This window comes from Pseudomonas botevensis (assembly GCF_019145475.1).
Classification (GTDB): Bacteria; Pseudomonadota; Gammaproteobacteria; order Pseudomonadales; family Pseudomonadaceae; genus Aquipseudomonas; species Aquipseudomonas botevensis.
In genome coordinates this window covers 53,185-109,739 of record NZ_JAHTKI010000004.1, presented here as the reverse complement: position 1 = coordinate 109,739, position 56,555 = coordinate 53,185, and the positions used below count along the sequence as shown (strand labels likewise).

The following is a 56,555-nucleotide window of genomic DNA, read 5'->3' as shown; positions in this document are numbered from 1 at the left end:
TGACGGCACGATCACGCCTGAAAAACACACTGTGGATGCTGAGCACCACGGGGCTTTTGTGGTGCACCGGTTCTGCTTTTGCCGCCGCCCCGCCAACCTCGGTGGCGACATTGAGCCTCGAACAGGCGCTGCAAACGGCGTTTGCCGGCAACCCCGAACTCGCGGCCGCGCAGTGGGAAATCGGCATTGCCGAGGGGGAGCGAAAACAGGCCGGTCTGATGCCCAACCCCGAGGTGTCGTGGGAGGCGGAAGACACCCGGCGCGATTCACGCACCACCACGCTGACGCTCAGCCAGCCGATCGAGCTGGGTGGCAAGCGCGGAGCGCGGATTGAGGTCGCCAGTCGCGGACAGGATGCCGCCGCGATCGAACTGGAGCGCAAGCGCAATGCCTTGCGCGCGGACGTGATCCAGGCGTTCTCCGGCGCCCAAACGGCGCAGCAACGGTTGCTGTTGTCACGCCAGTCGCAGGCCCTGGCCGAACAGGGCCTGCGGGTGGCGCAGGGGCGTATCGAGGCGGGCAAGTCGTCGCCGGTGGAAGGCACACGTGCGCAAGTGCAGCTTTCGGAGGTGCGTCTGGAGCTGAGCCGGGCCGAGCGTGATCAGGCCAATGCCTATCAGCAACTGGCACAGGTCATGGGGGCGCCGCTGTCGACCTCGGTCAATGTGCAAAGCGCCGCGCAAGGTTTGCCGGCGGTGCCGCCTTCGAGCCGTTTGCTTGAGCGGTTGAATGACACCGCCGAGCTGCGTCTGGCGAAGCTGCAGATCGACCAGCGTGAAGCTTCGCTGGGCCTAGAGAAGGCGCAGCGGATTCCCGATCTCACCGTGAGCGTCGGCAGCCAGTACAGCGAAACCGAGCGCGAGCGGGTCAATGTGGTCGGGCTGTCGATGCCGATTCCGTTGTTCAACCGCAATCAGGGCAATGTACTGGCCGCCGCCCGCCGTACCGATCAGGCGCGGGATCTGCGCAACGCCACCGAGCTGCGTTTGCGCACGGAAACCCAGACCGCCCTGGCGCAATGGCAGACCGCCAACGGCGAAGCCGAAGCGTTCAACCGGACCATCCTGCCCGCCGCGCAACGTGCGGTCGACAGCGCCACCCGTGGTTTCGAAATGGGCAAGTTCGGCTTCCTCGATGTACTCGACGCCCAGCGCACCTTGATCAGCGCGCGCACCCAATACATTCAGGCGGTTGCCGAGGCGACCGACGCGCGGGCGCGCATCGAACGTATTTTCGGCGACCTCGACGTCCGCCCTTGAACCCTGTTTTTTCAATCACTGCGCGATGGCTCGGCGCAGAGGAGTTCCCATGGATAAAAAATTGATGGTTGTCGCCGTGGCGACGTTGGCGTTGGGTATTGGCATCGGTTCGATGTGGACGGCGGACTCGTCCATCGACGCCCACGCCGATGAAGCGGCGGAGCACGCCGACCATGCCGAGCACGCCGAAGAAGGCGCCGCTCAGGAAGAACACGCCGAAGAAGGGCAGGTGACCCTGAGCGCCGAACAGATCGCGGTGGCGGGTATCCAGTTGGCCGAATCGCGGGCGCAGAGCATCAGTCTCGGTCTGCCGTTCCCCGGTGAAGTGCGTTTCGACGAGGATCGCACCGCCCATGTGGTGCCGCGGGTGCCCGGTGTGGTCGAGTCGGTGCCGGTCAATCTCGGGCAGTCGGTGAAGAAGGGCCAGTTGCTGGCGGTGATCGCCAGCCAGCAGATTTCCGATCAGCGCAGCGAGCAGGCGGCCGCACAACGACGTCTGGCTCTGGCGCGAACCACTTATGAACGCGAGAAAAAACTGTGGCAGGACAAGATTTCCGCCGAGCAGGATTTCCTTCAGGCCCGCCAGGCGCTGGAAGAAGCGGAAATTGCCCTGAGCAATGCCCGGCAGAAAATCAGCGTGCTCAGCGGCAGCGTGGTCGCCACCGGTGGCAATCGCTATGAGTTGCGCGCGCCGTTCGACGGCGTGGTGGTGGAGAAGCATCTGACGCCGGGGGAAGTGGTCGATGAAACCAGCAATGCCTTCACCCTTTCGGACCTGTCCAGGGTGTGGGTGACCTTCGGTGTTTCGCCCAAGGACCTGACCCGGGTGCAGGTGGGCAAACCGGTGACGATCAGTGCCCCGGAACTGAACGCCGAGGTTGTCGGCAGCGTGGCTTACGTTGGCAGTCTGCTCGGTGAGCAGACGCGTACCGCCACCGTGCGCGTGACCCTGGAAAATCCGCAAGGCGCCTGGCGCCCGGGGTTGTTCGTCACTGCGCTGGTTGCCACTGACAGCCGCCAGGCCAGGGTCGCCGTGCCGGAAACCGCGATCCAGACCGTCGAGGACAAACCCACGGTTTTCGTGCGCACCGAGGGCGGCTTCAAGGCGCAGGCGGTGGAGCTGGGCAGTCGCGCGGCGGGGCAGGTGGAAGTCACCCAGGGGCTGGAGGCGGGCGTGCAAGTCGCCACGGCCGGCAGCTTCGTTCTCAAATCGGAATTGGGCAAGGCCTCGGCCGAACATGCGCATTAAAAGACGCCTACCGATCCGCCTCTCGACGAGAAAATCCTCATGTTCGAACGCCTGATCCAGTTTGCCATCGAGCAACGCATCATCGTGCTGCTCGCCGTTTTGCTCATGGCCGGCCTCGGTATCGCCAGTTATCAAAAGCTGCCGATCGACGCTGTGCCCGATATCACCAACGTCCAGGTGCAGATCAACACCGGTGCCGCCGGGTTCTCGCCGCTGGAAACCGAGCAGCGCATCACTTTCCCGATCGAAACCGCCATGGCCGGCCTGCCGGCGCTGGAGCAGACCCGTTCGCTGTCGCGTTCGGGGCTGTCCCAGGTCACGGTGATCTTCAAGGACGGCACCGACCTGTTCTTCGCCCGGCAATTGGTCAACGAACGCTTGCAGATCGCCAGGGAGCAGTTGCCCGAAGGCACGGAAGCGGTGATGGGGCCGATTTCCACCGGGCTCGGGGAAATTTTCCTGTGGACCGTGGAAGCCCGGGACGGTGCGCTCAAGGATGACGGCACGGCTTACACGCCGACCGATCTGCGGGTGATTCAGGACTGGATCATCAAGCCGCAATTGCGCAACGTCCCCGGTGTGGCCGAGATCAACACCATTGGTGGTTTCGCCAAGGAATACCAGATTGCCCCCGATCCGAAGAAACTCGCGGCCTACAAACTGACCCTCACTGATCTGGTGACGGCGCTGGAGCGCAACAACGCCAACGTCGGCGCCGGTTACATCGAGCGCAGCGGCGAGCAGTTGCTGATCCGCGCGCCGGGCCAGGTGGCGAGTACCGAGGACATCGCCAATATAGTCATGGCCAATGTCGATGGCACGCCGATCCGGATCAAGAACGTCGCGAGTGTCGACGTCGGTCGTGAACTGCGCAGCGGCGCGGCCACGGAAAACGGTCGCGAAGTGGTGCTCGGCACGGTGTTCATGCTAATCGGCGAGAACAGCCGCACGGTTTCCCAGGCGGTGGCGGCCAGACTGGAACAGATCAACCGCTCGTTGCCCAAGGGCGTGGTCGCCGTGGCGGTGTACGACCGCACGCATCTGGTGGACAAGGCCATCGCCACCGTGAAGAAGAACCTGGTCGAAGGCGCGATCCTGGTGATCGCGATTCTGTTCCTGTTCCTCGGCAACATCCGCGCGGCACTGATTACCGCGATGGTGATTCCGCTGTCGATGCTGTTCACTTTCACCGGCATGTTCAGCAATAAGGTCAGCGCCAACCTGATGAGCCTTGGTGCGCTCGATTTCGGCATCATCGTCGACGGCGCGGTGGTGATCGTCGAAAACACCCTGCGCCGACTGGCCCATGCGCAGCAGCATCACGGGCGACTGCTGACCCGCTCCGAGCGTTTCCATGAAGTGTTTGCGGCGGCCAAAGAGGCGCGGCGACCCCTGATTTTCGGCCAGTTGATCATCATGGTCGTGTACTTGCCGATCTTCGCCCTGACCGGCGTTGAGGGAAAAATGTTCCATCCGATGGCCTTCACCGTGGTGATCGCATTGCTCGGCGCCATGCTGTTGTCGGTGACGTTCGTGCCGGCGGCCATCGCGCTGTTCGTGACCGGCAAGGTCAAGGAAGAGGAGGGCGCGGTCATGCGTGGCGCGCGTCGGGTGTATGCGCCGGCGCTGGCCTGGGTGATGAGCCATCGCACCCTGGCGGTGGGCATGGCGCTGGGCGTGGTGGCGCTCAGCGGGGTGCTGACCAGCCGCATGGGCAGCGAATTTGTGCCGAGCCTCAGCGAGGGCGACTTTGCCTTGCAAGCCCTGCGCGTGCCGGGCACCAGCCTGTCGCAATCGGTGGATATGCAGCAGCGTCTGGAAACCCTGATCCTCGGCAAAGTGCCGGAAGTCGAGCGGGTGTTCGCTCGTACCGGCACCGCCGAAATCGCGTCCGACCCGATGCCGCCGAACATCTCCGACAGCTACGTGATGCTCAAACCGAAGGAGCAATGGCCGGATCCTGGCAAATCACGCGAGACCCTGATGGCCGAACTGCAACAGGCCGCTGCGACGCTGCCAGGCAGCAACTATGAACTGTCGCAGCCGATCCAGTTGCGCTTCAACGAACTGATCTCCGGTGTGCGCAGTGATGTGGCGGTCAAGGTATTTGGCGACGACATGGACGTGCTCAATGCCACCGCGGCGAAGATCGCCACGGCCCTGCAAAAGGTCAACGGTGCTTCCGAAGTGAAGGTCGAGCAGACCACTGGCCTGCCGGTGCTGACCATCAACATCGACCGCGACAAGGCGGCGCGTTACGGACTCAACGTCGGTGATGTGCAGGACACCATCGCCGTCGCGGTGGGTGGTCGCCAGGCGGGGACGATGTACGAGGGCGACCGGCGTTTCGACATGGTGGTACGCCTCTCCGATGCCATGCGCAAGGACATCGAAGGCCTGTCGGCGCTGCTGATTCCGGTGCCGGCGCCGCTCAATGGCAATGCCGGGCAAATCGGTTTTATCGCCCTCAAGGAAGTTGCCAGCCTCGATCTGGTGCTGGGGCCGAATCAGGTCAGCCGGGAGAACGGCAAGCGTCTGGTGATCGTCAGCGCCAACGTGCGCGGGCGGGACATCGGCTCGTTTGTCGCCGAGGCGGGCGAGGTGATCGAGCGTGATGTGCAGGTGCCAGCGGGGTACTGGACCAGTTGGGGCGGGCAGTTCGAGCAACTGCAATCGGCGGCCAAGCGCTTGCAGATTGTGGTGCCGGTAGCGCTGCTGCTGGTGTTCGGCCTGCTGTTCATGATGTTCAACAACATGAAGGACGGCTTGCTGGTGTTCACCGGGATTCCGTTTGCGCTGACCGGCGGGGTCATGGCGTTGTGGCTGCGCGATATCCCATTGTCGATTTCGGCGGGTGTCGGCTTTATTGCGCTGTCCGGCGTGGCGGTGCTCAACGGCCTGGTGATGATCGCGTTCATCCGCAATCTGCGCGAGGAGGGGCGTTCACTGACGGAGGCGATCAATGTCGGGGCGTTGACCCGATTGCGGCCGGTGTTGATGACCGCACTGGTGGCGTCGCTGGGCTTCATTCCGATGGCCCTGGCGACCGGCACCGGCGCGGAGGTGCAGCGACCGCTGGCGACGGTGGTGATTGGCGGAATCCTGTCCTCGACCATCCTCACGTTGCTGATACTGCCGGCGCTGTATCAACTGGCGCATCGCCGGGACGAGGAATCGCCCACTGCTGGCTAGTCACTTTTTGCCTCAACAACAGGCCCGCAATTGCGGGCCTTTCTACATAACGGATATGTAATTTCGGCGCCACCGTCACGAAAGGTTCGGATTGTTACCTTGATCCCGTCAGTTACTTAAACGAGGAATCAAAGATGAAATTTGCACAGAAGGGTGCGTTTGCCGTGGCGCTGGTGATGTCTTCCCTGGCGTTGGCCGAAGGCGGTGGTGACCGCACTTTCGACAGAATGATGGCCGCCAACGACCGCTCGATGGAGGTGTTTGCCGCCAGGGAAAAGGCCAGTGATCCCGTCGTCGTGAACGACAAGAAGGACGACAAGACCCAAGACTTGTAAGTGTGTTGCCACGAATGAGCCCGTCATCGCGCATCGATGGTGGGCTTTTTTTTGAGTCGTGTTTTGAAGGAGACGAATATGAAAACTCTCAAGTGGATGGCGTTCACCGGTGTCATGGCGATGTCCTTGAATGCGTTGGCCGAAGGCGGTGGTGACAGAACGTTTGACCGGGCGCTCAGCGCCAACACCAAAGCCATGGAGCAGTACGCGGCCAGTCAGGGCAAAGCGGTGCCGGTGGTCAAGGAATACACCTACGGAATGAAACTGGATGTGGTGAAAGTGGTGAGCGTTGTCCGGCCGAAAAATGAATGCGCTGTCGTGCCGGCTGCGATGACTTATGAAGACTCGCAAGGGCAGCTCAATACCGTTACGTACAGCGTGATGGGGAACTGTCGCCAGCAGGGCGGATAAGGGGAGTCCCCGCTGCCGCGCCCGGTTCACGTTCAGTGAGTCGGGCTTTTTTTCATGCATAAAAAAGGCGCCCCGAAGGACGCCAAAGGATTCACCTCTTACCAAAGGAGCAAGGAGCTTCTAAAGGTGAATTTGCATCAACCGCCTCATCAGAGAATCGCCAGCGGATACTCGACAATCACCCGAACCTCATCCAGATCCGACTCGAACGCCGTGGCCCGGGTGGTGGCCTGGCGCAGGCGCAGGGACAGGTCTTTCAGCGATCCGCTCTGCACCACGTATTTGACTTCGATATCCCGCTCCCAGCGTTTCTGGTCGGTCAGCGGATTGCCGGCGGCATCGCGGCGCATGTACACAGCGTTGGCGTTGGAGTAGTCGGCATCGGTGCCCCGGGCATAACGGGTCATGAACGACAGGCCGGGCACGCCATAGCTGCTCATGTCGAGGTCATAACGCACCATCCACGAACGTTCCTTGGGTGAGTTGAAATCGCTGTACTGGATCGAGTTGTCGAGGAAGATCGAGTCGGACTGGCGCAGGTAATCGAAGTCGTCATTGCCGTTGTTGCGCTGGTGGGAGAGGGCGACCGAGTGTGCGCCGAACTTCACGCCAACCCGGCCGCTCCAGATGTTGTTGTCGAACTCGCCGAGCAATTGTTTGCCTTCGTCGACCGCCTTGTAGTAATTCAGGCCGCCGAACAGCGACAGGTCATCTGCCAGCGGATAGGTCCACGCGGTGCCGGCGTAGTACTGGTTCCAGGCATCCTTGAGACGACTGGAGTACAGACTGAAACTGAGATTCTTGTTCAACGCATAGTCGCCACCGCCATAAGCGATCCAAGGCGAGTTGACCGGGCCGGCGTAGAAGGTCGCGAAGTTGTCGCGCATGTCGCTGGACACCGGTTGGCTCATCGCATGCAATCGGCCGCCCTGGATCGACAGGCCTTCGATGCTGGTGTTGCTCGCCGTCACACCGCGAAAGCTTTCCGGCAGCAGTCGTGAATCGCCTGCCGCGACCACCGGGTTGGCGGGGAACACGTCGCCGACTTTCACCACCGTATCGAAAGCCCGCACTTTGGCGGCGCCACCGACTTTGGTGTATTCGTCCCGCGCCTGGCCGTCGCCGTTGACCGGCAACACATCGAACGAACTGCGACCGCCGTTGCGACCGTCACCGGTGTCGAGTTTCAAGCCGATCATCGCAAACGCATCGACCCCGACGCCGACGGTGCCCTGGGTAAATCCGGATTCGAACTTGCCGATCACCCCGTGAGCCCAGGCTTCGGAATAACCATTGCCGGTGGGACTGGACTGACCGTTGCGGTGATCACGATTGAAGTAGAAGTTGCGATTGAGCACCGTCAGGCTGCTGCCTTCGACAAAGCCCTCGGCTTTTTCCTGCGCAACCACCATGGACGGCCCGGCACCGACAACCACCGCTAAAGTGGCCATCGACATTCTTGAATTGTTAACCATCAATCACTCCTTGGGTTCGGCAGAACGGGAACGTGCTTCGGCGTGGTTTTATTGTTCGACAGGCAGAGGCCCGCCGGCATGGTCGCCGGATGACATCGTTGCAGGCGGCGGATAACGCCAAGGTGATGGGGGAATTACAATTTCGTCATATGGATGGAGTGGAACTGGTGAAGGGGAAACAATGAAACGGTTAATTCATGGGCTGCTTTTGCTGAGCCTTTCGCTACTCTCGATGGGAGCAAGGGCAGAGTTCGTCTGCGAGGATTTCCTCGCGAAGATCGGTGCCAAACCTGAGTTCGTGAAGTTTGTGCAGTGCTCTCAAGATACCGAGCGGCAGGGAAAACCTCTGGTCGCCCTCTACCATGTGCCCGGTCCCGACGCTGCCAATGCCGAGCACTACCTGAACCAGCGTTTTGGCCTGCCTCCACTCAAGCGCTACTGCTGCATCTGGGAGTCTTCATCCTTCTTTTATCGAGACCGGAAAACGGGCGTCGGATACGAGTTGGCTATGGCTTCCGAGGAAACCCTTGTACACGAACGCGAATCGTGGCCAGCCATCGGGTCTTTCTACATCAATGTGTTGGTTTATACCGAGGAGCCTTGATAGAGCGGAGGCATGGACGTTCGTCTGTTTTGGCGTCGACTCGTTGTCCGCGCGTTTTTCTCAAAGTATTGCGGACGACTATTCCCATAAAAACAAAAACGGCACCCGAAGGTGCCGTTTCTGTTTGTAGCCGAATGTCGCTGTGCGATCAGCCCGCCAGGCCCGACTGCTGGACCAGGGTCAGCAGCGGTTGTGGGTAGACGCCGAGGAAGAACGCGACTACCGCAATCGCCAGCAGCATCACGCCGCCTGCCTTCTGTTCCCAGTGCAGCTGGGCGTCGTGGCGGCGCAGGTTCGGTTCGATCAGGTACAGGGTGACCATCACGCGCAGGTAGTAGAACACGCCGATGGCGCTGCCCAGGACCAGCGAACCGACCAGCCACCATTGGTGCGATTCGACACCGGTGGCGATGATGTAGAACTTGCCGATGAAGCCGGCGGTCAGCGGGATGCCGGCCAGGGACAGCATCATTACGGTCAGTACGGCAGTCAGGTACGGACGGCGCCAGAACAGGCCGCGATACTCGTACAGGGCGTCCGCGTCACGGCCGTTGTACGGCGAGGACATCAGAGTGATCACGCCGAAGGCGCCGAGGCTGGTGATCACGTAGGTGACCAGGTACACGCCGATGGCTTCCACCGCCAGACCCTTGCTCGCCACCAGCGCGATCAGCAGGTAGCCGAAGTGCGCGATGGACGAGTAACCGAGCAGACGCTTGAGGTTGCTCTGGGTCAGGGCCAGCAGGTTACCGAACAGGATCGAGGCGATGGCGATGATGGTCAGCACGTTGCTCAGCACGCCACTGCTGGCGGCAGGGGAGATCTGGAACAGACGCACCATCACGGCAAACACGGCGACTTTCGAAGCGGTGGCGAGGAACGCGGCGACTGGCGCCGGAGCACCTTCGTACACGTCCGGCGTCCACAGGTGGAACGGCACCAGCGACAGTTTGAACGCCAGACCGATCAGCATCATGCCCAGGCCCAGTTGTGCCAGCGAGCTTGGCAGGCCGGTGGCCGCCAGGGCCTGGCCGATGCCGACGAAGCTCAGCGAACCGGCGTCTGCGTACAGCAGGGCCATACCGAACAGCAGGAACGCGGAACCGGCCGCCGACAGCACCATGTACTTGATGCCGGCTTCCAGCGAACGCTTGTTGAAGAAGGCGTAGGCCACCAGACCGTAGACCGGCACCGACAGCAGTTCCAGACCGATGAACAAACCGGCCAGGTGCTGTGCGCTGACCAGAACCAGGCCACCGGCGGCGGCCATCAGGATCAGCAGGTACAGTTCTTCACGGTTGCCCGGGTAACCCGAACCGCCATCACCCAGGTAGGCGTGGGCGAGGGTGACGCAGGCGAGGGTGGCGACCAGGATCAGCGCCATGTACAGGCAGGCGAAGGTGTCGATCTGCAGCAGCGGGGTCACGGCCAGAGGCGCGACTTTCAGTGCCGGCAGGATCGACAGCAAGGCCAGGTTCAGACCTGCCACCGAAATCAGGAAGGTCTGCGAGTGGTTGCGGCGCCAGGCGATTGCCAGCATCACCACGATAATGGTGAGGCTGGTGATCAACAGTGGCGCAAGCGCAATAAAGTGTTGGATCGTGAATTCCATAGCGCTCTTACCGGGCCGAAGCGAGTTGAGTGAAGGCGGTGCCGAGCCACTGCTGCACGCCATGCATCGTGGCGGCAGAGGTGTCGAGGAACGGTTGCGGGTAGACGCCGAGGTAAATCAGCAGGCCCGCGAGGCCCAGCACCATGATCAGTTCGCGACCGTCCATGCCGTGCAGGATCGAATCCGATTTGGACGGACCGAAGTACGCGCGGTGGATCATGATCAGCGAGTAGACCGAACCGAACACCAGGCCGGAAGTCGCGATAGCGGTGATCCATGGCGCGCTGGCGAAGGTGCCGATCAGGATCAGGAACTCGCCGACGAAGTTACCGGTGCCCGGCAGACCCAGGGACGCAGCTGCGAAGAACAGGCTGATGGCCGGCAGGTAAGCGATACGCGACCACAGACCGCCCATCTCACGCATGTCACGCGTGTGCAGACGCTCGTACAACTGACCGCTGAGGATAAACAGTGCCGCCGCCGACAGACCGTGAGCCAGCATCTGGATCACTGCACCTTGCAGCGCCAGTTGGCTGCCGGAGTAGATGCCGATCAACACGAAGCCCATGTGGGAAACGGAAGAGAAGGCGATCAGACGCTTGATGTCGGTTTGCGCGAACGCCAGGAACGCACCGTAGAAGATCCCGATCAGACCGAGGGTCATGGCGATCGGCGCGAACTCGGCCGACGCGTTCGGGAACAGCGGCAGGGCGAAACGCAGCAGACCGTAGGCCGCAGTTTTCAGCAGGATACCGGCGAGGTCGACGGAACCGGCGGTCGGCGCCTGGGCGTGAGCGTCAGGCAGCCACGAGTGGAATGGCACCACCGGCAGCTTGACCGCGAAGGCGATGAAGAAACCGAGCATCAGGATGTACTCGGTGGTCGTCGACATCTTGGTCTTCAGCAGGTCGGCGTAGTTGAAGGTGATCACGCCGGTGCTGTTGTAGTTGACCAGCACCAGACCGAGGATCGCCACCAGCATGATCAGGCCGGAAGCCTGAGTGAAGATGAAGAACTTGGTCGCTGCGTAGATCCGGGTTTTCTTGCCGTCCGAAGAACTGTGACCCCAGAGCGCGATGAGGAAGTACATCGGCACCAGCATCATTTCCCAGAAGAAGAAGAACATGAACAGGTCGAGGGCGAGGAACACGCCGACGACACCGCCCAGGATCCACATCAGGTTCAGGTGGAAGAAGCCGACGTGACGCTGGATCTCTTTCCACGAGCAGAGTACCGAGAGGATACCCAGCAGGCCGGTCAGCAGGATCATCAGCAACGACAGGCCGTCGAGGGCCAGGTGTACGTTGATGCCGAAACGCTGGATCCAGACGTGCTTGAACTCAAGCGCCCAGGTCGGATCGGCGCCAGGCGCCGGAGCAAATGAATAGTCACCGTGGGCCCACAGCCAGAGGCCGAGAGCGAGTTCCAGGGTCATGGTCAACAGCGCAATCCAGCGGGGGAGGGTGGCGCCGAAGCGCTCACCCATCCAGCACAGCAGGCCGCCGATGAAGGGGATCAGGATTAGCCAAGGCAGAATCATGACGGGCTCGTTTCCTTTCGCAAATTCGCAAGGTTCATATCAGACCGCTACCAGCACGACAGCGCCGATTACCAACACGGCACCGGCAGCCATCGAGGCGGCGTACCAACGCAGTTGACCGGTTTCGGTACGGCTCAGGGCAGTGTGACCACCCTTGGCCATGCGCGGGATCAGACCGATGGTCTGGTCGAGCGGGTCTCTGCGCAGTACATGGCTGATCGCAAGGTACGGCTTGACGAACAGTTTGTCGTAGATCCAGTCGAAGCCCCAGGCGGCGAACCACCAGGCCGAAAGGAAACGGCCGATGCCGCTGTTGGCGATCGCGGTCACGAAGCGACGCTTGCCAAGGAACAGCAGGGCCGCCAGCAGGATACCGGCCAGGGCGATGGCGCCCGAAGCGATTTCCAGACTGTGCTTGGCTTCGCCGCCAGCGTGACCAACGCTTTCCGGCAGTACGCCGTGCAGCGGTGGAACGATCATGGCGCCGACGAAGGTCGACAGCACGATCAGCACCGACAGTGGCAGCCAGTGAGCGATGCCGTGGCCGGCGTGGGCTTCGGTCTTGGCTTCACCGTGGAACGCGATGAAGATCAGGCGGAAGGTGTACAGCGAGGTCATGAACGCACCGACCAGACCGGCATACAGCAGACCGTGGTTACCGCTGGCGAATGCTTCCCAGAGGATTTCGTCCTTGGAGTAGAAACCTGCGGTCACCAGCGGCAGGGCGGCCAGGGCGGCACCACCGACGATGAAGCTGGCGTAGGCCAGCGGCAGTTTCTTCCACAGGCCGCCCATCTTGAAGATGTTCTGCTCGTGGTGGCAGGCAACGATCACCGCACCCGAAGCAAGGAACAGCAGGGCCTTGAAGAAGGCGTGGGTCATCAGGTGGAAAATCGCGCCTTCCCAGGCGCCAACGCCCAGGGCCAGGAACATGTAGCCGATCTGGCTCATGGTCGAGTAGGCGAGGATACGTTTGATGTCGGTTTGTACCAGGGCTGCGAAACCGGCCAGCACCAGGGTCACACCGCCGACGATGCCGACCAGGTGCAGGATGTCCGGCGCCAGGGCGAACAGGCCGTGGGTACGGGCGATCAGGTAGACACCGGCGGTCACCATGGTCGCGGCGTGGATCAGTGCCGAAACCGGAGTCGGGCCGGCCATCGCGTCCGCGAGCCAGGTCTGCAGCGGCAGTTGAGCCGATTTACCGACCGCGCCACCCAGCAGCATCAGGGTTGCCAGCACGATCCAGAAATCGCCGACCTTGAAGTGCTCAGGCGCCTTCACCAGCAGTTCCTGGACGTTCAGCGTGCCCAGTTGCTGGAACAGGATGAACAGGCCGATGGCCATGAACACGTCGCCGATACGGGTGACGATGAAGGCTTTGAGTGCGGCGTTACCGTTGTTGCGGTTGCTGTAGTAGAAACCGATCAACAGGTACGAGCACAGGCCCACGCCTTCCCAACCGAAGTAGATGAACAGCAGGTTGTCGCCCAGGATCAGGAACAGCATGCTGGCGATGAACAGGTTGGTGTACGAGAAGAAGCGCGAGTAACCGGCTTCACCGCGCATGTACCAGGACGCGAACAGGTGGATCAGGAAGCCCACGCCGACGACCACACCAAGCATGGTCACGGACAGACCATCCAGGTACAGGGCGAAGTTAGGCTGGAAGCCTTCCACCGACATCCATTTCCACAAAACGTGGACGTACACGCCACCTTCCGGTGGAGCAACGTTGAACTGCCAGATCACGTAGGCCGCGACGATGGCAGACAGGCCGATGGAGCCGACACCGATCAGCGCCGACAGGTTTTCCGAGAGGCGGCCGCGCGAGAACGACAGCAGCAGGAACCCGATCAGAGGGAATACGAAAGTCAGAAAGAGTAGGTTCATCCGCGCATCTCACTGGCAGCGTCGATATCGAGCGTGTGGAAGCGGCGATACAGTTGCAGCAGGATCGCCAGGCCAATACTGGCTTCGGCGGCTGCCAGGCTGATCACCAGGATGAACATGATCTGTCCATCCGGTTGCGCCCAGCGGGCGCCCGCGACGATGAAGGCCAGTGCAGAGGCGTTCATCATCACTTCCAGACTCATCAACACGAACAAAATGTTGCGGCGGACCATCAGGCCGACCAGACCAAGGCAGAACAGGATGCCGGCAACGGCCAATCCATGCTCGAGAGGGATAGCAGGCATGTCTTACTCCTTCGCCTCGTTACGGCCCAAATGGAACGCCGTGACGGCTGCGGCAAGCAGCAGCATCGAGGCGAGTTCGACCACCAGCAGATACGGGCCGAACAGGCTGACGCCCACGGCTTTTGCATCGACGGTGGTGTGACCGATGGCCTGGCCGCTCTGGTGAGCGAACAGCACATACAGCAGTTCGGCCAGCAGCAGCGCGGCAAGAATCACCGGGCCGGCCCAGATGCCGGGACGCAGCCAGGTGCGCTCCTGCTGAACCGAGGCCGGGCCAAGGTTGAGCATCATCACCACGAACACGAACAGCACCATGATGGCGCCGGCGTAGGCGATCACTTCCAGCACACCGGCGAACGGCGCGCCGAGGGCGAAGAAGGTCATGGCCACGGCGATCAGCGAAATGATCAGGTAGAGCAGGGCGTGCACAGGATTGGTGTTGGTGACCACACGCAGCGTGGACACAACAGCGATACCCGATGCGAAATAGAAAGCGAATTCCATCGTTCTTCCTTAAGGCAGCAAGCTCTTCACGTTGATCGGCTCGGCTTCGTTTTGTGCGGCGCCTTTCGGCTTACCGGCAACGGCCATACCTGCAACACGATAGAAGTTGTAATCAGGGTTTTTGCCGGGGCCGGAGATCAAAAGATCTTCTTTCTCGTACACCAGGTCCTGACGTTTGAACTCGGCCATCTCGAAATCCGGTGTCAGCTGGATCGCGGTGGTCGGGCAGGCTTCCTCGCAGAGACCGCAGAAAATGCAGCGCGAGAAGTTGATGCGGAAGAAGTCCGGATACCAGCGACCGTCTTCGGTTTCAGCTTTCTGCAACGAGATGCAACCCACCGGGCACGCCACGGCGCACAGGTTGCAGGCTACGCAGCGTTCTTCGCCATCGGGGTCGCGGGTCAGGACGATGCGGCCACGGTAACGCGGCGGCAGGTAGACCGGCTCTTCCGGGTATTGCAGGGTGTCGCGCTTGCGAAAGCCATGACCGAAGATCATGACCAGGCTGCGCAACTGGGTACCAGTACCCTTAATGATGTCGCCAATATATTTGAACATGGGTCAAATCCTCACTGAACCGCAACCGCAGGCGTGTTCCACAACACGATTGCAGCGGTCACCAGCAAATTGATCAGGGTCAGTGGCAGGCAGAACTTCCAGCTGAAGTCCATCACCTGGTCATAACGCGGACGCGGGATGGAAGCGCGCAGCAGGATGAACAGCATGATGAAGAACGCGGTCTTCAGTGCGAACCAGACGAAGGACAGTTGCGGCAGGATGCCGAACGGACCGTGCCAGCCACCGAAGAACAGGGTGACCAGCAGCGCCGAGATCAGGATGATGCCGATGTATTCACCGACGAAGAACATGCCCCATTTCATGCCGGCGTATTCGATGTGGTAGCCGTCAGCCAGTTCCTGTTCCGCTTCCGGCTGGTCGAACGGGTGACGGTGAGTCACGGCCACGCCAGCGATGAAGAAGGTACAGAAGCCGAAGAACTGCGGAATGATGAACCACAGGTTCTGCGCCTGGTACTCGACGATGTCGCGCATGTTGAACGAGCCGACCTGTACCACGATGCCCATCAGGGCCAGGCCCATGAACACTTCGTAGGACACGGTCTGCGCCGAGGCACGCAAGCTGCCCAGAAGGGCGAACTTGTTGTTGCTCGACCAGCCGGCGAACAGCACCGCGTAGACCGACAGACCGGCCATGGCGAAGAAGAACAGCAGGCCGATGTTCAGATCCGCCACGCCCCAGGTCGGGGTGATCGGGATGATCGCGAAGGCGATCAGCAGGGCGGACATGGCCACCACCGGTGCAAGGGTGAAAATCACCTTGTCGGCGAACGGCGGGGTCCAGTCTTCCTTGAAGAACATCTTCAGCATGTCGGCGGCGATCTGGAACATGCCGAACGGGCCAACGCGGTTCGGACCGTAACGGTCCTGCCACCAGCCCAGCAGGCGACGTTCGACAAAGCTGAGCAACGCACCGGCGACCACCACGGCCAGCAGGATGACGATGGCTTTGATGACCGTCAGGATCACATCGATCACTTCAGGGGTGAACCAGGTCATTGTGCTGCCTCCTGCAGACCGTCGACGGATGCGCCGGCGAATGCCGGTGGAATGCCGGCGATGCCCGCAGGCAAGGCCACCAGGCCTGCGCCCAGTTCTTCATTGATGCGCAGCGGCAGACGCAGGGTCTGGCCGGCGACGTTCAGGCTCAGCATCGCGCCGTCGTTGACACCCAGGCGATCCGCTTCGGACTTGGCCAGTGCGACGTAGGCGGCCGGGATGCGTTCCTGGACCGGAGCGGCTTTCGAAGAGTTCTCTTCGCTGCCGAACAGGTGATGGAACGGCACGGCTTGCCAGGTGCCCTGGGCCGGGTTGAACGCGCGTGGAACGGCGGTGAACCAGTTCAGCGAATCACCGCTGCTTTCGATCAGGCGGGTGCCCGGATCGCCAGCGCGCAGATGACCACCGACTTCGTCCTGGAACTTGTTCCAGGCTTGCGGCGAGTTCCAGCCCGGCGACCAGGCGAACGGCACTTGCGAGCGCGGTTCGGCGGAGCCCGAGTAACCTTCCATGGAGAAGGCGAACGCGGTGTCCTTGTCCTGCGGGGTGCGCGGTTCGTGAACGCTGATGTTGGCGCGCATCGCGGTGCGGCCGGAGTAACGCAGCGGCTCGCGAGCCAGTTTCATGCCCTTGATACGGAACGCGGCGGACGGCGCGGCGTCGACGATGCCGGCCAGTTGCGCGGTGCTCGAGGCAACGGCAGAGGTGACGTGGTCGAGCTGGGTCCAGTCGATCGGCTGGTTCAGCAGGGTTGCGCGCAGGGCGTGCAGCCAGCGCCAGCCTTCGTGAACCAGAATGCCGGCGTCCATGTACTGCGGATCGAAAACCTGGAAGAAACGCTGGGCGCGGCCCTCCTGGCTGACCAGCGTACCGTCGCCTTCAGCGAAGCTGGCGGCTGGCAGAACCAGGTGCGCGCGGTCGCTGGTGGCGGTCTTCTGATGGTCAGCGACGATCACCACTTTCGCGGCGTTCAGCGCAGCATCGACCTTGGCTTTGGCGGTGCGGGTGTACAGATCGTTTTCCAGCACGACGATGGCGTCTGCTTTACCGTCGATCACTGCTTGCAGCGCGTCATCCACCGACTCGCCACCGAGCATGGCCAGGCCGAGGCTGTTGGCTTCCGGCACGACCAGGCTGATCGAGCCGTTCTTGTCGCGCAGCTTCAGGGCCTTGGCGATGTTCGCCGCAGCCTCGATCAGCGCTTTGGAACCCAGCGAAGTACCGGCGATGATCAGCGGACGCTTGGCCGCGAGCAGGGCGTCGGCGATGCGCTTGGCCAGTTGCTGGGCTTCGGCATCCAGGCCTTCGACGGCCGGGGCGCTGACGTCCAGAGCGTGGGCAACGGCGAAACCGATGCGCGCCAGGTCGTCGGGAGCGGCGTGTACACACTCTTCGGCGACGTCGTCGAGCTTGGTTTCCGCCAGGCTGGCGATGAACAGCGGGTTCAGTTCGTGCTGGCCGATGTTTTTCACTGCAGCGTCGAGCCAAGGCTGAACGCGCATGGCTTCAGCCATGTCTTCGGCCTTGCCCTTGACCGACTGACGCAGGGCCAGCGCCATGCGCGCGGCGGTCTGGGTCAGGTCTTCACCGAGCACGAACACGGCGTCGTGGTCTTCGATGTCGCGCATGTTCGGCACTGGCAGCGGGCTGTCTTTGAGCACTTGCAGCACCAGACGGATGCGCTCCAGTTCGGAGGCTTCGATACCGGAGTAGAAGTGTTCGGCGCCGACCAGTTCACGCAACGCGTAGTTGCTTTCCAGGCTGGCACGTGGCGAACCGATACCGACGATGTTGCGACCGCGCAGCAGGTCGGCGGCTTTATCCAGCGCGTCGTCCAGGCTCAGTTTTGTGCCGTCGGCCAGCAGTGGCTGACGCGGACGGTCGGTGCGGTTGACGTAGCCGTAGCCGAAACGGCCACGGTCGCACAGGAAGTACTGGTTCACCGAACCGTTGTAACGGTTTTCGATGCGACGCAGTTCGCCATAACGCTCGCCCGGGGAGATGTTGCAACCGCTGGAGCAGCCATGGCAGATGCTCGGCGAGAACTGCATGTCCCACTTGCGGTTGTAGCGCTCGGAGTGAGTCTTGTCGGTGAACACACCGGTCGGGCAGACCTCGGTGAGGTTGCCGGAGAACTCGCTTTCCAGGGTGCCGTCTTCAACGCGACCGAAGTACACGTTGTCGTGGGCGCCGTACACGCCCAGGTCGGTGCCGCCCGCGTAGTCTTTATAGAAACGCACGCAGCGGTAGCAGGCGATGCAGCGGTTCATTTCGTGGGAAATGAACGGACCCAGTTGCTGGTTCTGGTGGGTGCGTTTGGTGAAGCGATAACGGCGCTCGTTGTGGCCGGTCATCACGGTCATGTCTTGCAGGTGGCAGTGACCGCCTTCCTCGCAGACCGGGCAGTCGTGCGGGTGGTTGGTCATCAGCCATTCGACGACACTGGCGCGGAATGCCTTGGATTCTTCATCGTCGATGGAGATCCAGGTGTTGTCGGTGGCAGGCGTCATGCAGGACATGACGATACGACCACGGGTGTCGTTCTCGTCGGTGTACTGCTTGACCGCGCACTGGCGGCAGGCCCCGACGCTACCAAGCGCGGGGTGCCAGCAGAAATAAGGGATGTCGAGGCCCAGCGACAGACATGCCTGTAACAGGTTGTCTGCCCCGTCGACTTCGAGCGCTTTGCCGTCTACGTGGATAGTGGCCATGGTTCAAAGTTCTTCGTTGGCCCGGTGTCAGCGGGCGTGGCTAATGGAATCTTGTTATCCGTCCGAATCCAAACAGCCCCGAAAGGCGTCATCGGACGAAAGGCGAAGGGCACGGACCCTTCGCCTTTTTAAGCGTTTACGCGCCGACTACGATCGGCTTTGCCAGAGGCGGGGCGACATTGCCAGGAGCAATGCCGGCTTCGAACTCCGGACGGAAGTATTTGATGGCGCTGCCCAGCGGCTCCACGGCACCCGGTGCGTGAGCACAGAAGGTCTTGCCTGGGCCGAGGAAACCGACCAGACCGAGTAGGGTTTCGATATCCCCCTCGCGGCCCTGACCGTTTTCGATGGCGCGCAGCAGCTTCACGCTCCATGGCAGACCGTCGCGGCAAGGGGTGCAGAAACCGCACGACTCACGGGCGAAGAACTCTTCCATGTTGCGCAGCAGGGACACCATGTTGATGCTGTCGTCCACCGCCATTGCCAGGCCAGTACCCATGCGGGTGCCCACCTTGGCGATGCCGCCGGCATACATTTGTGCATCGAGGTGTTCCGGCAACAGGAAACCCGTACCGGCGCCGCCTGGTTGCCAGGCCTTGAGCTTGTAACCGTCGCGCATGCCGCCGGCGTAGTCTTCGAACAGCTCGCGTGCGGTCACGCCGAAAGGCAGCTCCCACAGGCCCGGGTTCTTGACCTTGCCGGAGAAGCCCATGAGCTTGGTGCCCATGTCTTCGCTGCCGTCGCGGGCCAGGGATTTGTACCAGTCCACGCCGTCGGCAATGATCGCCGGCACGTTGCACAGGGTTTCAACGTTGTTCACGCAAGTCGGCTTGCCCCACACGCCCACGGCGGCAGGGAAGGGCGGCTTGGAGCGCGGGTTGGCGCGGCGACCTTCGAGGGAGTTGATCAGCGCGGTTTCTTCACCGCAGATGTAACGCCCGGCGCCGGTGTGGACGAACAGCTCGAAATCGAAGCCGCTGCCCAGGATGTTCTTGCCCAGCAGGCCTGCTGCCTTGGCTTCTTCCACCGCACGGTTGAGGTGCTTGGCGGCGGTGGTGTACTCGCCACGCAGGAAGATGTAGCCACGGTAGGTTTTCAGCGCGCGGGCGCTGATCAGCATGCCTTCGATCAGCAGATGGGGCAGTTGCTCCATCAGCATGCGGTCTTTCCAGGTGTTCGGCTCCATTTCATCCGCGTTGCACAGCAGGTAGCGGATGTTGATGGATTCGTCCTTGGGCATCAGGCCCCATTTCACGCCAGTCGGGAAGCCCGCACCGCCGCGACCCTTGAGGCCGGCGTCCTTCACGGTCTGGACGATGCCGTCCTGATCCATTTCGGCGAAGGCTTTACGCGCGGCGGCGTAACCGTTCTTGGCCTGGTATTCGTCGAGCCACACGGCTTCGCCGTCGTCACGCAGGCGCCAGGTCAGCGGATGAGTCTCGGCCGAACGCTTGATGCGGTTGGCAGGACCGAAAGAAGTCAGGGTCATACGTAGCCCTCGAGCAGTTTGGCGACGCCGGCAGGCTGTACGTCGCCAAAGGTGTCGTCATCGATCATCAGTGCCGGCGCCTTGTCGCAGTTGCCGAGGCAGCAGACCGGCAGCAGGGTGAAACGACCGTCGGCGGTGGTCTGACCCAGGCCGATGCCCAGATTGTTCTGGATTTCACTGACCACCGACTCGTGGCCGCCGATGTAGCAGACCATGCTGTCGCAGACGCGAATGATGTGACGGCCCACTGGCTGACGGAAAATCTGGCTGTAGAACGTGGCCACGCCTTCAACGTCGCTGGCCGGGATGCCGAGGATTTCGCCGATGGCGTACAAGGCGCCGTCCGGCACCCAGCCGCGTTCCTTCTGAACGATCTTCAGGGCTTCGATCGACGCCGCGCGCGGGTCTTCGTAGTGATGCAGCTCGTGCTCGATGGCCGAGCGCTCGGTTTCACTCAAGGTGAAACGGTCTGTCTGGATAAGCGTGCTGTTCATGCTTAGCGGTCCACGTCGGCCATAACGAAATCGATACTACCCAGGTACGCAATCATGTCCGCGACCATACTGCCTTTGATCACCGAAGGGATCTGCTGCAGGTGGGCGAAGCTCGGAGTGCGGATCCGGGTACGGTAGCTCATGGTGCCGCCGTCGCTCGTCAGGTAATAACTGTTGATACCCTTGGTCGCTTCGATCATCTGGAAGGATTCGTTGGCCGGCATGACCGGACCCCACGAAACCTGCAGGAAGTGCGTGATCAGGGTTTCGATGTGCTGCAGCGTGCGCTCTTTCGGCGGCGGCGTAGTCAGCGGGTGATCCGCCTTGTACGGGCCTTCCGGCATGTTGCGCAGGCACTGCTCGATGATCTTGACGCTCTGGCGCATCTCTTCGACGCGCACCATGCAGCGGTCATAGGCGTCGCCGTTGGCGGCCAGCGGCACTTCGAACTCGAAGTTCTCGTAGCCGGAGTACGGACGCGCCTTGCGCAGGTCGAAGTCGCAACCGGTGGAACGCAGGCCGGCACCGGTGACGCCCCATTCCAGGGCTTCTTTGGTGTTGTACTGGGCAACGCCGATGGTCCGGCCCTTGAGGATGCTGTTCTGCAGGGCGGCCTTGGTGTATTCGTCGAGGCGTTTTGGCAGCCATTCGACGAAGTCGCGAACCAGTTTGTCCCAGCCGCGCGGCAGGTCGTGGGCGACACCACCGATGCGATACCAGGCCGGGTGCAGGCGGAAACCGGTGATGGCTTCGATCACCGTGTACGCCTTCTGGCGGTCGGTGAAGGTGAAGAACACCGGGGTCATCGCGCCGACGTCCTGGATGTATGTACCCAGGAATAGCAGGTGGCTGGTGATCCGGAAGAACTCGGCCATCATGATGCGGATGACGTCGACCTTCTCCGGCACCTTGATGCCGGCCAGCTTCTCGACCGAGAGCACGTACGGCAGGTTGTTCATCACGCCGCCGAGGTAGTCGATACGGTCGGTGTACGGGATGAAACTGTGCCAGGACTGACGCTCGGCCATCTTCTCGGCACCACGGTGGTGGTAGCCGATGTCCGGCACGCAGTCGACGATCTCTTCGCCGTCCAGTTGCAGGATGATACGGAATGCACCGTGGGCCGAAGGGTGGTTCGGGCCGAGGTTGAGGAACATGTAGTCCTCGTTCGGGCCGGAACGCTTCATGCCCCAGTCTTCAGGGCGGAAGCGCGCGGCTTCTTCCTCGAGCTGTTGCTTGGCCAGGTTGAGGCTGAACGGATCGAATTCGGTGGCACGCGCCGGGAAGTCCTTGCGCAGCGGGTGACCTTCCCAGGTTGGCGGCATCATGATGCGCGACAGGTGAGGGTGGCCTTTGAAGTCGATGCCGTACATGTCCCAGACTTCGCGCTCGTACCAGTTGGCATTCGGCCAGATGCTGGTGACGCTTGGCAGGCTGAGGTCGCTCTCGGACAAGGCAACCTTGATCATCACGTCACTATTACGTTCCAGCGACATGAGGTGATAGAACACGGTGAATTCGGCGTCGCTCGGCAGCCCTTGACGCTTGGTGCGCAGACGCTCGTCCACGCCGTGCAGGTCATAGAGCATGACGTACGGCTTGGGCAGGTTGCGCAGGAAAGTCAGGACTTCAACGAGCCTGGCGCGTGCCACCCACAGCACCGGCATGCCGGTGCGGGTCGGCTGAGCGGTGAACGCTTCGGCGCCAAAACGGTTGTTCAGTTCGACGACCACATCCTGGTCGTCTGCCTTATAAGGCGGGATGTACAGAGCACTGCCTGTAGTCATGGTTATTTTTTCGCTTTCGGTCAACGTAAAGAATGAAGCCAGCTTCTCGTTTCTTTGTAAGAACAGATCTGGATCAGACTTCGTCAGGGCTGCGCAGGTTGGTTACCTGAATACGCTGTTCGCGACGCTGTTCCTTTTGCGAAGGCATGTCGGCGCGATAAACGCCTTGATCACCAACGACCCAGGAAAGAGGGCGACGCTCCTGGCCAATCGATTCCTGCAACAGCATCAAGCCTTGCAGAAATGCTTCTGGACGGGGCGGGCAGCCAGGTACGTAGACGTCAACGGGCAGGAACTTGTCCACCCCCTGAACCACGGAGTAGATGTCGTACATGCCGCCGGAGTTGGCGCACGAACCCATCGAGATCACCCACTTGGGCTCGAGCATCTGCTCGTACAGACGCTGGATGATCGGGGCCATCTTGATGAAGCAGGTGCCGGCGATAACCATGAAGTCGGCCTGGCGCGGCGATGCCCGGATAACCTCGGCGCCGAAGCGCGCGATGTCGTGGGGCGCCGTGAAGGCGGTGGTCATTTCCACGTAGCAGCACGAAAGGCCGAAGTTGTACGGCCACAGGGAGTTTTTACGCCCCCAGTTGACCGCGCCACTCAGCACGTCTTCGAGCTTGCCCATGAAAATGTTTTTGTGGACCTGATCCTCTAACGGATCGGAAACGGTTTCCCGCTGGCCGATCGGATACTGCTCGTTAGGAGCATCAGGGTCGATTCTGGTGAGATTGTATTGCATTGCCAAAGCCTCATTGTTTCAGCTTCGCCTGCCGCTTGCGACGAGCTTCCGGAGCCCAGTCAAGGGCGCCCACTCGGAACAGGTAGACAAGACCTGCCAACAGAATTGCTATGAAAACGAGAGCTTCGACGAATCCGGTCCAGCCGCTTTCGCGGACGGACACAGACCATGCAAAGAGAAAGAGGGCTTCGATATCGAAGATCACGAACAGCATCGCGACCAGATAGAATTTGGCTGAGAGCCGCAAGCGGGCGCCACCGGTAGGTAGCATGCCGGACTCGAACGGTTCGTTTTTGCTGCGGCCCCAGGCTTTTGACCCGAGGAGGCTGGAAACACCGAGCATGAAGGCGCACAGGCCGACGACACCCAGAAGGAAAATGGCAAAGCCCCAGTTGTGGGCCATGAGTCCTGTCGCTTCGGGCATGCTGGTAATCCTTAACAGAGAGCAAAGGTCTCTGAGCTTGATAAAGAAATAAGGCAGTGACGATATGTCGCAGCAATCAATCGCGCTGATTTTATGGCTAAACACCCTGCAAGTAAAATTCCTATAGCGAAATTATTTATTGGAATAAGGACATAGCGCACCTCGAAAGCCCCGCAGCCCATGCGTTGCGGGCATTAGCCGGAATTCTGTGAATGATGTTTTGTAAGAATCGTAACAAGCATAGTTGTTGCTAAATGATAATTAATATCGTTTGGGCTGGTTTTGTTACTTTTATTCGAGCCGGGTGTTGGGAAGTTGTCTTACTTGCACGTTACTGCAAGTAGCGGCGGCGCTCGTTTTAGCGGATTTTTTTGCTGCCTGCCTTGTGCTGGATCAATGTTGTGGTCCGGGCTGACAGAGAATCCAGGAGAGGGCTGCTGAGCAGCAGGCAAAAAAAACGCCCCGAACCAGTCGGGGCGTCAGTTGTGCGGCAGTGCGGTTAGCTTTCTATCCGGTCCGCAAAGGCCGTTTGCTCAGGCGAAGTCGATCAGTGGAACTGTTCTTCTTCGGTGGAACCGGTCAGTGCGGTGACCGAGGACGAGCCACCCTGGATCACGGTGGTCATGTCGTCGAAGTAGCCGGTGCCCACTTCCTGCTGGTGAGCCACGAAGGTGTAGCCCTTGGCGGCGTCAGCGAATTCCTGCTCTTGCAGCTTCACGTAGGCGGTCATGTCGTTGCGGGCGTAGTCGTGCGCCAGGTTGAACATGCTGTGCCACATGTTGTGAATGCCGGCCAGGGTGATGAACTGGTGCTTGTAACCCATGGCGGACAGTTCGCGCTGGAACTTGGCGATGGTCGCGTCGTCCAGGTTTTTCTTCCAGTTGAAGGAAGGCGAGCAGTTGTACGACAGGATCTGGTCCGGGTATTCCTTCTTGATCGCTTCGGCGAAGCGACGGGCTTCGTCGAGGTCCGGCTTGGCGGTTTCGCACCAGATCAGGTCGGCGTACGGCGCGTAGGCCAGGCCACGGGCGATGGCTTGATCCAGGCCGGCGCGAACCTTGTAGAAACCTTCCTGGGTGCGGGTGCCGGTCACGAACGGCTGGTCGTACGGGTCGCAATCGGAGGTCAGCAGGTCGGCGGCGTTGGCGTCGGTACGGGCCAGGATGATGGTCGGTACGCCGGCAACGTCGGCCGCCAGACGGGCAGCGGTGAGCTTCTGCACGGCTTCCTGGGTTGGAACCAGTACCTTGCCGCCCATGTGGCCGCATTTCTTCACGGACGCCAGTTGGTCTTCGAAGTGAACGCCGGCGGCGCCTGCTTCGATCATGCTCTTCATCAGCTCGTAAGCGTTCAGGACGCCGCCGAAACCGGCTTCGGCGTCAGCCACGATCGGAGCGAAGTAGTCGATGTAGCCGTCGTCGCCCGGGTTCTTGCCGGCTTTCCACTGGATCTGGTCGGCACGACGGAACGAGTTGTTGATGCGCTTGACCACGGTTGGAACCGAGTCCACCGGGTACAGCGACTGGTCCGGGTACATCGATTCGGCGGAGTTGTTGTCCGCTGCAACCTGCCAGCCGGACAGGTAGATCGCCTGGATACCGGCCTTGACTTGTTGCACGGCCTGGCCGCCGGTCAGGGCGCCCATGCAGTTGACGAAATCTTTCTCTGGGCGGAAGGACGGCTTGGCACCCTGGGTCACCAGATTCCACAGCTTCTCGGCGCCCATTTTCGCCAGGGTGTGCTCTGGTTGAACCGAGCCACGCAGACGAACGACGTCAGCAGCGGAGTAGGTGCGAGTCACGCCTTTCCAGCGCGGGTTTTCAGCCCAGTCTTTTTCAAGGGCTGCAATTTGCTGTTCGCGTGTCAGTGCCATGGAGATAAACCTCGTCGCGTCTTTATGAAAAGTTGTTCTGCGGTGGAAAATTCCTGCGCTCGCTGACCAGAAGGTTGGGTGGTCAAGTCGGATTCGAACGGGGTAGGCGACGGGATGAACGATGGGCTCGAGGGGAAGTGAGCAGGTAAGGGCGAAACTGACGGGCGCATGCGGGTGTCGTGGACCGTTGTGCGAACAGCAGTGTGATGCCGGGTTACCTAATTACGCTTCCGTCCCTCGGGACAACTTCGTTCCAGTCGGCAACCTCGTCAAACACACCTTGTGGGCGGTACAGACACGAAGCGGTTCGCGGGGTAGGTGCGAACATCGCTTCGAAGGCCCTTGCCAGGGCCTCTGATTAGCGGGAGCGAGGCCATCATGCCTTCGCTTTTTTTTCGCGTCAAACGTTTTGTAGTGCTTTTTTTAAAGCACTACATCTTTCGTCTAATACGACTAATCAGTCAGTTTTTGGTGCTTTAGTCCAGGGTGTCGACTTTCACCCGCAAGGTCATGTCATCCCGGCCTTGAGTCGAGTAGCTGCGGGCCAGGCCCTGTTTGTCGGCTTGAGTCTGGCGATTGACGCCGGCAAGGGTGATCCATTCGCCCAGGCGTCCGCTGACGGTTGTGTCGGTACTTTGTACGTTCACTACATCGGGACGTTCCTGGCTCATGCGGTCACGGTTGGTACTGATCGACAGATGAACGGTCTCTCCGGTGACGCTGGCGGTGACATAGAACCCCTGGGTCACGTTGCGATATTGAGTCTGGCTGGCGTAGTTGCCGTAGGAGTCGCTCTGGCTGCTGGTGATCGGCACGCTCTGGCCGACCTGAATCAGTGCCGGTGCGCCTTCGCTGGCCTGCACTTGCTGGATGCCGCCGTCGCGACTGGCGGTGCTGCGGCTGATGATGCGGGTCTGGGCGCCATTGACCGAGTAGCCGTCGTCGCCGCGACCGTTGTTTTCGTTGGTGTCGACCGTGATCAGCAAGCGTTTGGGCGCGGTGTCGAGTTGTGACAGCAGCGCCTTGAGTTCCTCGATCTTGTCCGGTTCTGCCTTGACGATCAGTTGATTGCCGTAGGCGCTGACCTGGCCGTCCTTGCCGATGAAGTCCTGTGCCACCGGCAGCATGTCGGCGCTGGTGCGGTACTTGAGGGGCACGATTTCTGTGGCTGCCATCACCGAAAGACTGCAGCCGAGCAGCAGGGTGGTGAGCAGGGTGCGTAGGGACATGTCCGTTATCTCCGCTTTCGAAAGGCTTGATATTGCCAGTTTGTCGGCCCGGGGTGGGGCAAGTTGAATCGTAGACAGCAAAACGCCCCGGCATCCGAGAATGGCGGGGCGTTTTGTGGTGCTCTTGAGGCTCTCTTCGCGAGCTGGGCCGCGCCTCGGTATCAGGCCGAATGACGAACCATGTCGACATGCGGAATCCCGGCTTCCAGGAATTCCTCACTGACCAGGTTGAAGCCCAGGCGTTCGTAAAACGCTGTGGCCTGTACCTGGGCGCTGAGCATCTGCTGCTTCAGGCCGCGCGCTTCGGCTTCGGCGATCACTGCTTGCATCAGTGCGTCGCCGACTTTCAGTCCGCGCCAGTCCTTGAGTACCGAAACCCGGCCGACATGCCCGTCGGGCAGCAGGCGGGCGGTGCCGATCGGAAAGTCGCCTTCCAGTGCCAGAAAATGTACGGCGGTCGCGTCATCGGCGTCCCATTCCAGCTCGGGTGGCACCGATTGTTCGGCGATGAACACCGTTTCACGAATGCGCCGGATCTCGGCGTTGTCCTTTTGCCAGTCTGCGACACGTACGCGAATTTTATTCATCGGCGAACCCCAGGCTGCCCTGCTTGACCAGCTCGCACAGCAGGCCGCGACCATCCTCGTCGCTCAGCCATTCGCCGAGGTTGTCGATGTGCAGCGCGTCGGCGGCGCAGATCATCTTCAGCAGTTCGCGCAGCTTGCCCGGCAGATAACGGCTCTGGCCGCTGGCGAACAGCAGCAGATCGTCATCGACTTCCGACCAGGCCAGGCGCGCGCTCGGATTGCGGATCAGGATGGCGCCGTCTTCCAGAGCGGCGATGAAGTCTTCTTCGCCGACTTCTTCCGGGCCGACCACCAGTTCCGGGTAGCGCGGTTCGGTCATGTACTGGCCGAACCAGGTCAGCAGCAGGCGTTCATCGCTCATGTGCTCGGCCAGCAGGCTTTTCAGGCGATCCAGCGCATCGTGTTGAATCTGGTGCGGATCGGCTGCCGGGACGGCATCGGCGTCGGTGTAGCGCTCTTCGTCAGTCAGGAACTGGCTGAGGAAGTCGGTGAAGTGGGTCAGCACCTCGGAGGCGCTTGGCGCGCGGAAGCCGACCGAGTAGGTCATGCAGTCGTCCACGGCCACACCGCAGTGGGCCAGGCGCGGCGGCAGGTAGAGCATGTCGCCGGGCTCCAGTACCCACTCGGCGGTCTCTTCGAATTCAGCGAGGATGCGCAGGTCGGCGTGTTGCAGCAGCGGGCTCTCGGAGTCGCACATCTGGCCGATTTTCCAGTTGCGCTTGCCGTGGCCTTGCAGCAGGAACACGTCGTAGTTGTCGAAGTGCGGGCCGACGCTGCCGCCCGGAGCGGCAAAGCTGATCATCACGTCGTCGACGCGCCAGCTCGGCAGGAAGCGGAAGTTTTCCAGCAGTTCGCTGACTTCCGGCACGAACTGGTCGACAGCCTGTACCAGCAGGGTCCACTCGCGTTCCGGCAGTTTGCTGAATTCGTCTTCGGCGAACGGGCCGCGACGCAGTTCCCAGGGACGCTCGCCGTGTTCGATCACCAGGCGCGATTCGACTTCTTCTTCCAGGGCCAGGCCGGCCAGTTCGTCGGGGTCGATCGGGCTTTCGAAGTCAGGAATCGCCTGACGGATCAGCAGTGGTTTTTTCTGCCAGTAGTCGCGCAGGAACTCGCGCGCCGTGAGACCGCCCAGAAGTTGAAGAGGAGTATCGGAATTCATATGTAACCTATTGAAAAAAAGCACTTTTCACGCGGGAATAAAAACGCCCGGCGCGGCCGGGCGTCTTAAACGGGTCAAGCGGTCGATCAGATGCGTTTGGCTTGTGCCACAGCGTTGCCGATGTAGTTGGCCGGCGTCAGTTGCTTGAGCTCGGCTTTCGCTTCGGCTGGCATGTCCAGGCCGTCGATGAAAGTCTGCAGCGCTTCAGGGCTGATGCCCTTGCCGCGAGTCAGCTCTTTCAGCTTCTCGTACGGGTTTTCGATGTTGTAGCGACGCATCACGGTCTGGATCGGCTCGGCCAGGACTTCCCAGCAGGCGTCCAGATCGGCAGCAATCTTGTCGGCGTTGAGTTCGAGCTTGCTGATGCCTTTGAGGCTCGCTTCGTACGCGATCACGCTGTGGGCGAAGCCGACACCGAGGTTACGCAGTACGGTGGAGTCGGTCAGGTCACGCTGCCAGCGGGAAATCGGCAGCTTGCTCGCCAGGTGCTGGAACAGTGCGTTGGCGATGCCCAGGTTGCCTTCGGAGTTTTCGAAGTCGATCGGGTTGACCTTGTGCGGCATGGTCGACGAACCGATTTCGCCGGCGATGGTGCGCTGCTTGAAGTAACCCAGGGAGATGTAGCCCCAGATGTCACGGTCGAAGTCGATCAGGATGGTGTTGAAGCGCGCGATCGCGTCGAACAGCTCGGCGATGTAGTCGTGCGGTTCGATCTGCGTGGTGTACGGGTTGAAGCCCAGGCCCAGTTCGTCTTCGATGAAGGCGCGGGCGTTGGCTTCCCAGTCGATCTGCGGGTAGGCCGACAGGTGAGCGTTGTAGTTGCCGACAGCGCCGTTGATCTTGCCCAGCAGCGGAACGGCGGCGACCTGAGCGATCTGGCGCTCGAGACGGTAAACCACGTTCGCCAGTTCCTTGCCCAGGGTGGTCGGCGAAGCCGGCTGACCGTGGGTGCGCGACAGCATCGGCACGTCGGCGAAACGGATGGCCAGTTCGCGGATGGCGTTGGCGGTCTGGCGCATCAGCGGCAGCATCACGTCGTCACGGCCTTCGCGCAGCATCAGGGCGTGGGACAGGTTGTTGATGTCTTCGCTGGTGCAGGCAAAGTGGATGAACTCGCTGACCTTGGCCAGTTCCGGCAGCTTGGCCGCCTGCTCCTTGAGCAGGTATTCGATCGCCTTGACGTCGTGGTTGGTGGTGCGCTCGATCTCTTTGACGCGCTCGGCGTGCTCCAGCGAGAAGTTTTCAGCCAGTTCATTCAGAACGGCGTTGGCCTCGGCGGAGAAGGCTGGCACTTCCGGGATACCGGCGTGAGCGGCCAGGCGCTGGAGCCAGCGCACTTCAACCAGGACGCGGGCACGGATCAGGCCGTACTCGCTGAAAATAGGGCGCAGGGCCTGGGTTTTGCCGGCGTAGCGGCCGTCAACAGGGGAAACCGCAGTGAGCGAAGAGAGCTGCATGGGGTGTTCTCGGACAGTCGGGCAACGAAATGGGGCGCGTATCATACATGAAAAAATCCGCCGATCCGTTGCCAACTGACCGGCGTATTACGCGTTACTGACTTGAAGCGGTGTTGCAGGCGCGGTTCAGCTGCTGCGCATCAGCGGATAAAGCTCTTTGAGCAACTTGCGACGGCTGATCACCAGCTGCCAGCGATGGCCGCCAAGCTGTCGCCACAGGCGGGCCGAACGGATACCGGCGAGTAGCAGGGCGCGGATCTTCGAGGCGTTGCTCGGCTGTTGCAGGTTGCGCATGTCGCCATGCACCTGAATACGCTGGCGCAAGGTACTCAAGGTGTCCTGGTACAGCGCGCCACAAGCGGCGACCACGTTTTCGTGGGCCGGGCCGAAGTGCTCGACCTGTGACTGGATCTGCGGCAGACGCTTGCCGATCACGTCCAGCATGTCGCCGCGTTTGGCCAGTTGCCGCTCCAGGCCCAGCATCGACAGGGCGTAGCGCAGCGGTTCGCGTTGCAGGGCGCTCGGATCGCGTTCGAGGGCGCCGATCAGTGCGCGGTAGCCGTCGCGCAGATTGATGTCGTCGCCGCCGTACACATCCAGAGTGTCCTTCGGGTCGCGGACCAGCAGGCTGCCGAGCATGCAGCTCAGGCCGGCTTCGTTGGTCTGCCCGGTCTTGGCGATCCGGTCGACCAGTACGGCGGCAAGAAACACGCCGCCCAGCGCCGTCAGTTGTTCCTGAATCGGGCTCATGCCTGGCCGCTCCACGGCTCGGCGACTTCGATCACGCCGCCGCCGAGGCAGATTTCACCGTCGTAGAACACCACCGACTGGCCCGGCGTGACCGCGCGCTGCGGCTCGTCGAAGACGGCGCGGTAACCGGTCGCGGTCTGTTCCAGGGTGCAGGCCTGATCGCTCTGGCGATAGCGAACCTTGGCGGTCAGGCGCCGTGGCTGGCTCAGGTCGATCGGGTTGACCCAATAGATTTCCGAGGTGAGCAGGGCGCTGGAGAACAGCCACGGGTGGTTGTTGCCCTGGCCGACAATCAGTTCGTTGTGCTCCAGATCCTTGCGCAGTACGTACCAAGGCTCGTCGCCAGCGTCTTTCAGGCCGCCGATGCCCAGGCCCTGGCGCTGGCCGATGGTGTGGTACATCAGGCCGTGGTGACGGCCGATGATTTCACCTTCGGTGGTCTTGATCTCGCCCGGTTGCGCTGGCAGGTATTGCTTGAGGAAGTCGCTGAAACGACGCTCGCCGATGAAGCAGATGCCGGTGGAATCCTTCTTCTTGGCAGTCGCCAGCTCGTATTTCTCGGCAATGGCGCGCACTTCGGGCTTTTCCAGTTCGCCGACCGGGAACAGGGTCTTGGCGATCTGCTCACCGCCGACGGCGTGCAGGAAGTAGCTCTGATCCTTGTTCGGGTCCAGGCCCTTGAGCAGTTCGGTGCGGCCATCGATGTCGCGGCGGCGCACATAGTGGCCGGTGGCGATCAGGTCGGCACCGAGCATCATGGCGTAGTCGAGGAACGCCTTGAACTTGATCTCGCGGTTGCACAGGATGTCCGGGTTCGGCGTGCGTCCGGCCTTGTATTCGGCGAGGAAGTGCTCGAACACGTTGTCCCAGTACTCGGCGGCGAAGTTGGCGGTGTGCAGCTTGATGCCGATCTTGTCGCACACGGCCTGGGCATCCGCCAGGTCGTCCATGGCGGTGCAGTATTCCGTTCCGTCGTCTTCTTCCCAGTTCTTCATGAACAGGCCTTCCACCTCATAACCCTGCTCGATCAGCAGGAGGGCGGAAACGGAAGAGTCCACGCCGCCGGACATGCCGACAATGACGCGCTTCTTGGATGTGTCAGAAGGGGCTGGATCACGCATAGGGATTCAATGAGTGTCTTGAAAAAGGACGCGATTCTATCAGGCTCACGGCCTCAAGGCTAAAGGGAAGGGCGGATCAATTCGAGGCCGAAGCGATTACCGGCCAGATAGTCGTCGATGCAGCGGATGATCAGCTCGCTGCGCCAGTTGTCGCGCTGCTCGATTAATTCGTCGCGGGTCAACCACTTGGTGCCGACGATGCCGTCGTCCAGTTGGTAGTCCGGGTGGTGTTTCACAGGTTTGGCGCTGAAGCAGACGCGCTGGTAAGTCACGCCGTTGCTCGGGGCGGTGTACAGATAAATGCCGATGACGGCGGTGGGTTCGACGTCCCAGCCGGTTTCCTCGAGGGTTTCGCGGATGGCGGCGTCGATCAGGGTTTCGTCCGGGTCGAGATGGCCGGCGGGCTGATTGAGCACGTTGCGGCCGCCCTTGGACTCTTCGACCATCAGGAAACGACCATTGTCCTCGACGATGGTGGCGACGGTGATGTGGGGTTGCCAATCCATGAGGTGTCCTCGGTTCAAAGGTTGAATTGCAAAGTGTGGGAGCTGCAGGTCGATGTGTGAAGCCCAAAACAGAAGCCCCGGCGCTGGGCCGGGGCTTCTTTACATCTTTACCGCTTAAACCAGCGCGGCGATGGCCGCGTTGAGCGTGGCGCTCGGGCGCATGGCCTTGCTGATCAGTTCGGCATTGGCGTGGTAGTAACCGCCGATGTCCACTGGCTTGCCCTGAACGGCGTTGAGCTCGGCGACGATGGTCGCTTCGTTCTCGGTCAGGGTCTTGGCCAGAGGTGCGAACTGCGCTTGCAGGGCGGCGTCTTCGGTCTGAGCGGCCAGGGCCTGAGCCCAGTACAGCGCCAGGTAGAAGTGGCTGCCACGGTTGTCGATGTTGCCGACTTTGCGCGATGGCGACTTGTTGTTGTCCAGGAACTGGCCGGTGGCCTGGTCGAGGGTCTTGGACAGAACCAGTGCTTTCGGGTTGTTGTAGTTGACACCCAGGTGCTCGAGAGAAGCGGCCAGGGCCAGGAACTCGCCCAGCGAATCCCAGCGCAGGAAGTTCTCTTCCAGCAGCTGCTGCACGTGCTTCGGAGCCGAACCGCCGGCGCCGGTTTCGAACAGGCCACCGCCGTTCATCAGCGGCACGATCGACAGCATCTTGGCGCTGGTGCCCAGTTCCATGATCGGGAACAGGTCGGTCAGGTAGTCACGCAGTACGTTGCCGGTCACCGAAATGGTGTCCTTGCCTTCGCGGGTGCGCTGCAGGGTGTACTTCATCGCTTCGACTGGCGCCATGATCTGGATGTCCAGACCGGCGGTGTCGTGATCCTTCAGGTAAGCCTGAACTTTCTCGATGACCACACCGTCGTGAGCGCGCATCGGGTCCAGCCAGAAGATCGCCGGAGTGCTGCTGGCGCGAGCACGGTTGACGGCCAGTTTGACCCAGTCCTGGATCGGCGCGTCTTTGGTCTGGCACATGCGGAAGATGTCGCCGGCTTCGACAGCCTGCTCCATCAGCAGGGTGCCTTTGCTGTCGGTCACGCGAACCACGCCGTCAACCTTGATCTGGAAGGTCTTGTCGTGGGAGCCGTACTCTTCGGCTTTCTTGGCCATCAGGCCAACGTTTGGCACGCTGCCCATGGTGGTCGGATCGAACGCGCCATTGGCCTTGCAGTCTTCGATCACTGCCTGGTAGATGGTGGCGTAGCAGCGGTCCGGGATCACGGCCTTGGTGTCGTGCAGTTGACCGTCGGTGCCCCACATCTTGCCGGAGTCACGGATCATTGCCGGCATCGAGGCGTCGACGATGACGTCGCTCGGTACGTGCAGGTTGGTGATGCCCTTGTCGGAGTTGACCATCGCCAGCGACGGACGAGCGGCGTAGACCGCCTGGATGTCAGCTTCGATAGCGGCTTGCTGCTCGGCCGGCAGGGATTTGATGCGGGCGTACAGGTCGCCGATGCCGTTGTTCAGATTGAAGCCGATCTGCGCCAGCACGTCGGCGTGCTTGGTCAGGGCGTCTTTGTAGAACTCGGCAACGATCTGGCCGAACATGATTGGGTCGGAGACTTTCATCATGGTGGCTTTCAGGTGAACCGACAGCAGCACGCCTTGTGCCTTGGCGCTTTCGATTTCAGCGGCGATGAAGGCGCGCAGAGCGTTTTTGCTCATGACGGCGCAATCGAGGATCTCGCCAGCCTGGACGCTGGTTTTTTCTTTCAGGACGGTAGCGGTGCCGTCTTGTGCGATCAGCTCGATCTTCACGGCGTCAGCGGCGTCGATCAGGGCGGCTTTTTCGCTGCCGTAGAAATCGCCGGTGCTCATGTGTGCAACGTGAGACTTGGAGTCCTTGGCCCAGGCGCCCATTTTGTGCGGGTGCTTGCGCGCATAGTTCTTGACCGACAGCGGAGCGCGACGGTCGGAGTTGCCTTCACGCAGAACCGGGTTCACGGCGCTGCCCTTGACCTTGTCGTAACGCGCCTTGGCGTCTTTGTCGGCGTCGCTGGTCACGGTTTCCGGGTAGTCCGGCAGGTTGTAGCCCTGGGCTTGCAACTCTTTGATCGCGGCCTGCAGCTGTGGAACCGAAGCACTGATGTTCGGCAGCTTGATGATGTTGGCTTCAGGCGTAACGGCCAGGTCGCCCAGTTCGGCGAGGTGGTCGGCTACGGCTTTGTCGCCCAGTTGCTCGGGGAAGCTGGCCAGAATGCGCCCTGCAAGAGAGATATCGCGGGTTTCCACGGCGATATCGGCCGAGGCGGTGTAAGCCTCGATGATTGGCAGCAGGGAATAGGTGGCGAGGGCTGGAGCTTCGTCGGTGAAGGTATAGATGATCTTCGAGCGGGTGGGCATATTCGGATTAACTCTCTCTTCTTTGCTAAAGCGTGCGCAGAAACTCGAGGGGCGCCGGGTAAGCGCGTTCGTTCAAAGTCATCCATGAACCGAGTGTCGAGATTTCTTCGCGGTGATGTTGGGTGCATCAGTAGAGCGTCAAGCGGTCGGACTGCGGTAACAGCCGGACTTAATCAGGCGGAAAGTCTCATCGTAGAGAGGTCGGCCGTTGTGACCCTGTGGTCAGCGGGCGGCATTATACATAGGTAGCTGGCAATCTGCCGATGGTTCATATGCAACGTTTGTCGTCCATTGGTCTAAAGGTCGCAGGGCAGGGTGGGGTATAGAGTCGTCGCGAATGCTTGAGTTTGGCGCTTTTCCCTTTGCTTTCAGGCTTGTACGCCGCGAGATGTGCGGTGGGCCGGAACATAGGGTTTGCGTGTTGATTCAAGTGGGTTACGCTCGAACCAAGCCAGATGTTCAATCCAATCAGTGGAGTTCAGCATGGGTTACAAGAAGATTCAGGTTCCAGCCGTCGGCGACAAAATCACCGTCAACGCAGACCATTCTCTCAATGTCCCTGATAACCCGATCATCCCCTTCATCGAAGGTGACGGGATTGGCGTCGACGTCAGTCCGGTGATGATCAAAGTGGTTGATGCTGCCGTAGCCAAAGCCTACGGGGGCAAGCGCAAGATTTCCTGGATGGAGGTCTACGCTGGCGAAAAGGCGACCCAGGTCTACGACCAGGACACCTGGCTGCCCCAGGAAACCCTGGATGCCGTGAAAGATTACGTCGTCTCTATCAAGGGTCCGCTGACCACTCCGGTCGGCGGTGGTATCCGCTCCCTCAACGTTGCCCTGCGCCAACAGCTCGATCTGTATGTCTGCCTGCGGCCGGTGGTGTGGTTCGAAGGCGTGCCGAGCCCGGTGAAAAAGCCTGGCGATGTCGACATGGTCATCTTCCGCGAGAACTCCGAAGACATTTATGCCGGTATCGAGTGGAAGGCCGGCTCCGCTGAGGCCACCAAAGTCATCAAGTTCCTGAAAGAGGAAATGGGCGTCACCAAGATCCGTTTCGACCAGGATTGCGGTATCGGCATCAAGCCTGTTTCCAAGGAAGGCACCAAGCGTCTGGTGCGCAAGGCCCTGCAATATGTCGTGGACAACGATCGCAAGTCGCTGACCATCGTGCACAAGGGCAACATCATGAAATTCACCGAAGGCGCCTTCAAGGACTGGGGCTACGAGGTGGCGAAGGAAGAGTTCGGCGCCGAACTGCTCGATGGCGGCCCGTGGATGAAATTCAAGAACCCGAAAACCGGCCGCGAAGTCATCGTCAAGGATGCCATCGCCGACGCCATGCTCCAGCAGATCCTGCTGCGTCCGGCCGAGTATGACGTGATCGCCACGCTGAACCTGAACGGTGACTACCTTTCCGACGCCCTGGCGGCGGAAGTGGGCGGTATCGGTATCGCGCCGGGCGCCAACCTGTCCGACACTGTGGCCATGTTCGAGGCGACCCATGGCACCGCGCCGAAGTATGCCGGCAAGGACCAGGTCAACCCGGGTTCGGTGATCCTGTCGGCGGAGATGATGCTGCGTCATCTGGGCTGGACCGAGGCGGCTGACCTGATCATCAAAGGCACCAACGGCGCGATCAAGGCCAAGACCGTGACCTATGACTTCGAACGCCTGATGGAAGGCGCCAAGCTGGTATCGTCGTCCGGTTTCGGTGATGCACTGATTTCGCACATGTAAGCGAAATAACGGGCAGCGAAAATCGCCCGGCTCGAGTGATCGAGCCGGGCGATTTTTTATGGCTGAGACCCTTGGGAAGTGTCGGTCAGCTCAGAACTTTGGCCTGTGCGCCGACGGCACTGGCGGCCGCTGCCGCATCAACGGCCGATTTGTCCTTGATGGCGACGGCATGCAGCCCCTTCGGGCCTTGAATGATGTTGAAAACCACCGCCTGACCCGCCTTCAAGGTTTTATAGCCATCCATTTCGATGGCCGAGAAGTGGGCGAACAGATCTTCGGTCTTGTCATCCTCGTTTATGAATCCGTAGCCCTTGGCATTGTTGAACCATTTCACCTTGCCGACAGCCATGCTCAAATCCCTCTGCAACAGACTCCAACGCTGGAGTATCATCCAATTCATCCGCCATCCAATCCGTTAAAAAGATTGACGCCGCGGATCTTTTTTACCCACTGTGGGTTCTATTGGTTGTAACACCGTTTTCCCGATAGTCAAGGTGACCGGGCAGTCGGAGTTGAAAACGTGTCAAGCCGCCCCCACCACTGTATTTGCACAACTGACGAACCTTTCTTTCCATGCATGCAATCAGCCAGATTCGACTAACATTCAATCAGGATCGCCCTGATTTACACGACGACGATTCAGCGGGTATTGCTGTTCAGGAAGCAAAGCCTGCGTTACAGGCGCCGCCGATGTACAAGGTGGTTTTGTTTAATGATGACTACACACCGATGGATTTCGTCGTCGAAGTGCTCGAGGTGTTTTTTAACCTGAATCGCGAGCTGGCGACCAAGGTCATGCTGGCCGTTCATACAGAAGGACGGGCAGTATGTGGAGTGTTTACCCGCGACATCGCCGAGACAAAGGCCATGCAGGTCAACCAGTACGCCAGGGAAAGCCAGCATCCGCTACTCTGTGAAATCGAGAAGGACGGTTAATCGCCGACCACTTGGGTATGAGGTGAAGCTATGTTAAACCGCGAGCTCGAAGTCACCCTCAATCTTGCCTTCAAGGAGGCTCGTTCGAAGCGTCATGAGTTCATGACCGTCGAACACCTGCTGCTGGCCTTATTGGACAATGAGGCTGCCGCCACCGTTTTGCGTGCCTGCGGCGCAAACCTCGACAAACTCAAGCATGATCTGCAGGAGTTCATCGACTCCACCACGCCATTGATCCCCGTCCATGACGAAGATCGTGAAACCCAGCCAACCCTGGGCTTCCAGCGTGTACTGCAACGTGCTGTCTTTCATGTACAGAGCTCGGGCAAACGCGAAGTGACTGGCGCCAACGTGCTGGTTGCGATCTTCAGTGAGCAAGAGAGTCAGGCAGTGTTCCTGCTTAAACAGCAGAGCGTTGCCCGCATTGATGTCGTCAACTATATCGCCCACGGTATTTCCAAGGTGCCGGGGCATGGCGATCACTCTGAAGGTGAGCAAGATATGCAGGACGACGAGGGCGGTGAGTCTTCTTCTTCAGGCAATCCTCTGGATGCTTATGCCAGCAACCTCAACGAACTCGCACGCCAGGGCCGGATCGATCCGCTGGTAGGGCGTGAAATGGAGGTTGAGCGTGTCGCGCAGATCCTGGCGCGCCGGCGCAAGAACAATCCGCTGCTGGTGGGCGAGGCGGGCGTGGGTAAAACCGCGATTGCCGAAGGCCTGGCCAAGCGCATTGTCGACAACCAGGTGCCGGATCTGCTGGCGAACAGTGTTGTTTACTCCCTCGATCTGGGCGCGCTGCTCGCAGGCACCAAGTATCGCGGCGATTTCGAGAAGCGCTTCAAGGCGCTGCTCAACGAACTGAAAAAACGTCCACAGGCGATCCTGTTCATCGACGAAATCCACACCATCATTGGTGCGGGTGCTGCGTCCGGTGGGGTGATGGACGCCTCGAACCTGCTCAAGCCGCTGCTGTCGTCGGGTGATATCCGTTGCATCGGTTCGACCACGTTCCAGGAATTTCGTGGCATCTTCGAGAAAGACCGTGCCCTGGCGCGGCGCTTCCAGAAGGTCGACGTCGTCGAGCCGTCGGTGGAAGACACCATCGGTATCCTGCGCGGCCTGAAAGGACGCTTCGAACAGCATCACAACATCGAGTACAGCGATGAGTCGCTGCGTGCCGCCGCTGAGCTGGCGTCGCGCTACATCAATGACCGGCATATGCCGGACAAGGCCATCGATGTGATCGACGAGGCGGGTGCCTACCAGCGTCTGCAACCGGTCGATGTGCGCGTGAAGCGCATTGAAGTGCCGCAGGTCGAAGACATTGTCGCCAAGATCGCGCGGATTCCGCCGAAGCACGTCACCAGTTCCGACAAGGAATTGCTGCGTAACCTGGAGCGCGACCTGAAACTCACCGTGTTTGGTCAGGATGCGGCGATCGATTCGTTGTCGACGGCTATCAAGTTGTCCCGTGCCGGGCTGAAATCGCCTGACAAGCCGGTCGGTTCCTTCCTGTTCGCCGGTCCTACCGGTGTCGGCAAGACCGAAGCGGCGCGCCAGTTGGCTAAAGCGCTGGGCATTGAACTGGTGCGCTTCGACATGTCCGAGTACATGGAGCGCCACACCGTATCGCGTCTGATCGGTGCGCCTCCGGGATATGTCGGGTTCGACCAGGGCGGTCTGTTGACCGAGGCAATCACCAAGCAGCCACATTGCGTGTTGCTGCTCGATGAAATCGAGAAGGCGCACCCGGAAGTCTTCAACCTGCTGTTGCAGGTGATGGACCACGGCACGCTGACCGACAACAACGGGCGCAAGGCGGATTTCCGCAACGTGATTGTCATCATGACCACCAACGCCGGTGCCGAAACGGCGGCGCGCGCTTCGATCGGTTTCACTCATCAGGATCATTCGTCCGATGCGATGGAAGTGATCAAGAAGAGCTTCACGCCGGAATTCCGCAACCGTCTGGACACCATCATTCAGTTTGGTCGCCTCAGTCATGAGGTCATCAAAAGTGTGGTGGACAAGTTCCTCACCGAACTTCAGGCGCAGCTGGAAGACAAGCGCGTGCTGCTGGAGGTCACCGACGCGGCGCGCAGCTGGCTGGCGGCCGGTGGTTACGATTCGGCAATGGGTGCCCGGCCGATGGCGCGCCTGATCCAGGACAAGATCAAGCGTCCGCTGGCGGAGGAGATCCTGTTTGGCGAACTGGCCGAGCATGGCGGTGTGGTGCACATCGACATCAAGGACGGCGAGCTGACCTTCGACTTCGAGACTACTGCTGAAATGGCCTGACGGCTGGTTGTGAGCAAAAGGCGCCTTTGGGCGCCTTTTTGCTGTCTGGTGGTTTTTGGGTTTTGGGTGAATATCCGTTGCTTCGGGTGTTGCGGCTGGCGGTTTCGCCTTGGCTCGCCGTAAGGGCGAAACCATAAGAAGCCGTTACCGCAGCAGCGGATATTCACCCAAAATCCCAAGCTCCAAGCGCTCAAAACCCAAATCCCGGACAAACAAAAACGCCCGGCATTAGCCGGGCGTCTTGTATTGACTTGATTAACGAGCGCGGTAAGTGATGCGCCCTTTGCTCAAGTCATAGGGCGTCAGCTCGACGCGCACTTTGTCACCGGTAAGAATACGAATGTAGTTCTTGCGCATCTTGCCGGAGATGTGCGCGGTTACGACGTGCCCATTTTCCAACTCCACACGAAACATGGTGTTGGGCAGGGTGTCGACGACAGTGCCTTCCATTTCGAAGCTGTCTTCTTTCGACATGCAGTAAAGCCCTCGGTATCCAATGAATGGCCCGGTGCAACTGCGCCAGGCAAAAGCGGCGTGCATTGTGCCCGAAAAATGGGGTTTACGCCAAGGGGTTTAGGGCTTGCGTTTAGTTCAGGATGACCCAGCGCTGATTAATCAGTAGTTCAATGGGGCGATACTGGGTCTTGTAGTTCATCTTTTTGCAGTTCTTGATCCAGTAACCCAGGTAGACCGCTTCGAGCCCCAAACGCTGGGCTTCGGCAATTTGCCAGAGGATCGCATAACGCCCCAGGCTACGGCGTTCTTCGTCCGGTTCGTAGAAGGTGTAGACCGCCGACAAGCCATTGGGCAGCAGGTCGGTCACTGCTACGGCCACCAACCGTCCGTCGAGCCGGAACTCGTAAAAACGCGAGAAGGGCAGGTCTCTTACCAGAAAAGTCGAGAATTGGTCGCGGCTTGGCGGGTACATATCGCCGTCGGCGTGGCGTTGCTCGATGTAGCGCTGGTAGAGGTCGAAGTACTCTTCACTGAACCCTGGCTTGACCGGGCGAACCTGCAGATCGGCGTTGCGTTTGAAAATCCGCTTCTGCTGCCGGTTGGGGTTGAACTGCGCCACCGGGATGCGCGCAGGTACACAGGCATTGCAGTTCTGGCAATGCGGGCGGTACAGGTGATCGCCGCTGCGACGAAAGCCCATTTCCGACAGATCTGCGTAGACATGCACATCCATGGGCTGGCTCGGATCGAGGAACAGGGTCGTAGCCTGCTCCTCGGGCAGATAACTGCAAGAGTGAGGCTGAGTGGCATAAAACTTCAAACGCGCCAACTCGGTCATGATCAACCCTCGGGATAAGCTGGTGAATTAAGTGTAAGCCACGCGCGGCAAAGTCGCTCAGCAAACCCAGGTGGCGCGACTGGGTTGATCCAGGTGGCGGGCCAGGTAGTCAGCGAATGCGGGGCGGGAGATGGCTCGGGCACCAAGACTGTGCAGATGGTCGGTCGGCATCTGACAGTCGATCAACACGAAACCCGATTCTTTCAGATGCCGTACCAGGGTCGCAAAGCCATATTTCGAGGCGTTGTCGGCGCGGCTGAACATCGATTCGCCAAAAAACAGTTGGCCCATCGCCAGGCCGTACAGCCCGCCGACCAGTTCGCCCTGGTCCCAGACTTCCACTGAATGGGCAAAGCCGCGTCGGTGCAGTTCAACGTAGGCGTCCTGCATGGCTTGAGTGATCCAGGTGCCGTCGGCGTAATCCCTTGGCGCGGCGCAGGCGCGGATGACCGCGTGAAAATCCTGATCGAAGGTCACCTGATAGCGCTGTTTACGCAACAGTTTGTCCAGGCTGCGGGACACATGCAGCTCGTCAGGAAACAGGACCGTGCGTGGGTCCGGCGACCACCAGAGAATCGGCTGGCCTTCGGAAAACCACGGAAAGCAGCCATGGCGATACGCCTGGATCAGACGATCGGCAGACAGATCACCGCCGGCGGCCAACAACCCGTTGGGGTCGCGCATGGCCTTTTCCAGGGGTGGAAAACTCAGTGTGTTGCGTTGTAACCAGGTCAGCATGGCATCCGGGCTTGCAGAAGGGGAGGGCGGTGGGCGTCTCGGCCCGCCATGAAGTGTGCCGTTAAATGACAGGAATGTCGTGTCGATCCTGCTCGGCATCGGCAAGGTTGCAACTTGGCGCCGTGGATGCGGTCGTAAGCGAGCGTTGCGACCTGTCTGCGTCCGGCCTGACAGGCATCCGGTGCTCGTCGGGGAGGCAGGTTCGGTAATGCTTCGCTACGTTCATCAAATACACCTCATAAGCCTTTGTCACAAAAGACAATGCATGCTCAAATTGAGCCGCACGTCGCGCGGGGCCGACTATGCTTGAACATGGGGTTTGAAGCATGGCATCGGACGTACAAACCCGTACAATGCCGGGCTGTTACAGAATATTCGCCGCGCGCCCGGTTTATAAAAACCGGGGCGCAGTGTTAAAAGTAGTCTCAGTTGCGCCCGTCAACTTTTTTACCTGCCCGGATTGGGCAGTTTTTATCGTCATTTCAATAGATGGACGCGCCGCTGGCGCAGGAAAAGAAGCGTTTTGAAGAAATCCACCGAAGCACCAAAAACAGTCGTTCCGCTCTGGCGTCAGCAGTTGCACTACCGACTCAAGGAAGGTGCACTGATCGCCATCGGCGCCTTGTGCCTGTTCCTGATGATGGCGTTGCTGACTTACGGCAAGGACGATCCGGGCTGGAGCCACAACAGCAAGATCGACGACGTGCAGAACTTCGGCGGCCCGGCCGGTTCCTACAGCGCCGACATCCTGTTCATGGTGCTGGGTTACTTCGCGTACATCTTCCCGTTGCTGCTGGCGATCAAGGCTTATCAGATCTTCCGTCAGCGCCACGAACCCTGGCAGTGGAGCGGCTGGCTGTTCTCCTGGCGCCTGATCGGCCTGGTGTTTCTGGTGCTGTCCGGTGCCGCTCTGGCGCACATTCATTTCCACGCTGCCACCGGTCTGCCGGCTGGCGCCGGTGGTGCGCTGGGTGAAAGCCTCGGCGATCTGGCCCGCAACGCCCTGAACATCCAGGGCAGCACGCTGCTGTTCATTGCGCTGTTCCTGTTTGGCCTGACGGTGTTTACCGACCTGTCGTGGTTCAAGGTGATGGACGTCACCGGCAAGATCACCCTCGATCTGTTCGAACTGTTTCAGGGCGCGATCAATCGCTGGTGGACGGCACGCACCGAGCGTAAGCAACTGGTCGCGCAATTGCGCGAAGTCGACGACCGTGTACACGACGTCGTCGCACCGACCGTCACCGACAAGCGCGAGCAGGCCAAGGTCAAGGAGCGCCTGATCGAGCGCGAGCAGGCTCTGAGCAAACACATGTCCGAGCGTGAGAAACAGGTGCCGCCGGTCATCGCTCCAGCGCCGGTCAAGGCCCCCGAGCCAAGCAAACGCGTGCAGAAAGAGAAGCAGGTGCCGCTGTTCGTCGACAGTGCGGTGGAAGGCACCTTGCCGCCGATTTCCATTCTCGACCCTGCAGAAAAGAAACAACTCAATTACTCGCCCGAATCCCTGGCTGCGGTCGGCCACTTGCTGGAGATCAAGCTCAAGGAGTTCGGCGTCGAGGTCGCGGTGGATTCGATCCATCCCGGCCCCGTCATCACCCGTTACGAAATCCAGCCGGCCGCCGGGGTGAAGGTCAGCCGTATCGCCAACCTGGCGAAAGACCTTGCGCGTTCCCTGGCCGTGACCAGTGTGCGGGTGGTTGAAGTGATTCCGGGCAAGACCACGGTCGGTATCGAGATTCCCAACGAAGACCGGCAGATCGTGCGTTTCTCCGAAGTGCTGTCGACCCCCGAGTACGACAACTTCAAGTCGCCGGTCACCCTGGCCCTGGGTCATGACATCGGCGGCAAACCGGTCATCACCGACCTGGCGAAGATGCCGCACCTGCTGGTGGCCGGTACGACCGGTTCCGGTAAGTCGGTGGGTGTGAACGCGATGATCCTGTCGATCCTGTTCAAGTCCGGGCCGGACGACGCCAAGCTGATCATGATCGACCCGAAAATGCTTGAACTGTCGATCTACGAAGGCATCCCGCACCTGCTGTGCCCGGTGGTCACCGACATGAAGGACGCGGCCAACGCCCTGCGCTGGAGCGTTGCCGAGATGGAGCGGCGCTACAAACTGATGGCGAAGATGGGTGTGCGCAACCTGTCCGGCTTCAATGCCAAGGTCAAGGAAGCCATCGAAGCCGGCGAGCCGTTGAGCGATCCGCTGTACAAGCGCGAAAGTATCCACGACGAAGCGCCGCTGCTGCAGAAGCTGCCGACCATCGTGGTGGTGGTCGACGAATTCGCCGACATGATGATGATCGTCGGCAAGAAGGTCGAAGAACTGATCGCCCGTATCGCGCAGAAGGCGCGTGCGGCGGGTATCCACCTGATCCTCGCGACCCAGCGGCCGTCGGTGGACGTGATCACCGGTCTGATCAAGGCCAACATCCCGACACGGATGGCGTTCCAGGTGTCGAGCAAGATCGACTCGCGGACCATCATCGACCAGGGCGGCGCCGAACAACTGCTGGGCCACGGTGACATGCTCTACATGCCGCCGGGCACCAGCCTGCCGATCCGGGTTCACGGCGCTTTCGTTTCCGACGATGAAGTTCATCGCGTGGTCGAAGCCTGGAAACTGCGAGGCGCGCCGGAGTACAACGACGACATCCTCAACGGTGTCGAAGAAGCGGGCAGTGGTTTCGAGGGCAGCAGCGGCGGTGGTGATGGCGATGATCCGGAAGCCGACGCGCTGTACGACGAAGCCGTACAGTTCGTTCTCGAAAGCCGCCGGGCGTCGATTTCCGCCGTGCAGCGCAAGCTGAAGATCGGCTACAACCGCGCCGCGCGCATGATCGAAGCCATGGAAATGGCCGGGGTCGTCACGGCCATGAACACCAACGGTTCTCGTGAAGTCCTGGCCCCCGGCCCGATGCGCGACTGATTCGAAACCCCGGATTTACCAAGCAAGGGATGGCGCAATGACGCGCCGTCCGCTCTCCCACGAGTATTCAAGAGGACTCCCATGCGTCTTATCCGCATGCTGCTGCCGGTACTGGCTCTGACCACTCTCTCGGCCCACGCCGATGACAAGGACGTGGCACGCCTGACCCAATTGCTGGAAACATCCAAGACCCTGACCGCGAACTTTTCCCAGCTGACCCTCGACGGCAGCGGCACCCAGTTGCAGGAAACGTCCGGCGAGATGACGCTGCAGCGTCCGGGCCTGTTCTACTGGCACACCAATGCGCCCGCCGAGCAGACCATGGTGTCCGATGGCAAGAAAGTCACCCTGTGGGACCCGGATCTCGAGCAGGCCACCATCAAGAAGCTGGATGAGCGCCTGACCCAGACGCCGGCCCTGTTGCTGTCCGGCGATGTGTCGAAGATCAGCCAGAGCTTCGACATCACCGCGAAAGAAGCGGGCGGCGTGATCGACTTCACCCTGAAGCCGAAAACCAAGGACACCCTGTTCGACAGCCTGCGCCTGTCGTTCCGCAACGGCCTGGTCAATGACATGCAACTGATCGACAGCGTCGGTCAGCGCACCAACATCCTGTTCACCGGGGTGAAGGCCAACGAAGCGGTGCCGGCCTCCAAGTTCAAGTTCGACATCCCCAAGGGTGCCGACGTCATCCAGGAATAACCCCACAGGGTCAAGCAGAGGTTTCAACGGTACGTGATGGATCTGTTTCGCAGTGCGCCGATTGCCCAGCCCCTGGCCGCCCGTTTGCGCGCGACCAATCTGGACGAATACGTCGGTCAGGAACACGTGCTCGCTCGCGGCAAGCCTTTGCGTGAGGCGCTGGAGCAGGGTGCCCTGCATTCGATGATCTTCTGGGGGCCGCCGGGCGTGGGTAAAACCACGCTGGCGCGGCTGCTGGCGGAAGTCTCGGACGCGCACTTCGAAACGGTCTCGGCTGTACTCGCCGGGGTGAAGGAAATCCGTCAGGCGGTGGAAATCGCCAAGCAGCAGGCCGGCCAGTACGGCAAGCGCACGATCCTGTTCGTCGATGAAGTGCATCGCTTCAACAAGTCCCAACAGGATGCCTTCCTGCCGTACGTCGAGGACGGCACGCTGATTTTCATCGGCGCCACCACCGAAAACCCTTCGTTCGAATTGAACAACGCGCTGTTGTCGCGGGCGCGGGTCTACGTGCTCAAGAGCCTCGACGAAACAGCGTTGCGCAAACTGGTGCATCGCGCGCTGACCGAAGAGCGAGGCCTGGGCAAACGCAATCTGACCCTCAGCGATGAAGGGTTCCAGATGCTGCTGTCGGCCGCCGACGGTGATGGCCGACGCCTGCTCAATCTGCTGGAGAACGCTTCGGACCTGGCCGAAGACAACAGCGAGATGGGCACCGAGCTGCTGCAAAGTCTGCTCGGCGACACCCGCCGACGTTTCGACAAGGGTGGCGAAGCCTTCTACGACCAGATTTCCGCGCTGCACAAATCGGTGCGCGGCTCCAATCCCGATGGCGCGCTGTACTGGTTCGCGCGGATGATCGACGGCGGCTGCGATCCGCTGTACCTGGCCCGGCGTGTGGTGCGCATGGCCAGCGAAGACATCGGCAACGCCGACCCCCGTGCCCTGAGCCTGTGCCTGGCGGCGTGGGAAGTGCAGGAGCGTCTCGGCAGCCCCGAAGGCGAACTGGCGGTGGCGCAGGCCATCACCTATCTGGCCTGCGCGCCGAAAAGCAACGCGGTTTACATGGGCTTCAAGACCGCACTGCGTGCCGCCGCCGAATACGGCTCGCTGGAAGTGCCGCTGCACCTGCGCAACGCCCCGACCAAGCTGATGAAGCAGCTGGGTTACGGCGACGAATACCGTTATGCCCATGATGAGCCGGACGCCTATGCCGCCGGCGAAGACTATTTCCCGGAAGAACTCGATCCGATTCCGTTCTACCAACCGGTGCCCCGTGGCCTGGAGTTGAAGATCGGCGAGAAGCTCAACCACCTCGCCCAACTTGACCGTCTAAGCCCCCGGCAGCGGAGAAAACCGTGATTCCATTGATTGTTGCCGTCTCGGTCGGCGGCATTGCCGGCACCTTGTTGCGCTTCGCCACCGGCAATTGGGTCAACGCCAATTGGCCACGGCACTTCTATACCGCGACGCTCGCCGTTAATATCGTGGGCTGTCTGCTGATCGGTGTGTTGTACGGTCTGTTTTTGATACGCCCGGAGGTGCCGATCGAGGTGCGCGCCGGGTTGATGGTCGGCTTCCTCGGGGGGCTGACGACTTTTTCATCCTTTTCACTGGATACGGTGCGCTTGCTGGAAAGCGGGCAAGTGCCGCTGGCCCTGGGCTATGCGGCCATCAGCGTATTCGGCGGGCTGCTCGCCACCTGGGCCGGCCTGTCCCTGACCAAACTTTGATAACGAGAAACCGACATGCTCGATTCCAAACTGTTACGTAGCAACCTTCAGGACGTAGCGGATCGCCTGGCTTCCCGTGGCTTTGCCCTGGATGTCGCGCGCATCGAAGCGCTGGAAGAACAGCGCAAGACCGTCCAGACCCGCACCGAAGCACTGCAGGCTGAGCGTAACGCGCGTTCCAAATCCATCGGTCAGGCCAAGCAGCGCGGCGAAGACATCGCGCCGCTGATGGCCGACGTCGAGCGCATGGCGGGCGAGTTGAGCGCAGGCAAGGTCGAGCTGGATGCGATCCAGACCGAACTGGACGCCATCGTTCTGGGCATCCCGAACCTGCCGCACGAATCGGTGCCGGTCGGTGCCGACGAAGACGGCAACGTCGAAGTCCGCCGCTGGGGCACGCCGACCGCGTTCGACTTCCCGGTTCAGGATCACGTCGCCCTGGGCGAGAAGTTCGGCTGGCTCGACTTCGAAACCGCCGCCAAGCTGTCCGGCGCACGTTTCGCTCTGCTGCGCGGCCCGATTGCCCGCCTGCACCGCGCCCTGGCGCAGTTCATGATCAACCTGCACGTCACCGAGCACGGCTACGAAGAGACTTACACGCCTTATCTGGTTCAGGCGCCGGCCCTGCAAGGCACCGGTCAACTGCCGAAATTCGAAGAGGACTTGTTCAAGATCGCTCGCGAAGGCGAAGCCGATCTGTACCTGATTCCGACCGCCGAAGTGTCGCTGACCAACATTGTGGCCGGTGAAATCGTCGATGCGAAATTGCTGCCGATCAAGTTTGTCGCTCACACGCCGTGCTTCCGCAGCGAAGCCGGTGCGTCGGGTCGTGACACGCGCGGCATGATCCGCCAGCACCAGTTCGACAAGGTCGAGATGGTGCAGATCGTCGAGCCGTCGAAATCGATGGACGCGCTGGAAAGCCTGACCGCCAACGCCGAAAAAGTCCTGCAACTGCTGGAGCTGCCATACCGCACCCTGGCGCTGTGCACCGGCGACATGGGCTTCAGCGCGGTCAAGACCTACGACCTGGAAGTGTGGATTCCGAGCCAGGACAAATACCGCGAAATCTCCTCGTGCTCCAACTGCGGCGACTTCCAGGCCCGCCGCATGCAGGCGCGCTTCCGCAACCCGGAAACCGGCAAGCCTGAATTGGTTCATACCTTGAACGGCTCCGGCCTGGCCGTCGGTCGTGCCCTGGTGGCGGTGCTGGAAAACTACCAGCAGGCCGACGGTTCGATCCGCGTACCGGAAGTCCTCAAGCCGTACATGGGTGGCCTCGAGGTCATCGGCTAAATGAAATATCTGCCGCTGTTTCACAACCTGCGCGGCAGTCGTGTGTTGGTCGTCGGTGGGGGGGAAATTGCCTTGCGCAAATCCCGCCTGCTGGCCGACGCCGGTGCGCTGCTGCGGGTGGTCGCACCTGAAATCGAAACGCAACTGCGCGAGCTGGTCGCTGCCAGCAAGGGCGAATGCCTGCTGCGTGGTTACGTCGAAACGGATCTGGACGGTTGCGGGCTGATCATCGCCGCCACCGACGATGAAGCGCTCAATGCCCAAGTGTCCGCCGATGCCCATCGGCGTGGCGTACCGGTCAACGTGGTGGATGCGCCTGCGCTGTGCAGCGTGATCTTTCCGGCCATTGTCGATCGGTCACCGCTGATTATCGCCGTGTCCAGTGGCGGCGATGCGCCGGTGCTGGCGCGGCTGATCCGCGCCAAGATCGAAACCTGGATTCCTTCGACCTACGGCCATCTGGCCGGCCTCGCCGCGCGCTTCCGTCATCAGGTGAAAAACCTGTTTCCGGATGTGAATCAGCGTCGTGGTTTCTGGGAAGACGTGTTTCAAGGCCCGATTGCCGACCGGCAACTGGCCGGGCAGGGCGCCGAGGCCGAGCGTCTGTTGCAGGCGAAAATCGACGGCGATGCCGCTATCACGACCGGTGAGGTGTATCTGGTGGGTGCCGGGCCGGGTGATCCGGACCTGCTGACCTTCCGCGCGCTGCGTCTGATGCAGCAAGCCGATGTGGTGCTGTACGACCGTCTGGTGGCGCCGGTGATTCTTGAACTGTGCCGGCGTGATGCCGAGCGCGTTTACGTCGGCAAGCGCCGCGCCGATCATGCGGTGCCGCAGGATCAGATCAACCAGCAACTGGTGGAGTTGGCGAAAGCCGGCAAGCGCGTGGTGCGGTTGAAAGGTGGCGATCCGTTCATCTTCGGTCGTGGCGGCGAGGAGATCGAGGAACTGGCGGCCCATGGCATCCCGTTCCAGGTCGTGCCGGGCATCACGGCGGCCAGCGGATGTGCGGCTTATGCCGGGATTCCGCTGACCCACCGTGATTACGCGCAGTCGGTGCGTTTCGTCACCGGGCATCTGAAGGACGGCTCCACCGATCTGCCTTGGGCCGACCTCGTCGCGCCCGCGCAGACCCTGGTGTTCTACATGGGCCTGGTGGGCCTGCCGGTCATCTGCGAGCAGTTGATCAGGCACGGTCGCGGGGCGGATACCCCGGCGGCGCTGATCCAGCAGGGCACCACGGTCAATCAGCGGGTGTTCACCGGCACTTTGGCCGATTTGCCGAAACTGGTGGCGGAGCATGAAGTGCATGCGCCGACCCTGGTGATCGTCGGCGAAGTGGTGCAACTGCGCGAGAAACTGGCGTGGTTCGAAGGGGCTCAGGGCCAGGTCTGACAGATCGCGTTGTCCCTTCGCGAGCAAGCCCGCTCCCACATCAGATCGAGTCGAACTCAGATCACATGTGGGAGCGGGCTTGCTCGCGAAAGGGCGTTCAATTCAACGCAATATTCAATCCCGCTTCCAGACCCCTTTTCCGCTCAAACGCGCCCGGTCATGGGCCACACTGAAGTCCTGCTCCGGCCCCTTCGGCACCACGCCCGTCGGGTTGATGGTCCTGTGGCTGGCGTAGTAGTGGTGCTTGATGTGGGTGAAGTCCACGGTCTGCGCGACGCCCGGCACCTGATACATCTCACGCAGCCAGTTCGACAGGTTCGGATAATCGGCAATCCGTCGCAGGTTGCACTTGAAGTGCCCGTGATACACCGCGTCGAAGCGAATCAGGGTGGTGAACAGGCGAACGTCCGCCTCGGTCAGGTACTCGCCGGTCAGGTAACGATTGGCAGTCAGAAGCTGTTCGAGGTGATCCAGTTCGGCGAACACATCATCGAACGCCGCTTCATAGGCATTCTGTGAGGTGGCGAACCCGGCGCGATAAACGCCGTTGTTGACCGCCGGGTAGATCCGCTCGTTCAGCGCATCGATCTCGCTGCGCAGGGGGGCCGGGTAGAAGTCCAGGTCGTTACCGGTCAGGTCGTTGAAGGCGCTGTTGAACATGCGGATGATTTCCGCCGATTCATTGCTGACGATGCGCTTGAGCTGCTTGTCCCACAGCACCGGCACGGTCACGCGCCCGGTGTAATCGGCGGTGTCGGCGGTGTAGCGCTGGTGCATGAATTCGAAATCGTCGAGTTTGTCGCCAGTGGAGCCGAGCGTCTTGTCGAACGTCCAGCCGTTTTCCAGCATCAGCCAACTGACCACCGAAACGTCGATCAGTCCTTCCAGGCCTTTGAGTTTGCGCAGGATCAGCGTGCGATGTGCCCACGGACAGGCCAATGACACATAGAGGTGATAGCGCCCGGCCTCGGCGGTAAATCCGCCGTCCCCGCTCGGGCCGGGTTGGCCGTCAACGGTGACCCAGTTGCGTCGCTGCGCCTGTTCGCGCTGGAAGGCGCCATCCTTGCTGCTTTCGTACCACTTGTCCTGCCAGTGGCCATCGACGAGTAAACCCATGATCAAGACTCCAGAAACCAATAATCGTTGGAGTGGAGTCTATTCCGATGAGTTCGAACAAAAAGCGCAAAGATCGGGCGCAAATGATCGACTAGATCGATGTGTTCCGTGCGGCCCAGTATTTTTCAGCGGTTTCGAAGGCCTGTTCACGGGGTTGTCCCAAACCGCGCAGCGCCAGGGCCATGGTCGAAATCAGTGCCATTTGCGGATAGCTGTCGACCACCTCACCCCGCCACACCGCTTTCAAATGCTCGACGTCCAGCGAGGCCGGTTTGACGTGGCGCTGGGCGGATAACTGTGGCCATTCCTCGTCCCAGCTCACGCCGCCCGTGGTGCCGTACAGGTGGCTGTCGGCGTCCGGGTTGATCTCGATTTCGCCGCCGTCACCCTTGACCACAATCGCCATGTCGCCGAGCAAGCCACTGGCTTCGCGATGCACCGCCTGATAGCCGGGGTGGAAAATGCTTTGCAGGCCGCAGCGTGCGCCCAAAGGATTGAGAATCCGCGCCAGCGAATGAATCGGCGAGCGCAGGCCGAGGGTGTTGCGCAGGTCGATCATCTTTTGCAGTTGCGGTGCCCAGTCCACCAGCGGCATAAACGCCAGCCCACCGTTGTCCAGCGCGCTGCCGACCTGCTGCCAGTTGCGGCACAGCGGGATGTTCAAGTCTGTGAGCAGTTGTTCGGAGTACAGACGTCCGGCGGTGTGGGCGCCGCCGCCGTGCATGAAAATGCGCACGCCGTTCTGCGCCAGGCACTTGGCAGCCAAGAGATACCACGGCAGATGGCGTTTTTTGCCGGCGTAGGTCGGCCAGTCCAGATCGACCTTCAACGCTGGCGCCTGCAAACGCTCGCGCAGGGCTTCGGTGAAACCGGCCATTTCCTCGGCGCTTTCTTCCTTGTGCCGCAGCAGCATCAGAAATGCGCCGAGCTGCGTGTCCTCGACCGTGTCGTCCAGCACCATGCCCATGGCTTGCCGGGCTTCTTCACGGGTCAGGTCGCGGGCGCCGCGCTTGCCCTTGCCGAGGATCCGCACGAACTGGGCGAAGGGATGTTCGGCGGGCGTTTCGAGGGTCAGGGCTGGAGAGTCGGTCATAAGCAATTCGTCGGTTTGGGCAGGCCCGCCAGTTTCGCGGCGAGTTTGGCAGGGGTGCCTTTGAACAATCGGTTCAGGTGCAGGCTGTTGCCTTTGTCCGGGCCGAGCTTCAGCGCGGTGTACTTGATCAGCGGCCGGGTTGCCGGAGACAGCTGAAACTCTGTATAGAAGCTGCGCAGCAGTTCGAGGACTTCCCAGTGCTCGGGGGTCAGCTCGATGTTCTCGACAGCGGCGAGGGCGCTGGCGACCTCTGCCGACCAGTCATCGAGGTCGACCAGAAAGCCGTCCTTGTCCAGTTCGATGGCGCGGGCGCCGACGGTCAGCGCATTCATAGCCAGGTGTTGACCTTGTCGTGATGGATCGACAGATCGACGAAGGCCGGGTAGTCCACGGCTTCGGCCCAGTCCGGCACCTGAACGGCACGCGCCTCGGCATCTTCGGCGAGTACGAACAACTTCACCCGGCGTGTATTCAGCGCTTCGAACGGCGCGGTGCCCGCTTGCAAGGCGTAGGTGGCGTCGCCACACAACAGCAAAGCATCGGCCGCGCCCAGCAGACGCAGGCAACTGGTCAGGCGTTCGTCACCGAACGGCGAGTGAGACAACACATGCAAAGTCGGCATCAGAGGGTGATCACCTGGTCGTAACGGTCAATAAGGGCGGTGATGTGTTCGGCGGCGAGCGGTTGTGCCTCGTCCAGCGACAGATTCGCCAGACCACGCTGGCTGGCACTGTCGGCGCAGTAGAACAGCTCTTCGACGCCGAACATCGGCAGCGCTTGCAGGTTGGCGCTCAGGTCTTTCTGCTGCAGGGCCTTGGCGTTTTGCCCGGCGGCCAGTTGCAACACACCGTCGTCGAGAAACAGCAGGCCGATCGGCAGATCGAATGCGCCGCCGGCCAGTACGATGTCCAGCGCCTCGCGGGCGCCCGGGCCGGACCACGGCGACTGGCGGCTGATAATCAACAGGGATTTGGCCATTTCATGCGCCTCCGAAACAGATCAGACGGTCGGCGTCCTGTACCGCATCGTGCAACTGCCCGAGCCCGGATAACTCCCACGGCGCGCTGACTGCCACCGCTTCACGCTGATAACGCTTGGCTTCTTCATCATTCAGAACACCGCGACGCAGGGCGGCGGCGATGCACACCACGCCGTCCAGTTGTTGCTCGGTGATGAACGCGCGCCATTGCTTGGGCAGATCCCGTTCGTCCTGCGGGGTGACCACCGCGTCGGACGCGTTGTAGACGCCGTCCTGATAGAAAAACAGCCGGACGATTTCATGCCCGCCGGCCAACGCGGCCTGAGCGAACAGCAGGGCGCGGCGCGAGGAGGGCGCATGAGCGGCGGAAAACAGCGCGATGGCGAACTTCATGACGGACTCGATCAGCAAAACTGCGGCCATGATAAAGCTTTATCGGCGGGGCGGCTAAGTCGATGTTGCTTGCCCGCGAAAGCGCCCGCTCAGGCGATAACGATGCCGCATCTGCAAACCTCAGCGCGGCATGTACCCCAACTGCCAGCGCCGAGGAATCGCCAGCGACACCACCCCGAGCAGTCCTGCCAGCAAACCGCTGACGAACAACGCCTTCAGCCCCAGATGGTGTTCCAGCACCGCCCCCAGAACCGCGCCGATGAACATCCCGCTCCACGGCACCAGTTGCACCCGCCAGCCATTGCGTCGTTCGCCGAGCATCCAGCGCCCGAGCCCGCGCCCGAACCGGGACAACGCGCCGGTGACATACGTCAGCCCGACGGCCAGGCCGTTCACTTCTTCCACGGCGGCATTGAGCATGCCCATGGCAATGATCGCCGCCAGCAGCGCCGGCAGTTGCGCCTCGAACGGCCAGACCGCCGCCGCGCAGAGCAGCGTGGCGATACACAGCAGCAGCGGCAGCGCCCGTCGCCCACCCAGGCGCCCGACCACTACGCCCAGGGCGTTACCAACAATGAATGTGACGACCAGGATGACCAGCCGCAACGTCAGACTCATATCGCCAGCGCTGATCGCCACCGCCAGCCGCGTGGTGTTGCCGCTCATGAACGACACGAAATCGCCGCTGGCCATGAAACCGATGGCATCGGTCATCCCGGCCAGCACCGAGAGCGCGGCAACCAGCGCCAGGCCCACACGCCCGCGCCACTTTTGTGTGTGCAGATGACCGGGACTGGCGCGGTGAGTCGAGGCTGACGGCAGCATTGATAAGGAGGTCCTTGAGCGGCAATTACGGTTCTATGCCATACAGATCGCAGTATTCCAGCCAGCTCATGCCGGCCATTTCCGCGACCTCGCGATGCACTTCAAGGCGTTGTGCCTGATAGTCCTCGGGCGTGGCGCTGGTCAATTGCAAAGTGAGTTCCCAGGCGAACAGACCAAGGCTTTCGGCCTCGGCTTCGAAGGCTTCGTGCAGGCGTTCTTCGCGGTATTGCGCCTGAGTCTCGCCCTTGGCCTGGGCCAGCAGCGGGTTGAGGTGATCGAGGGTTTCGCGCAGTTCCGGGCGTGCATCGAGAAACAGTTTCAGGGCCTGTTCGTGTCGCTGGTCGGTGGCCGCCATGGGGTTTCCTTGTTGGGCTGGTTGACCATAGGGTGCAGGAGTCGGCGCAGCGTGTCGCGTCATAAATGCAGTAAAGCAGAACGTTTTCCTGCGCTGCGGTGATACAGTCCGCTTTTTTCCGAATGAGCGAATGCAATGCGAATTCTGATGGTAGCGCTGGCGGCCACCGTGCTGGCCGGTTGCGCGGGTTCGGTGATGGACGATGCCCGCACCAAGGCCCCTTACAAGACCCTGACTTCGGAAAAGCCGGAGAAAGACGTGGCCCAGTGCGTACAGTTCGCCTGGCAGGACGAAGCTGTATTCGGGGTCGATGCCGCCGCCTATCTGCAACCGGGCAAGAAGGGTGGCTCGACGGTCTACACGCGTTCGGCGGAGTCGTTTGTCGATCTGACCAGCGATGCGTCGGGTACGACATTGAGCTATTACGCGCAGAAAGACGACTTCGTCGCCAAGCGCCGGATGGCGGCGCTGGCGACCTGTCTCTAAGCACTGCAGAACGTGCCGGTTCCCACGCTGAAGTCATGGGCGCCGGCCTGCTCGCGAAAAGCTTCAGTCAACTCAATCGTCCAGCCTTTTCTGGAAAAACATCCGCTTATGCCCCGGCGGATAATCCTGCAGCTCGCCAAACTGGCTGTACCCCAACTTCTTGTAGAACTCCGGCGCCTGGAAATCGAAGGTATCGAGCCACGCGCCGATGCAACCTTTCTCTCGCGCCAGCTCCTCGGCCATGCGCATCAGTTTCGAGCCAACACCCTGGCCCCGGCCCTGTTCCGGCACCGACAGTAAATCGACGAACAGCCAGTTGCAGACCAGCCGGCCATACAGCCCGCCGAGAATCTCGTCGTGCTCGTCGCGCACCAGCAGCGTGAGCGGTTCCGAAACCGCAATCCCGGCCTGGGCGACGTTATAGGCATGGAGCGGTGCCAGGATGGCCTGGCGTTCTTCGTCCGTGGAGTTTTGCGACAGCTCGATCCGCAAGTTCATCTGCGCTTCCTTGATAGCAATGAGCACGCAGCCTAGCGCGCTTCAGACGATCATTCCAATCCTCTTTCGAGGCTGCGCGCCGTGTGGTGAATGCAGGTTTTCGCAACGTTGCCATGTACTCCTTTTGCCATGCGTTGGGTAGGCGTCGGCGCAGCGCACTGTGTTTATATCCAGTATTTTCGGCGTTTTGCTGCACCGGACCTTGTTAGCTGCGACAAACCTGCCAATGGACAAAATAACCAGCTCCGCTAGCTTGAAGGTCTCTCCTCGGAAAGGAGAGTTCTTAAATCAACGGAGTGAAAAACATGAATCAACCACAAGCTCAAACCCAACTGCGACACGGTCGCGTCATCTCTCCTGCCAGCCGCGGCGCGGTGGCCATCGAGCAAGGATTGCTTGGTGCCTGGCAGGTCAACGAAATGGAGGGTGGCAAGAACTTCCCGGCGCTGGTGGCCGGTCCGTTCCCGGCGCCGTTCGAGACAGATAACCCAAGCGACGTACCACCCGCCGATGGCTACATCCTCAGCGGCGGCAAGACCGATGCCCGCGACTGCGTGAACTTCACCGCCGCGGAAATGAGCAAGAAGCTCGGTCGTCCGTTCTCTTGGCCGCTGCTCAATGTCGCCCCCGGTCAGACCCTCGAGGTCAAATGGGAATACACCGCGCCACACACCACCCGCGGCTACCGCTGGCTGATCACCAAGGATGGCTGGGACCCGCAGCAGCGCATCAGCCGTGCGCAGCTCGAAGCGCAGCCATTCTTCGAGGATTTTTACCCTCAGGTGCCTTACTACAGCCATTCGGCCGAACTGAAGGCCAAGATCAATCATGCGGTGAAACTGCCGGCCAACAAGACAGGCCATCACGTCATCGTGCTGATGTGGATCGTCGCCAACACCGGCAACGCTTTCTATCAGGCCTTCGATGTGGATTTCAAATAACCACGCGACACCCCACTCACACGTTCTGAAGGATTAGAACATGTCATCGAACATTGACTTCACCCTTGTGCAAAACCAGGCGAGCGACGCGGCGTCGCTGATGCCGAGCCTCACTGGCAAGAAGATCCTCATGGGCTTCTGGCACAACTGGCCGGCAGGCCCCAGCGA

Annotated in this window: 53 protein-coding genes and 1 pseudogene (2 of these 54 only partly in view); 18 read left to right on the top strand and 36 right to left on the bottom strand. The window is 60.9% G+C overall.

Annotation, left to right across the window (positions count from 1 at the left end):
* The 5 genes from KVQ74_RS07680 to KVQ74_RS07660 all read left to right on the top strand — a co-directional run.
* Positions 1-1,259 carry the 3' portion of a TolC family protein gene (locus tag KVQ74_RS07680; RefSeq protein WP_217830484.1) on the top strand. 19 nt of this gene lie to the left of the window's left edge, so 1,259 of the gene's 1,278 nt are visible here — the last part of the coding sequence; the start codon falls outside the window, past its left edge; it ends in the stop codon at positions 1,257-1,259.
* A gap of 49 nt (positions 1,260-1,308) precedes the next feature.
* A complete protein-coding gene (locus KVQ74_RS07675) occupies positions 1,309-2,508 on the top strand; it encodes an efflux RND transporter periplasmic adaptor subunit (RefSeq protein ID WP_217830483.1) in 1,200 nt (399 codons plus the stop codon).
* 39 nt (positions 2,509-2,547) lie between these two features.
* Positions 2,548-5,700 carry a CusA/CzcA family heavy metal efflux RND transporter gene (locus KVQ74_RS07670; protein ID WP_217830482.1) on the top strand — a complete coding sequence of 1,051 codons (3,153 nt, stop codon included), beginning with the start codon at positions 2,548-2,550 and terminating at the stop codon, positions 5,698-5,700.
* A 134-nt stretch (positions 5,701-5,834) separates the two neighbouring features.
* Positions 5,835-6,035: a co-regulatory protein PtrA N-terminal domain-containing protein gene (locus tag KVQ74_RS07665; protein ID WP_217830481.1), complete on the top strand. Its 201-nt coding sequence runs from the start codon at positions 5,835-5,837 to the stop codon at positions 6,033-6,035.
* Positions 6,036-6,113: 78 nt separating this feature from the next.
* Positions 6,114-6,446, top strand: coding sequence for a DUF2790 domain-containing protein (locus tag KVQ74_RS07660; RefSeq protein WP_217830480.1), 333 nt, complete (start codon positions 6,114-6,116; stop codon positions 6,444-6,446).
* 149 nt (positions 6,447-6,595) lie between these two features.
* On the opposite strand, the gene KVQ74_RS07655 is transcribed toward KVQ74_RS07660, so the two are convergent.
* Positions 6,596-7,921, bottom strand: coding sequence for an OprD family porin (locus tag KVQ74_RS07655; protein WP_217830479.1), 1,326 nt, complete (start codon positions 7,919-7,921; stop codon positions 6,596-6,598).
* A gap of 181 nt (positions 7,922-8,102) precedes the next feature.
* Here KVQ74_RS07655 and KVQ74_RS07650 point away from each other — a divergent pair, with 181 nt between their 5' ends.
* On the top strand, positions 8,103-8,525 hold the full coding sequence (locus KVQ74_RS07650; RefSeq protein WP_217830478.1) for a DUF4952 domain-containing protein: 423 nt from the start codon (positions 8,103-8,105) through the stop codon (positions 8,523-8,525).
* A gap of 148 nt (positions 8,526-8,673) precedes the next feature.
* Here KVQ74_RS07650 and nuoN read toward each other — a convergent pair whose 3' ends face one another.
* The 22 genes from nuoN to KVQ74_RS07540 form a co-directional block, all read right to left on the bottom strand.
* Positions 8,674-10,137: an NADH-quinone oxidoreductase subunit NuoN gene (gene nuoN, locus KVQ74_RS07645; protein ID WP_217830477.1), complete on the bottom strand. Its 1,464-nt coding sequence runs from the start codon at positions 10,135-10,137 to the stop codon at positions 8,674-8,676.
* 7 nt (positions 10,138-10,144) lie between these two features.
* A complete protein-coding gene (nuoM, locus tag KVQ74_RS07640) occupies positions 10,145-11,677 on the bottom strand; it encodes an NADH-quinone oxidoreductase subunit M (protein WP_217830476.1) in 1,533 nt (510 codons plus the stop codon).
* Positions 11,678-11,716: 39 nt separating this feature from the next.
* Positions 11,717-13,570, bottom strand: coding sequence for an NADH-quinone oxidoreductase subunit L (nuoL, locus tag KVQ74_RS07635; RefSeq protein ID WP_217830475.1), 1,854 nt, complete (start codon positions 13,568-13,570; stop codon positions 11,717-11,719).
* A complete protein-coding gene (gene nuoK, locus KVQ74_RS07630; RefSeq protein ID WP_003180046.1) occupies positions 13,567-13,875 on the bottom strand; it encodes an NADH-quinone oxidoreductase subunit NuoK in 309 nt (102 codons plus the stop codon). Before nuoK ends, nuoL begins: the two co-directional genes overlap by 4 nt.
* 3 nt (positions 13,876-13,878) lie before the next feature.
* Positions 13,879-14,379 carry an NADH-quinone oxidoreductase subunit J gene (nuoJ, locus tag KVQ74_RS07625; RefSeq protein WP_217830473.1) on the bottom strand — a complete coding sequence of 167 codons (501 nt, stop codon included), beginning with the start codon at positions 14,377-14,379 and terminating at the stop codon, positions 13,879-13,881.
* Positions 14,380-14,388: 9 nt separating this feature from the next.
* On the bottom strand, positions 14,389-14,937 hold the full coding sequence (gene nuoI, locus KVQ74_RS07620; RefSeq protein WP_085712394.1) for an NADH-quinone oxidoreductase subunit NuoI: 549 nt from the start codon (positions 14,935-14,937) through the stop codon (positions 14,389-14,391).
* 11 nt (positions 14,938-14,948) lie between these two features.
* Positions 14,949-15,956 (bottom strand): NADH-quinone oxidoreductase subunit NuoH, encoded by a 1,008-nt coding sequence (gene nuoH, locus KVQ74_RS07615; protein WP_007951460.1) that lies wholly within the window; start codon positions 15,954-15,956, stop codon positions 14,949-14,951.
* The gene (nuoG, locus tag KVQ74_RS07610) at positions 15,953-18,667 is read right to left on the bottom strand and encodes an NADH-quinone oxidoreductase subunit NuoG (RefSeq protein ID WP_217830472.1); all 2,715 of its coding nucleotides are present in this window, start codon (positions 18,665-18,667) and stop codon (positions 15,953-15,955) included. Before nuoG ends, nuoH begins: the two co-directional genes overlap by 4 nt.
* Positions 18,668-18,803: 136 nt before the next feature.
* Positions 18,804-20,156, bottom strand: coding sequence for an NADH-quinone oxidoreductase subunit NuoF (gene nuoF / locus KVQ74_RS07605; RefSeq protein ID WP_217830470.1), 1,353 nt, complete (start codon positions 20,154-20,156; stop codon positions 18,804-18,806).
* Complete coding sequence (gene nuoE / locus KVQ74_RS07600; RefSeq protein WP_003223804.1) at positions 20,153-20,650, bottom strand: NADH-quinone oxidoreductase subunit NuoE; 498 nt, start codon at positions 20,648-20,650, stop codon at positions 20,153-20,155. Before nuoE ends, nuoF begins: the two co-directional genes overlap by 4 nt.
* A gap of 2 nt (positions 20,651-20,652) precedes the next feature.
* The gene (gene nuoC / locus KVQ74_RS07595) at positions 20,653-22,437 is read right to left on the bottom strand and encodes an NADH-quinone oxidoreductase subunit C/D (protein ID WP_217830469.1); all 1,785 of its coding nucleotides are present in this window, start codon (positions 22,435-22,437) and stop codon (positions 20,653-20,655) included.
* A gap of 73 nt (positions 22,438-22,510) precedes the next feature.
* On the bottom strand, positions 22,511-23,185 hold the full coding sequence (locus KVQ74_RS07590) for a NuoB/complex I 20 kDa subunit family protein (protein WP_217830468.1): 675 nt from the start codon (positions 23,183-23,185) through the stop codon (positions 22,511-22,513).
* A gap of 10 nt (positions 23,186-23,195) precedes the next feature.
* Entirely contained in the window at positions 23,196-23,609 is a 414-nt protein-coding gene (locus KVQ74_RS07585) for an NADH-quinone oxidoreductase subunit A (protein WP_003223812.1), read from the bottom strand.
* A gap of 547 nt (positions 23,610-24,156) precedes the next feature.
* Positions 24,157-25,482, bottom strand: a complete 1,326-nt coding sequence (gene aceA, locus KVQ74_RS07580) for an isocitrate lyase (RefSeq protein ID WP_217830467.1) — start codon at positions 25,480-25,482, stop codon at positions 24,157-24,159.
* Between the two features lie 476 nt (positions 25,483-25,958).
* Positions 25,959-26,711 (bottom strand): secretin N-terminal domain-containing protein, encoded by a 753-nt coding sequence (locus tag KVQ74_RS07575; RefSeq protein ID WP_217830466.1) that lies wholly within the window; start codon positions 26,709-26,711, stop codon positions 25,959-25,961.
* Positions 26,712-26,872: 161 nt separating this feature from the next.
* Positions 26,873-27,298 carry a GNAT family N-acetyltransferase gene (locus KVQ74_RS07570; protein ID WP_217830465.1) on the bottom strand — a complete coding sequence of 142 codons (426 nt, stop codon included), beginning with the start codon at positions 27,296-27,298 and terminating at the stop codon, positions 26,873-26,875.
* Positions 27,291-28,460 carry a ribosomal protein uL16 3-hydroxylase gene (locus tag KVQ74_RS07565; protein WP_217830463.1) on the bottom strand — a complete coding sequence of 390 codons (1,170 nt, stop codon included), beginning with the start codon at positions 28,458-28,460 and terminating at the stop codon, positions 27,291-27,293. The genes KVQ74_RS07570 and KVQ74_RS07565 overlap by 8 nt, the downstream gene beginning before the upstream one ends.
* A gap of 86 nt (positions 28,461-28,546) precedes the next feature.
* On the bottom strand, positions 28,547-29,917 hold the full coding sequence (gene purB / locus KVQ74_RS07560) for an adenylosuccinate lyase (protein ID WP_027614666.1): 1,371 nt from the start codon (positions 29,915-29,917) through the stop codon (positions 28,547-28,549).
* 126 nt (positions 29,918-30,043) lie between these two features.
* Complete coding sequence (gene hflD / locus KVQ74_RS07555) at positions 30,044-30,667, bottom strand: high frequency lysogenization protein HflD (protein ID WP_217830462.1); 624 nt, start codon at positions 30,665-30,667, stop codon at positions 30,044-30,046.
* A complete protein-coding gene (gene mnmA, locus KVQ74_RS07550; protein WP_217830458.1) occupies positions 30,664-31,788 on the bottom strand; it encodes a tRNA 2-thiouridine(34) synthase MnmA in 1,125 nt (374 codons plus the stop codon). Before mnmA ends, hflD begins: the two co-directional genes overlap by 4 nt.
* Positions 31,789-31,847: 59 nt before the next feature.
* Positions 31,848-32,294 (bottom strand): NUDIX hydrolase, encoded by a 447-nt coding sequence (locus tag KVQ74_RS07545; RefSeq protein ID WP_217830457.1) that lies wholly within the window; start codon positions 32,292-32,294, stop codon positions 31,848-31,850.
* A gap of 114 nt (positions 32,295-32,408) precedes the next feature.
* Positions 32,409-34,634: an NADP-dependent isocitrate dehydrogenase gene (locus KVQ74_RS07540; RefSeq protein WP_217830456.1), complete on the bottom strand. Its 2,226-nt coding sequence runs from the start codon at positions 34,632-34,634 to the stop codon at positions 32,409-32,411.
* 483 nt (positions 34,635-35,117) lie between these two features.
* On the opposite strand from KVQ74_RS07540, the gene icd reads away from it, so the two are divergent.
* Complete coding sequence (gene icd, locus KVQ74_RS07535) at positions 35,118-36,374, top strand: NADP-dependent isocitrate dehydrogenase (RefSeq protein ID WP_217830454.1); 1,257 nt, start codon at positions 35,118-35,120, stop codon at positions 36,372-36,374.
* An 85-nt stretch (positions 36,375-36,459) separates the two neighbouring features.
* On the opposite strand, the gene cspD is transcribed toward icd, so the two are convergent.
* A complete protein-coding gene (gene cspD, locus KVQ74_RS07530) occupies positions 36,460-36,723 on the bottom strand; it encodes a cold shock domain-containing protein CspD (RefSeq protein ID WP_217830453.1) in 264 nt (87 codons plus the stop codon).
* A 224-nt stretch (positions 36,724-36,947) separates the two neighbouring features.
* Between cspD and clpS the strand changes: the two genes are divergently transcribed.
* Together clpS and clpA are read left to right on the top strand one after the other, a co-directional pair.
* The gene (gene clpS / locus KVQ74_RS07525; RefSeq protein ID WP_015094394.1) at positions 36,948-37,310 is read left to right on the top strand and encodes an ATP-dependent Clp protease adapter ClpS; all 363 of its coding nucleotides are present in this window, start codon (positions 36,948-36,950) and stop codon (positions 37,308-37,310) included.
* Positions 37,311-37,340: 30 nt separating this feature from the next.
* Entirely contained in the window at positions 37,341-39,611 is a 2,271-nt protein-coding gene (clpA, locus tag KVQ74_RS07520) for an ATP-dependent Clp protease ATP-binding subunit ClpA (protein WP_217830452.1), read from the top strand.
* Positions 39,612-39,866: 255 nt separating this feature from the next.
* Here the strand turns inward: clpA and infA are convergent, their stop codons facing one another.
* The 3 genes from infA to aat all read right to left on the bottom strand — a co-directional run bounded on the left by infA (position 39,867) and on the right by aat (position 41,643).
* Positions 39,867-40,085: a translation initiation factor IF-1 gene (infA, locus tag KVQ74_RS07515; RefSeq protein WP_002553999.1), complete on the bottom strand. Its 219-nt coding sequence runs from the start codon at positions 40,083-40,085 to the stop codon at positions 39,867-39,869.
* 112 nt (positions 40,086-40,197) lie between these two features.
* Complete coding sequence (locus KVQ74_RS07510) at positions 40,198-40,905, bottom strand: arginyltransferase (RefSeq protein ID WP_217830451.1); 708 nt, start codon at positions 40,903-40,905, stop codon at positions 40,198-40,200.
* A gap of 57 nt (positions 40,906-40,962) precedes the next feature.
* Positions 40,963-41,643 (bottom strand): leucyl/phenylalanyl-tRNA--protein transferase, encoded by a 681-nt coding sequence (gene aat / locus KVQ74_RS07505; protein ID WP_217830449.1) that lies wholly within the window; start codon positions 41,641-41,643, stop codon positions 40,963-40,965.
* A gap of 523 nt (positions 41,644-42,166) precedes the next feature.
* Here aat and KVQ74_RS07500 point away from each other — a divergent pair.
* From KVQ74_RS07500 to cysG, 6 genes are all read left to right on the top strand, one after another.
* On the top strand, positions 42,167-44,575 hold the full coding sequence (locus KVQ74_RS07500) for a DNA translocase FtsK (protein WP_217830448.1): 2,409 nt from the start codon (positions 42,167-42,169) through the stop codon (positions 44,573-44,575).
* Between the two features lie 81 nt (positions 44,576-44,656).
* Positions 44,657-45,277, top strand: a complete 621-nt coding sequence (gene lolA / locus KVQ74_RS07495) for an outer membrane lipoprotein chaperone LolA (protein ID WP_217830447.1) — start codon at positions 44,657-44,659, stop codon at positions 45,275-45,277.
* Between the two features lie 36 nt (positions 45,278-45,313).
* Positions 45,314-46,639: a replication-associated recombination protein A gene (locus KVQ74_RS07490; protein ID WP_217830446.1), complete on the top strand. Its 1,326-nt coding sequence runs from the start codon at positions 45,314-45,316 to the stop codon at positions 46,637-46,639.
* Complete coding sequence (gene crcB, locus KVQ74_RS07485; protein ID WP_217830445.1) at positions 46,636-47,010, top strand: fluoride efflux transporter CrcB; 375 nt, start codon at positions 46,636-46,638, stop codon at positions 47,008-47,010. Before KVQ74_RS07490 ends, crcB begins: the two co-directional genes overlap by 4 nt.
* A gap of 15 nt (positions 47,011-47,025) precedes the next feature.
* Complete coding sequence (gene serS / locus KVQ74_RS07480) at positions 47,026-48,306, top strand: serine--tRNA ligase (protein WP_217830444.1); 1,281 nt, start codon at positions 47,026-47,028, stop codon at positions 48,304-48,306.
* On the top strand, positions 48,307-49,701 hold the full coding sequence (cysG, locus tag KVQ74_RS07475; RefSeq protein WP_217830443.1) for a siroheme synthase CysG: 1,395 nt from the start codon (positions 48,307-48,309) through the stop codon (positions 49,699-49,701).
* Positions 49,702-49,815: 114 nt separating this feature from the next.
* On the opposite strand, the gene KVQ74_RS07470 is transcribed toward cysG, so the two are convergent.
* From KVQ74_RS07470 to KVQ74_RS07435, 8 genes are all read right to left on the bottom strand, one after another.
* Positions 49,816-50,817, bottom strand: a complete 1,002-nt coding sequence (locus KVQ74_RS07470) for a glutathione S-transferase family protein (RefSeq protein WP_217830442.1) — start codon at positions 50,815-50,817, stop codon at positions 49,816-49,818.
* A gap of 91 nt (positions 50,818-50,908) precedes the next feature.
* Positions 50,909-51,910 (bottom strand): glycosyl transferase family protein, encoded by a 1,002-nt coding sequence (locus KVQ74_RS07465; protein WP_217830441.1) that lies wholly within the window; start codon positions 51,908-51,910, stop codon positions 50,909-50,911.
* Positions 51,907-52,242 (bottom strand): TusE/DsrC/DsvC family sulfur relay protein, encoded by a 336-nt coding sequence (locus KVQ74_RS07460; RefSeq protein WP_217830440.1) that lies wholly within the window; start codon positions 52,240-52,242, stop codon positions 51,907-51,909. Before KVQ74_RS07460 ends, KVQ74_RS07465 begins: the two co-directional genes overlap by 4 nt.
* Entirely contained in the window at positions 52,239-52,532 is a 294-nt protein-coding gene (gene tusB, locus KVQ74_RS07455) for a sulfurtransferase complex subunit TusB (protein ID WP_217830438.1), read from the bottom strand. Before tusB ends, KVQ74_RS07460 begins: the two co-directional genes overlap by 4 nt.
* A complete protein-coding gene (tusC, locus tag KVQ74_RS07450) occupies positions 52,532-52,888 on the bottom strand; it encodes a sulfurtransferase complex subunit TusC (RefSeq protein ID WP_217830437.1) in 357 nt (118 codons plus the stop codon). Before tusC ends, tusB begins: the two co-directional genes overlap by 1 nt.
* Position 52,889: 1 nt before the next feature.
* On the bottom strand, positions 52,890-53,282 hold the full coding sequence (gene tusD / locus KVQ74_RS07445) for a sulfurtransferase complex subunit TusD (protein ID WP_217830436.1): 393 nt from the start codon (positions 53,280-53,282) through the stop codon (positions 52,890-52,892).
* 120 nt (positions 53,283-53,402) lie between these two features.
* Complete coding sequence (locus KVQ74_RS07440; protein WP_217830434.1) at positions 53,403-54,107, bottom strand: YoaK family protein; 705 nt, start codon at positions 54,105-54,107, stop codon at positions 53,403-53,405.
* Positions 54,108-54,132: 25 nt separating this feature from the next.
* The gene (locus KVQ74_RS07435; RefSeq protein ID WP_217830433.1) at positions 54,133-54,462 is read right to left on the bottom strand and encodes a DUF6388 family protein; all 330 of its coding nucleotides are present in this window, start codon (positions 54,460-54,462) and stop codon (positions 54,133-54,135) included.
* Positions 54,463-54,597: 135 nt separating this feature from the next.
* On the opposite strand from KVQ74_RS07435, the gene KVQ74_RS07430 reads away from it, so the two are divergent.
* Entirely contained in the window at positions 54,598-54,948 is a 351-nt protein-coding gene (locus KVQ74_RS07430; RefSeq protein WP_217830432.1) for a hypothetical protein, read from the top strand.
* Between the two features lie 72 nt (positions 54,949-55,020).
* Here the strand turns inward: KVQ74_RS07430 and KVQ74_RS07425 are convergent, their stop codons facing one another.
* A complete protein-coding gene (locus tag KVQ74_RS07425; RefSeq protein WP_217830431.1) occupies positions 55,021-55,446 on the bottom strand; it encodes a GNAT family N-acetyltransferase in 426 nt (141 codons plus the stop codon).
* A 305-nt stretch (positions 55,447-55,751) separates the two neighbouring features.
* Here KVQ74_RS07425 and KVQ74_RS07420 point away from each other — a divergent pair, with 305 nt between their 5' ends.
* Both KVQ74_RS07420 and KVQ74_RS07415 read left to right on the top strand, forming a co-directional pair.
* Positions 55,752-56,387: a lytic polysaccharide monooxygenase auxiliary activity family 9 protein gene (locus KVQ74_RS07420; protein WP_217830430.1), complete on the top strand. Its 636-nt coding sequence runs from the start codon at positions 55,752-55,754 to the stop codon at positions 56,385-56,387.
* Between the two features lie 40 nt (positions 56,388-56,427).
* Positions 56,428-56,555: pseudogene (locus KVQ74_RS07415) on the top strand (chitinase); its annotated part runs 877 nt beyond the window's last position; the annotation flags it as partial.

Excerpts from the sequence above, each read along its gene's own strand:
- KVQ74_RS07675 (WP_217830483.1), top strand. The coding sequence starts at position 1,309 with ATGGATAAAAAATTGATGGTTGTCGCCGTGGCGACGTTGGCGTTGGGT.
- KVQ74_RS07670 (WP_217830482.1), top strand. The coding sequence starts at position 2,548 with ATGTTCGAACGCCTGATCCAGTTTGCCATCGAGCAACGCATCATCGTG.
- KVQ74_RS07665 (WP_217830481.1), top strand. The coding sequence starts at position 5,835 with ATGAAATTTGCACAGAAGGGTGCGTTTGCCGTGGCGCTGGTGATGTCT.
- KVQ74_RS07660 (WP_217830480.1), top strand. The coding sequence starts at position 6,114 with ATGAAAACTCTCAAGTGGATGGCGTTCACCGGTGTCATGGCGATGTCC.
- KVQ74_RS07655 (WP_217830479.1), bottom strand. The coding sequence starts at position 7,921 with ATGGTTAACAATTCAAGAATGTCGATGGCCACTTTAGCGGTGGTTGTC.
- KVQ74_RS07650 (WP_217830478.1), top strand. The coding sequence starts at position 8,103 with ATGAAACGGTTAATTCATGGGCTGCTTTTGCTGAGCCTTTCGCTACTC.
- nuoN (WP_217830477.1), bottom strand. The coding sequence starts at position 10,137 with ATGGAATTCACGATCCAACACTTTATTGCGCTTGCGCCACTGTTGATC.
- nuoM (WP_217830476.1), bottom strand. The coding sequence starts at position 11,677 with ATGATTCTGCCTTGGCTAATCCTGATCCCCTTCATCGGCGGCCTGCTG.
- nuoL (WP_217830475.1), bottom strand. The coding sequence starts at position 13,570 with ATGAACCTACTCTTTCTGACTTTCGTATTCCCTCTGATCGGGTTCCTG.
- nuoK (WP_003180046.1), bottom strand. The coding sequence starts at position 13,875 with ATGCCTGCTATCCCTCTCGAGCATGGATTGGCCGTTGCCGGCATCCTG.
- nuoJ (WP_217830473.1), bottom strand. The coding sequence starts at position 14,379 with ATGGAATTCGCTTTCTATTTCGCATCGGGTATCGCTGTTGTGTCCACG.
- nuoI (WP_085712394.1), bottom strand. The coding sequence starts at position 14,937 with ATGTTCAAATATATTGGCGACATCATTAAGGGTACTGGTACCCAGTTG.
- nuoH (WP_007951460.1), bottom strand. The coding sequence starts at position 15,956 with ATGACCTGGTTCACCCCTGAAGTGATCGATGTGATCCTGACGGTCATC.
- nuoG (WP_217830472.1), bottom strand. The coding sequence starts at position 18,667 with ATGGCCACTATCCACGTAGACGGCAAAGCGCTCGAAGTCGACGGGGCA.
- nuoF (WP_217830470.1), bottom strand. The coding sequence starts at position 20,156 with ATGACCCTGACTTCTTTCGGTCCTGCCAACCGCATCAAGCGTTCGGCC.
- nuoE (WP_003223804.1), bottom strand. The coding sequence starts at position 20,650 with ATGAACAGCACGCTTATCCAGACAGACCGTTTCACCTTGAGTGAAACC.
- nuoC (WP_217830469.1), bottom strand. The coding sequence starts at position 22,437 with ATGACTACAGGCAGTGCTCTGTACATCCCGCCTTATAAGGCAGACGAC.
- KVQ74_RS07590 (WP_217830468.1), bottom strand. The coding sequence starts at position 23,185 with ATGCAATACAATCTCACCAGAATCGACCCTGATGCTCCTAACGAGCAG.
- KVQ74_RS07585 (WP_003223812.1), bottom strand. The coding sequence starts at position 23,609 with ATGCCCGAAGCGACAGGACTCATGGCCCACAACTGGGGCTTTGCCATT.
- aceA (WP_217830467.1), bottom strand. The coding sequence starts at position 25,482 with ATGGCACTGACACGCGAACAGCAAATTGCAGCCCTTGAAAAAGACTGG.
- KVQ74_RS07575 (WP_217830466.1), bottom strand. The coding sequence starts at position 26,711 with ATGTCCCTACGCACCCTGCTCACCACCCTGCTGCTCGGCTGCAGTCTT.
- KVQ74_RS07570 (WP_217830465.1), bottom strand. The coding sequence starts at position 27,298 with ATGAATAAAATTCGCGTACGTGTCGCAGACTGGCAAAAGGACAACGCC.
- KVQ74_RS07565 (WP_217830463.1), bottom strand. The coding sequence starts at position 28,460 with ATGAATTCCGATACTCCTCTTCAACTTCTGGGCGGTCTCACGGCGCGC.
- purB (WP_027614666.1), bottom strand. The coding sequence starts at position 29,917 with ATGCAGCTCTCTTCGCTCACTGCGGTTTCCCCTGTTGACGGCCGCTAC.
- hflD (WP_217830462.1), bottom strand. The coding sequence starts at position 30,667 with ATGAGCCCGATTCAGGAACAACTGACGGCGCTGGGCGGCGTGTTTCTT.
- mnmA (WP_217830458.1), bottom strand. The coding sequence starts at position 31,788 with ATGCGTGATCCAGCCCCTTCTGACACATCCAAGAAGCGCGTCATTGTC.
- KVQ74_RS07545 (WP_217830457.1), bottom strand. The coding sequence starts at position 32,294 with ATGGATTGGCAACCCCACATCACCGTCGCCACCATCGTCGAGGACAAT.
- KVQ74_RS07540 (WP_217830456.1), bottom strand. The coding sequence starts at position 34,634 with ATGCCCACCCGCTCGAAGATCATCTATACCTTCACCGACGAAGCTCCA.
- icd (WP_217830454.1), top strand. The coding sequence starts at position 35,118 with ATGGGTTACAAGAAGATTCAGGTTCCAGCCGTCGGCGACAAAATCACC.
- cspD (WP_217830453.1), bottom strand. The coding sequence starts at position 36,723 with ATGGCTGTCGGCAAGGTGAAATGGTTCAACAATGCCAAGGGCTACGGA.
- clpS (WP_015094394.1), top strand. The coding sequence starts at position 36,948 with ATGCATGCAATCAGCCAGATTCGACTAACATTCAATCAGGATCGCCCT.
- clpA (WP_217830452.1), top strand. The coding sequence starts at position 37,341 with ATGTTAAACCGCGAGCTCGAAGTCACCCTCAATCTTGCCTTCAAGGAG.
- infA (WP_002553999.1), bottom strand. The coding sequence starts at position 40,085 with ATGTCGAAAGAAGACAGCTTCGAAATGGAAGGCACTGTCGTCGACACC.
- KVQ74_RS07510 (WP_217830451.1), bottom strand. The coding sequence starts at position 40,905 with ATGACCGAGTTGGCGCGTTTGAAGTTTTATGCCACTCAGCCTCACTCT.
- aat (WP_217830449.1), bottom strand. The coding sequence starts at position 41,643 with ATGCTGACCTGGTTACAACGCAACACACTGAGTTTTCCACCCCTGGAA.
- lolA (WP_217830447.1), top strand. The coding sequence starts at position 44,657 with ATGCGTCTTATCCGCATGCTGCTGCCGGTACTGGCTCTGACCACTCTC.
- KVQ74_RS07490 (WP_217830446.1), top strand. The coding sequence starts at position 45,314 with ATGGATCTGTTTCGCAGTGCGCCGATTGCCCAGCCCCTGGCCGCCCGT.
- serS (WP_217830444.1), top strand. The coding sequence starts at position 47,026 with ATGCTCGATTCCAAACTGTTACGTAGCAACCTTCAGGACGTAGCGGAT.
- cysG (WP_217830443.1), top strand. The coding sequence starts at position 48,307 with ATGAAATATCTGCCGCTGTTTCACAACCTGCGCGGCAGTCGTGTGTTG.
- KVQ74_RS07470 (WP_217830442.1), bottom strand. The coding sequence starts at position 50,817 with ATGGGTTTACTCGTCGATGGCCACTGGCAGGACAAGTGGTACGAAAGC.
- KVQ74_RS07465 (WP_217830441.1), bottom strand. The coding sequence starts at position 51,910 with ATGACCGACTCTCCAGCCCTGACCCTCGAAACGCCCGCCGAACATCCC.
- KVQ74_RS07460 (WP_217830440.1), bottom strand. The coding sequence starts at position 52,242 with ATGAATGCGCTGACCGTCGGCGCCCGCGCCATCGAACTGGACAAGGAC.
- tusB (WP_217830438.1), bottom strand. The coding sequence starts at position 52,532 with ATGCCGACTTTGCATGTGTTGTCTCACTCGCCGTTCGGTGACGAACGC.
- tusC (WP_217830437.1), bottom strand. The coding sequence starts at position 52,888 with ATGGCCAAATCCCTGTTGATTATCAGCCGCCAGTCGCCGTGGTCCGGC.
- tusD (WP_217830436.1), bottom strand. The coding sequence starts at position 53,282 with ATGAAGTTCGCCATCGCGCTGTTTTCCGCCGCTCATGCGCCCTCCTCG.
- KVQ74_RS07440 (WP_217830434.1), bottom strand. The coding sequence starts at position 54,107 with ATGCTGCCGTCAGCCTCGACTCACCGCGCCAGTCCCGGTCATCTGCAC.
- KVQ74_RS07435 (WP_217830433.1), bottom strand. The coding sequence starts at position 54,462 with ATGGCGGCCACCGACCAGCGACACGAACAGGCCCTGAAACTGTTTCTC.
- KVQ74_RS07430 (WP_217830432.1), top strand. The coding sequence starts at position 54,598 with ATGCGAATTCTGATGGTAGCGCTGGCGGCCACCGTGCTGGCCGGTTGC.
- KVQ74_RS07425 (WP_217830431.1), bottom strand. The coding sequence starts at position 55,446 with ATGAACTTGCGGATCGAGCTGTCGCAAAACTCCACGGACGAAGAACGC.
- KVQ74_RS07420 (WP_217830430.1), top strand. The coding sequence starts at position 55,752 with ATGAATCAACCACAAGCTCAAACCCAACTGCGACACGGTCGCGTCATC.